This window comes from Alishewanella sp. HH-ZS, from assembly GCF_001704375.1.
GTDB lineage: Bacteria > Pseudomonadota > Gammaproteobacteria > Enterobacterales > Alteromonadaceae > Alishewanella > Alishewanella aestuarii.
Map to the genome: position 1 here is coordinate 1 of NZ_LZEJ01000022.1, position 48,872 is coordinate 48,872.

Here is a 48,872-nt window from a genome sequence, read left to right on the forward strand (position 1 = left end):
TGCATGTTGATAGGGAATATGATGATGAAGTGGGTAAATCGAAGAGATCTGCTCTTCACGCAAGGCATGTTAAGTACTCAGTTGATAATCTTGCAGATTACAATGAAGAGGCATATTTAGAATGCCCTTACGCGAATCCTAGTTCGAGTCTATCCCGCACTAAAAGGAAGCCTGGCACTACGTCTGACGAAATTCTAGAATTGATCCGGTATTATCCTGATGCTATTTCTCTGGTACTGACAAAATCACTAGGTGTTATCTTTGAAGTTGACTTGTTTGAATCAATGCTAAGGATCTTTAAAAAAGAAGAGGGGCATCTTTTCAGATTCGTAAATAAGTATAATCTAGCATATTCATTTGCATACATGTCAGGTAGGCAAAGTATGTGGCAGCAAAAAATAGATATCAGGAACAGTGATTTTGGGCGTGATATTGCTGATGCAGTTAAGATAAAATCATTGTGGACATGGGTTAACAAAAAAGGTGAAATAGTTAGGAAACAAGGTGTTAGTTCTATCATAAAAACAGAGTTTTACTTCACAGATATTTTAGTCACAGATGTTGACGGTATCAAGAGGCTGCAATTTGATTTCGTAATAGAGCAGGATAATCAAGTTGAGCAGATTGAACTGTATCGTAGAACTATTCCGTTTGATGACTTTTTCTATTACAACCTCATAAATAAGCGACAGAGATTTATTGATGTTGTTAAAAAGCTAAAACTGTAATATGTAATATATTTTTTAGGTTTTTGAAGGTTATAATTTTATTCTTCCAAGCTTATTCTGCCACTTCTAATTGAAATGATGAAATACACCATTTTAGATATGGGTATTTTGGCAAAGCAGAACAGCATGACGGTCATCAGTATCCAGCAATCTGTATCGCCGGAAAAAGGACGCATTCTAAGAACGGTTCCACAGGACACTATAGATACTTTCTAATTTGTAAAAACAGGTTTGGAAGGATAATATTCTAACTAAAATCTAATCTGACAGACACCATGAAAAACTGGTAACTGTCAGATCAAGTCTGAACTAGCACAAATAAGCATCTTTATTGTTTTTTATTGATCATCTCTTGAGTACTGTACAAATAGTCATCTGAATTTTTCTTTGAAAGATATGATCTAAGAAATGATTCTGATTCATTAACTCCATAAACTCTGATGTTAATATTATCTTCATTAACGATATGCAAGTGGTTTGAGTGATGTCTAGCTCTTGGGTAAACTCTCCACGAAACATGCTCGTCAGAAATTTTTTCACATCCGTCTTCAGTTAAGAGAAATAGACAACCTTTAAGAGTTTCCACCACCGTACCGCAGCCAGAAGTTCTAACTTTTAAAACATCATCCACACGATTACTCATTCTTGAATATTTTACTGTGCCTGTGATTTTGTTATGTGCAGCAATTGAATTATCATTCGTTAAGAAATAATCAACGTCTCCACTTGACCAGCCATATCTAAATCTACTTGCTAAATCTAGTTTTTCAGGGGGCTCACCAAAGGCTTCAATTACATACTTTTTGTAAGTATTTAATGATATAGTATTATCGGAATCCATCCCGCTACCGAATTTTTCTATAATGTCATGTCTAATTTTTTTATATTTTTCTTCTGAATTTATTTCAGATTTATTCAAGATGTTCTTAAACTTATTAATGAAAAATCTGTCAGCATTTATGAATAAAAAGTTATTTATCCATTCGACATCAATGCAACTGCTGTTTGATATTTTCTTTTCTGTTGGATTGTTTGGGGTTGAGTAAAAACACGAGGTGAAAACTCCTTCATTTCCGGCGCCTAAAGCAACTCGTTGATACGTTTCTGGTGAAATTGAGAAGCTTTTCACACCAAATATCTTATTCTTCTTTCTTTCTTTCTTAAATAAAGCATCTCGATGGTTGGTATTTATATAATATACTCCATCATCGCCAGAATAATACAATCGATTGGCGAATAAGCTTATATCAGAAGGCCAGTATTTTATATGGATTTCGTCTCTTTTGAGATTTAATAGCTCGGTTTCATTTATCTCAGTGTCAATTACGTTTGGTAAAAAATCTCGAATGTTATTGTCTATAAAATAATTGAAAATTCTTTTATCATATCCGGATTTAAAACCATTTCGATTCTTTATGTAGTTGCAAATATCTTCCCATCGATATGACTTAAAGTTGAAATCTGTGTCAAGAAGATAAAGTATTCCTGAATAGATAAAAGAGTCTATAAAGTCTCCTTTTATTGTCAGGTTAAGCGCAAGGTTTGACATAACCACGCCCCTTTTCAAGGTTATTTACTTCCTTTTTTGAAAATAATTGCATCTTGAGCCAATTTTTTAATATTTCCGTTGGTGGGACATCATGAGGAGATCGTTCCGCAGTTACTGGATATCCATGCCACTCATTATTGTTGTCAGATCTAAACTTTGCAATGAATGCGTAATTCACGTCTGTTCTGCCAATTTCAAGTGGTTTTCGTGAAGTCACATGAGCTTCGACCCACCAGTAAAAATTTTTATGGCATAAAAGAGTTGCTTGGACGGCTTCGTTAAAAAAGCGTTTTTCTTCTGTTTCGCTCACCGTCCATTGTGTACAGTCACTTTTTGGAGGTCTTGTTCTATGCTTAGGATTCACTACATACTTCATTTCTTCAATTTTCTCTGACAAGTTAACTCCCTGCATTAGTCAGCAGAATTCCCCATTTTCTACACTGAAAATCATATTATTGTCAAGTCTACGTCCAAACACCAGTTTACTATGAATAGTATTGGAATGGAGTATTGCTCGGATAACGTAACGATTAAAAATTATGCATTATGGAATAGATTAATCGCAAACGGCGAATTGGTAACTGAAATTACGCTTGATGAGTACTCTGGACTTCCCCTAAAACACCAGAAACATGCCTCGGAAAATACGCCGCTATTCGCTTGAACTCACATCACTAAGCATCAGCTATCTATATGTTCTTACAGCTTATCTGTGTTGCATAAGTGTAAACTTTAGCTAAAGTAGTGACAGCTGCATCGGAATTCACTATGTTAGTTACAAGGTATACACTTTGTCTCTGATATAGCGAGAAATTTGCACTTTAATCACTATTAAAGTGTAAGGAACTTACCTCAAGATGGTTATTGAGTGTCTACAAAGTCAGGAGTTGTCCATAAAGGCTCGTTTCTTCAGTTAAATTATTGCCTTTTATTCAAACATTTTCCTGAGCCCTGTCATCATTTTATACCAATCGACTATCCAGTTTTTAGCCTCTTCGGGAAAAAAAAATGGCAATGTCAGGATAGTGGATATACTCAAAATCGAGATGGCAATGACGATGTAAAACGAATAAGTGTAGGTTCGCACTTTACTTTCAAACGTTTGCAGCTTTTTCTCGATACCAACAAATGCTTTATTTGCATTGACAGCATGTGCAAGCTTTTCTGAGTACCTTTCAACTTCATCAGTTTTACTTTTGAGCCGATGTGCAATCTCTGATGCTTTGCCAATTGCCGCTTTCAGTTCTGCACCAGCTCTAACCAACTCCGACCTTAAGCTTTCGGAATTGCTCTTCAAATCAGTGATGGCCCGTTGGCTATCTTCGAACTTAGCTTTGTAAGATCGCTTCGCTTTTAAAATATCAGATGCGAATTCGGTATACGGGGTAGCAATAAAATCTGCATCTAAAACATTGTTAGACACGTATTCCCTTACGCGTTCTCTATACTTATTTTCGTCTTCAGCAGACTGTATGTTTGGGCTGAGCAATTCTTTAGGTACAAAAATTTCAACCGTGGGCAAGCCAAAAGCAAAAAGATCTTTTTTCTTTCTTGCAGGCACCTTATGGCTCTTACATATTTCTATACCAAGCACAGTCCCAAAGCGGTCCGTAAAACCATTGTCATCAACAATCTTTATTCTGGCATCAACTCTGTAATCCTTTCCTTGATGGCCGAATTCGTACTCAAGTTCACTGTTTAAAATCCATACCTTGAATACATCTGACTCTTGCTTGCCAGGCAAAATTATTCTGAGTCTGACTGAGACACCTTTTCTGAAAGCAGACTTAAATTCTTCATGTTCAATACTTTCACTTTCAAGCGAGGGATCCGGAATGACACCTCCTTCGTACTCAGGATGTTTGACGAATTGTGCTAAATCCCTAGATTCGGTGTAGCGACTTACCAATTTTAAATACTGTACTCCTTTCCCTGCATAAAAAACTCTTCTCGTACGCCAAGACTTGCCTTTATTGACTGCCGACCTTGCAGTTATCCTAATCAACCTTCCGCCTTCCTCGTAATAGGCTATTTCATTCTCAGACCTTGAATATTCTTGGCTCATAGAAATGTTCATGTCGTTATCTGGTATGGCAAGTGGGGCTGCAGTAATAGCATCCGTCAAATTTATTATTTGGATACAGCCGGTAAGCTTCCTTTAACGCAGATTGGCAAGTGTCATGCTCGCCAAGGGAAATCTGATTTTCCGCGTTAGGTAAGTACTGACATGTATTTGCATTATGGATTTCATGCTCACCTGTTGATTGAGCGTTTTTATTTACGATATATCTAGCCATGGCAGGCTCCTAAATTGTAGTTAAAATAAAGCCCCAAGAAATGAGGGGCTTTCAGCGCAGATCAATTGGGTGTTGATCTGTAGTGTTCAGGAACCTTCGTACCATCTTTCTTGGTATGAGCTGGAACGTGAACCTTCTTCTTACCGCTTTGTGTCTTAGCCATGCTATAAACTCCAAACTTGAAAGTTAATGTCTGGCTGCTACAATTCAGATCCTGCTAAAAGGGGTAGCAACCACTCTGGTTGATACTACGATCTCTGACCGAGTGCGAATCGGTCAGAGGTCAAATCAACTTTCACCAACACTACATATAGTGGTGTTCTATCAAGATAGTGCGGCTATGTAGATATTGCAAGGTGGGAAACTGTATTTTTAAACAGTTGTCTCTGTCGGTTAGTAGCTACTAACTGGTTAACATCTGTGTTTAAAAGGTGTACAGTAAGGCAAGCTTTTTTATAGCCATAAATTTATTTCTTCTATCAATACTTTTTTAATAACCCCATACCCTATCGATCTCAACTCGGCGATTAGTGAGTTAAATACTTCCCCGGCTCTTATAGCTCTTTTCCCATTGTGTAAATCGTTTTTCCCATAACTTGCTTAGTTTATCGGCATGCATCCATTTACGTTCGATCTCCTCTTTTGCCGGCAACTCAACTCCAGAAAGCTGCTGGCTAAACATTCGTGGTATTACATGGCTATAGTGCTTCTCAATCATCTCGATACTGGTGCCACACTGCCTGGCTAACACGTCAATAGTCACACTCTGTGCTATCAACTCCCAGGTAATGAATGAATGGCGTAGAGAATACAAAGTGCGTTTACCATGTGGAGACTGGTCCAAACCAAGGTCTTTAAGTGCCGAGTTAAAGGTTCGGCCTATCTCGTTGGTCTCTGAACCATCGGGTAAACGGAAAATATAGTCTTGTGGCTTACGGTTAGGGAAGCGCTCAGTTAACCTGAGAATGGTATTTTGAATAGCGCGTTTGCATACCACTTCTCGGGTGCCAGTGTGAATCGTGGTTTTACCTTTGCGGACAGTGACAAAGAAAGTTGCTTTATCACCAGTGCGCTCTATGTGTAGATCACCCCATGTTAGGTTATCAATTTCAGTACCGGGACGCATACCTGTGTAAATCACGAATTCAGCATAATCCTGAGTGAGTTCACGTATTTGTCTGGTTATCTCTTTGCGACTACTTGTCTCAAGCTGATAAAGGTGGTCCATTACTCGCTCGAATTCTTCAGGGTTTAATGATGCTCTTCTAACTGCATGGTTACCCTTAACGGATAGGCCAGGGATCTGATTGTGCAACATCCACTTATTTTCGACAGCCTCTTTAAACACCATTTGCATTGCAGCATTGTGATTAAGAATGGTGGACTTAGCGGGGACTCTTCCGAGCTTTTCAATACGCCACTTATCGAATTCCTTTAATTTCTCTGCATCGATATCCGTTATCGGTGTGCGATCAAAAAAGGGAATATGGTATCGCCTTAAAACGAGAATATAGTCCTTGTAAATGACCTTTCCAGTTTCACGGTAAAGCTCGGACTCCATGGTCTGAATCGCCTTTTCGGCAACATCTTTAAACTGCTTGGAGCTAATCAGAATTCCAGTTTCGTGCCTAGTTTGGTACTCTACCGCCATTCTGAAAGCGACGTCGGCTGCTTTGAACTTCTCGGTCTGTTTGGTGGCTAGTGAATACCACTTTTTACCTGCCCGAAAACGGGCATACCAGTACTTACTATTAGACTGCTTAAAGATGTGTACACCTTCGCTGATTTGGTGACGTTCAATTTGTTTTGCCATAGCGTTCTCGTGCGAAGAATTTGCAAAGTTTGTAGCATGTTATTGAAATAATTAGAAGTTACTATAGCAAATGACCGTTCAAAATCCGCCGGGGGAAACTCCGTGTCGGTTCGAGTCCGACCCTAGGCACCAATTATCTCCAAATTAGCAGCGCTTTTTGCTGCGCTTCCGTTGGTTTTTGGCTCAAGTCTCATCAAGTAATCATGCGTAGAAAGTTGACAGCAGGTTAGCGCTGAAACATATATCGACAGCCACCGCAGAGCTTAGTCTATCTTAGGGCCACTGTTGCAGGATGCGCTGCAGTTCACCTGAGGCTTGCATTTTGATTAGTTGCTGATCAAACAGCTGTTGCAGCTGCCGATCTTTGACAATGGCGCCATAAGATTGGGTTACAAAGATAGGATGAATAACCAGTTCTGTATCAGGAAAATGTCGCTGCGTAATATAGCTTAGCAAGCGCCGCTCGCCAATCACCACATCGGCCCTGTGATTGACCAGTAGCTTAAGTTGTAATTCCCGTTCGGCTATCTCAATATAGTTAGCCTGTTTTACGCTGTTGGCGAACTCCGGGCCCAGTACACTGCTGGCAAACTGATAAGCAACGATTTTTTTATTATGTAAATCAGATATCTGCTCAATCTTTAATGACTTATGTTTAAGTGAGACGGCTACATCCTGAAATGGTAGGTAGTGGGCAGTGAAATGCCCGCTGTCAGAAGCAAAGGCTGCAGGGCTGGCCACATCAAACTTGCCGTCATTAAATTCTTTAATTAGCCGGTTGTAACCAAGCAGGTGGAATTCCGTTTGATAACCGAGCGTCTGAAAAATCTGGCGAATAATTTCTACATCAATGCCTGTAACACCGGTTGTGTTGTCATAGTATGCCCAGGGGGCGCCATCGTTAACCGCTACGGTCAGGGTTTTATCCAAGGCGTACAACCTGACAGAAAACATCAGTAGTAGCAGTACGAAAAGACGCATAGTATTACCGAAAAAAATTCAAATGAGCGTATTTGGGGGCTAGTTTGACCATCTGTATGCAAAGGTGCAAGCCATTTTCACAGGACAGGGGTTGATTGATTTGAGGGTTCGGCTTGGCGGTAGCGTTGTAGAATGTTAGCAACGGTGCCATCAGCTACCATTTGCTGCAACGTCAGCAGCAAGCGTGCCGTTAGCTCTGGTTGATGCTGATTTAACGCACAATATACATTGGCTGGCTCTGCCCATAATGGGTCCGCTTGTAAACCTTCGCTGGGATATTGTTGCTGATGATAAAGATAAGCCAGATCTACCGTTAAAACGGCATCCAGCCGTTGTTTCTGCAATCGGCTCAGATTGATTTGCAGTGAAGAGGCGTCATCGCGTACCGCTAAGCGTTGTGCGAAGATCGCATCGAGCTCCGGATAACTAAAGCCCCGATCGGTGCCCAGGCGCTTACCAAACAGGTCGGTAATATTTTGAATAGCCGGGCTGGTGCTACGTCTAACGATAACCTGCTGCGTGGTGAAAAGTGCCGGGCTCCATAGCAGTTGCTCAGGCTGCTCAACCCAGGCCGGGTTTAAAAAGCAGGCGATATCAGCATCGTCGCGCAGCAGCCATTGTTCAACACGGCCGCGCGGTAAAGGAAGATATTGCCAGTTCAACTCGCTGCGTTTACTAAGCTCATCCAGAATATCTTTGCTAATGCCTGCGCTGAGACTACCGCTTTCGTCAAAAAGGGCATAAGGAGGGGCATTGGAGGCGCTGACAATAGCTCTCACCGTTGTACGCTCGGCAACTGCCAGGCTACTACTTATTAGCAGAAATAATATAACCGGTAGGAAGCTGCGCACCAACACCTCAGATGAATACCGCTGCGTCTTTTACCATAGCACGATCTGTTTAAAAAACAAGCGGGTTGCTCCTCGGCTTGGCATACTGCTTCTGCAGCAGGACAAACACCTTCCGTAGTTTTCTGTGACACCATCTCAGATTAAACCTGTTGTCATTTGCTACCGTACTTTAATTTAGGTGTCAGCAATAGTCAGTGAAGCCGGTTGTCGCCTATGCTAAGCTCAAATTAGCAAAGTAAAATAGGCCGTCACAGCCATTCGGGAGTTTTGGTTGAAGCGCAAACTTGGTTTACCGCTCGCATTTGAATTACATCTGGCTGTTGCCTTGCTGGTATTGGTATTGTTTGTCATCAGTTTCCGGCTTTATGTCGATGCTGAGCGTGATATCGAGCTGGCGCATCAGCAACGGCTGCAGTCCTTCCTGCTGGCCGATGAGTTGCGGCAATCTTCTGATGACTTAACCCGTATGGTACGGACTTATGCGGTAACCGGGGACGAGCGTTACCGGCGCTACTTTAACGAAATTTTTGCCATCCGCAATGGCGACTTACCGCGTCCGGTCGACTATCACCATATCTACTGGGATCTGGTAGACGAAACTGATCGCCGTCCCCGAGCGACGGCCAAGGCGGTGGCACTACTGGACTTAATGCGAGAAGCTGGCTTTACCGAGTCCGAGCTGTCGCAACTGGTGTCGGCGAAACAGGCTTCGGACGCCCTGACCCAGATTGAGCAGGAAGCGATGCGCTTGGTCGCCAGCGGTGAGCCAATGCTGAGGGAGCAAGCGCTACGGATGCTGCATGATACCGCCTATCACCAGGCCAAAGCCGGCATTATGCAACCGATCGACCAGCTATATAGCCTGATGCGGCAACGTACTGATGCTGCAGTCATTGCCGCTGAGCGGCAGGCCAGGTTACTGCGGGCATTATTTGTTTTGCTGGGCGTAATGTTACTGTGGTTACTCTGGCGCTTTAAGCAGCGGGAGCGTGCCGTTCTGGGCGCACCGGTGACGGAGATCTACCGGCGGATTGAGCAATTGGGGCAGGGCGTTTTTACGCAACCTGCGCCTTTAGCCGAGCAGGATACTAACACTGTACTCGGTTGGTTAAGTCATACGCAGCAGCGACTCGCCCAGCTTGAGCAAAATCGTCAATCTGCACAGCAGCGGCTACAGCAACTGGCACATTATGATCCTCTTACCGGCCTACCCAACCGTTTTTTACTGGCTGAACGACTGCAACAGGCGATGCAACAAGCCAACAAGCAGCAACAAAGTCTGGCTCTGGCCTTTATCGACTTGGATGGTTTTAAAGCGGTAAATGATCAACTTGGCCATCCGCATGGCGACAGGGTATTACTGGAGCTAAGCCGGCGTCTCAGCGAACAGGCTGCCGCTGGCAGCCTGGTATCGCGGCTCAGCGGTGATGAGTTTGTGTTATTACTGACCGGGCTTGAGCATAATTCCGATTGTTCGGCGATATTGCAGCAAGCGTTGGATGCTATGGCAACGCCAGTTCTGATTGATGGCGTTAGCTCTCAGCTATCGGCCAGTATCGGGGTAAGTTTTTATCCACAGCAGCTGGCTGTTGAGCCGGAACAACTGCTACGACAGGCTGATCAGGCAATGTATCTGGCCAAGCAGGCGGGTAAAAACCGTATTCACTATTTTGATCTGGCGGCCGATCTGCAGGCCAGAGATCTGCATCAACGCCTGCAGGCGATTCAGCTCGGCTTAGAGCAAAATCAGTTTGAGTTGTATTATCAGCCAAAAGTGGATTTACAAAGCGGTCACTGTATTGGTGTCGAAGCCTTGATCCGCTGGCAGCACCCGGAACTGGGCTTGTTAGCGCCCGGGACTTTTTTACCGCTGATTGAGCAACATCCGCTTGGTATTACGCTTGGAAACTGGGTACTGCGCCAGGCCTTAACCCAGCTTGCGCTCTGGCAGCAGCAGGGACGCAGTTTGCCGATTTCGGTCAATATTGCCGCCAATCATTTACAACAGCCGGATTTTTCGCAGCAACTCACGCAACTGGCGACGGAGTTTCCGCAGGTTTCACTGAAATGTCTGGAATTAGAAATCGTTGAAACCAGTGCCTTGCAGGACTTTCAGCATGTCTCTCAGACCATGCTGGCTTGCGCCGCATTGGGCGTTAGTTTTTCGCTGGATGATTTTGGTACCGGCTACTCTTCATTGTCATATCTGAAGCGATTACCTATCAGTACCTTAAAACTGGATCAAAGTTTTGTCCGGGATGTCCTGACCGATGCGGATGATCTGGCGATCCTGCAAGGTGTGCGTCTGCTGGCTGAGAGTTTTCAGTTAAATACCATTGCCGAAGGCGTCGAAACGAACGCCCATACCCAGAAATTACTGGAGATTGGCTACCGTTATGGTCAGGGTTATGGTATTGCCCGGCCGATGCCAGTTGCTCAATTGGAACACTGGCTAGAGGCACAGTCTTAATACCGGCATTGTTGTGCACCAACCGCAACCGAATGCTTTTGGCGGATATTTACTGCTTTAACAAGTAACCTGGTAACCGAACCCCGCATTTATTTCAGATTAGGCTTATGTAGGGAAGTTGTAATCACATTGATGCTAGTTTAGGCTGGTATTTTTAAGACTGAGTTCGGAACAGACTCAATGAAGGAATTGCAGGAAAATTTGTTGCTGTCACTATCTATGGATCCGGTATTGGATAGTGGTGATAAGGCACTGGCTGAGCAGGCACTATTACAACGTTGTGTGGATGGTTTAGAGATTGCTCGCGCTAGTATCTGGCTGTATGACGAGAAGAGGAATGCTATCCGTTGTCAGCAGATATGTCCGGCGCAACAGGCCGCGACTGAGCTGCCAGCGCTAACCCGGCAGCAGTTTCCACGTTATTTCGCTGAGCTGGATAAAAAGCGGGTGATTAAAGCGGTAGATGCCCGTGCTGATAACGCGACCTTTGAGTTCACCGAGCCGTATCTTATTCCGCAGGATATCTGGTCGATGCTCGATGTGCCGTTACGCTATCAGGGTGAGGTGATCGGGATCATTTGCTGCGAAGAGATTGCCCGCTATAAACACTGGACCGATGAAGATGCCGGTTTTGTCGGCGTATTATCGGATCTGTATGGCCGTATTCTGGCTGCTGCAGAGCGGCAACGTTATCAACAGCAACTGGAGCATGCCAATGAACGGCTGGAAAGCCTGGTCAGGGAGCGCACTGCTAATTTGCAAAAAACGCTCGATCAGCTCAGACAAACCCAGCAACATTTGATTGAATCGGAGAAAATGGCGTCGCTGGGCAATTTGGTTGCTGGTATTGCACATGAAGTGAATACGCCGGTCGGCATCGGCCTGACTGGCATCTCACACTGTAGTTATCTGTTGTCGGCTTTGGCGGACAGTGTGCGCGCTGGTATTCTCGGTAAGACGCAGCTAGAGCAAACATTAGCTGAGCTACAGCATTCCACGGCATTAGTCGAGCGCAACCTGCACCGTGCAGCAGAGCTTATTCGCCAGTTTAAACAAAGTGCGGTTGACCAGTCGCACTATGAATTACATCAGTTTGCGATTGATGATTATATCCAGGCCGTCTTACAAACCTTATTGCCGTTTTGCAGACAACATGAGGTGCAGTTGGAACTGGATCTAAACAGCGGCTTGGTGTTGCACTCTTATCCTGGCGCTATTGCGCAGGTGTTAACCAATTTGGTAACCAATGCCTGTATTCATGCTTTTGAGCCGCCGCAGGCGGTTGAACGGGCGCGGATCCGGGTTGCAACCCAGGCTTTGAGTGATGGACGCTTGTTGTTGCAGCTTACAGATAACGGTTGTGGTATACCCCGGGATCATTTGCCGCGGATCTTTGAGCCGTTTTTTACCACCCGGCGAGGTCGTGGCGGCACCGGACTTGGATTGTCTATCGTTTATAATATTGTGCAAAAAAATCTTGGTGGTGAACTTACAGTGGCATCTAAACCGGGTATTGGTACCCGGTTTAGTTTGAAGTTGGGTAGTTCGTCACCCGAGTCTTAAGGCTTAGCTACCCGGTAAAGGAATAAACTCTTCCTCGTCGCCGGTCACCTTGGCGAAGCGGCCGGCCTGCCAGTCGGCTTTCGCTTGCTCAATCCGCTCTTTGCGACTGGAAACGAAATTCCACTCGATATAGCGTTTACTAATGCTCTCGCCGCCAATTAATGCCAGCTGACACTCGCTAAGCGCCTTAACTTCAAGTTCAGCGCCAGGATGTAATACCACCAATTGCCGCGCTTTAAGCACGGTGCCGTTGAGCTCCAACTCACCACGGGTCAGGTACAGCGCCCGTTCGGTAACATTAGGTAGTTTAAGGCTCTGTCCCTGTTGTAGCCGTGCTTCCAAATACAGGGTTTCAAAAAAGGTTTTTACCGGAGAAGTGACACCATAAGCGGAACCAATCATTACCCGTACCGGCACGCCCGCCAATTCCAGCGTCGGGATCTGAGCGGCAGGATAATGATAAAACGCAGGTTCACATTCTTCGTCGGCTTCCGGTAGCGCCAGCCAGAGTTGTAAGCCATGCAAAGGGTGGGGCTGCCGCTGGATCTCTGGTCGCTCGCGCTCGGAATGCACGATACCACGTCCGGCCACCATCAGGTTAATATCCCCGGGCTGAATTGGCTGATAACTGCCAACCGAATCGCGGTGTAGAATTTCACCGGCAAACAGATAGGTTACCGTTGCCAGATTGATATGCGGATGTGGCCTGACATTGACGCCGCTACCGGCGGAAAATTGCGCAGGCCCCATTTCATCAAAAAAGATCCAGGGCCCGACATTACGTTGTTCGCGCACCGGTAAACAGCGGCGTACGGTAAAGCCACCGAGATCTTTAGGTTTAGGATCAATAATCAGGGCGATGCCCGGACAGCTTTGTCCCAGTTCACATTCGGCGTCGACTTGTAACTGTTCATTACTCATCAAAAGTCTCCCTTAGTATCGTAGTTTTACCCAGCCTAGGCGACATTGGTCATAACTACAAGCTTGTCAGATAGCGTAGATGCCCGATAAAGCTGCGTGCCACCGGCCCCAGCGTATCGGCATCGTTAAAGTTCAGATAAAACGTAAAGGTACGGCTACTGCCCCGGGGTAGCAGTAATGGCAGCAGCTCACCATTATCGAGAAAGGGTTGCACCGCGTGGCGTGGCAACCAGGCAAAGCCCAGGTTTTTACGTAATAATTCGATTGACGTTGCAACATGGCTGACCGTCCAGCGTTGTTCTGAACCAAGCCAACCAACATCCTTCTTTTGCTGCTGTGCTGAATCACGCAGCACAATTTGCCGGCAGTTTTTCAGTTCCTCCAGCGTCAGTTCCCGCCGCGGCTGCGTCAGCGGATGCTGAGGCCCGGCGACGGCAACAAATTCAATCTGGCACAGATCTTCGCTCAGATTATCCGGCAGCGTAAAAGGCGATACCGCTATTTCGGCTTTGCCCTGACTGAGTAATTCGTTGGCACCGGATAGGATAGTTTCCAACAACTCAATGCGGATCAGCGGATATTCCGCCGATACGGCTGCCAGTGTTTGATACAGCAGGTCGCGCGGAAAGGCTTCATCCACCGCAATACTGAGCCTGGATTCAACGCCGGCTTTTAAATTCAGTGCGACATTTTCCATCCGCTCGGCTTCGGTCAGCAGAAAGTTAATTCGTCTGAGTAGCTGTTCACCCGCAGCAGTCAGTACTGTCTTACGGCCTTCAACCTGAAATAATTGCACATCCAGCGTTTGCTCCAGCTTGTGCACTGCATGATGAATGGTAGACTGACTTTTATAGACCACTTCCGCCGCCTGATGAAAACCACCGTGTTCAGCGACAGCCTTAAACATCCGCCATTGCTCCAGTGTTGAACGCGCCATCTTATACTCCTGTAAGAACGGGAAAAGCGAAAGCCAGTCTGCCATTAGCGACAGACTGGCTAAGTGGTTAGTTGCGGCTTAACCAGCGGTCCAGAGAGATTTTACCGGCACCGCTAAACAACAGCGACACACTGGCAGCCAGCAGTGCTAAGCCAAACTCATAGCCATTGTTACTCATAAAGAGGCCGTTTTCAAAATGCACGCTAAAGATTGCAATCAGCATGGCAAAGGCCAGGGCGGCAGCTGCCGGGCGCGTTAATAAGCCCAGAATTAAGGCTAAACCACCGAAGAACTCGGTCGCGCCAGCTAAAAAGGCCATTAGCACGCCTGGGCTTAAGCCGATGCTATCCATCCAGGCACCGGTCCCTTCCAGGCCGTAGCCGCCAAACCAGCCAAAAAGCTTTTGCGCGCCATGGGCGGCGAAGATAATGCCCACCGGTACCCGTAATGCCAGGGCGTCCCAGCCGGCGTTGGTTTGCGTGATCTGTTGGAATAACTGTTTTGCTTTGCTCATCTTAGTGTCCTCGAATATTTAAAGTACGATATCTTAGGTTGCCGACGATAACTGCTGTCGTTGGGATAACTATAGTCGCAATGTTTGTTTCTTAAAATAGGATATATTTACACATAACGTTCGAATTTAAAGAATGTTGGTAATTCTGGCTGCGACTGTAGTGGTATAGGGCTTGCTTAGTATTGCTGGTAAACTAATGGCGAGTTATTGCAGGCTAGCGGAGCGCTATGGATGAAACTGGATAACAAAGGCTCGGTAAGTCTGGATGATATACCGCAGGACTCAGCCTTTTGGCAGACCTTTACCCTGGGGCTACGGATAGAGCTACAGCTGCTGGTCAATTCCGGTGTGCGTTTACGGGCTGAGTTAGTGGGGTATGAGAAAAAGCAGTATCTGATCCTGCGACTGCCCAGCTCGGAGCCGGTGCTGCCGAAGCAGATGCTGTCACATAACACCGGGATGATATGCCGCTTTGTGGTCGAGGCTGAGCAAGGTCGGATCTATGCCTTCAAATCTGAGTTATTAAATGTGGTAAGCCAGCCGCAGCGGATGTTGATTATCCGTTATCCAATGGTCGCACAATATTTATCGCTTCGCGCCGATAACCGCAATCCGGTGCATATTCCGGTGCAGTTGGAGAATGCTGAGCATGGTGTGCTGAGCTCAACCTTGTTAGATCTGTCAGCCAAAGGGGGACTCGTATCTATTATGGATGCTAATCCTATGCTGGGACGCGGCGAAACCCTGGTATTGAAACTGCCGGCAGGTTTGCCGGCAGTTGCTGCAGTGATTAAGCGCAGTGCCAGGCCAAAAGGCGAATTGCGCTTAGGATTAGAGTTTAATACACCTTTGTCTGAGGGATCACTGCAAAAGCTGATGCAGCTTTCCAAAAACAACTAACTATTCAGGCTGGTAAATCAAACCATAGGGCCTGCAAAGGTCCTTTCGCAGCCAGGCCCTGTAACTGGTGCATGGCCGCAATTTTTAAACCGTCGCCCGGTTGCAGTATTAGTCCGGCGAGAACAAGCTCCCCCTGGATCAAATGCAAATAATAAGCCCGACCAGCTTGCAGCTGAAAATCCACGCTCTCGTTTTCCGCCAGTAGCAGCTGTGCCAGCGCCGCATCCTGCTTGATAGTTAGAGTGCCATTCCGGCCGTCCGGGGTAATGACCCAGGTTAAGCCAGGCTGCCGGCCAAAATCCTTTTGCTGATAGCCCGGGGCGCCATCAAACTGGTTTGGCTCGATCCAGATCTGTAGAAACTTCAGTGGCGCCGTTTTGCTGGCGTTATATTCACTATGGTAAATACCTTTACCGGCACTCATTAGCTGAAATTCGCCAGCCGGTAAAATCTCCTCATTACCCGCTGAGTCCTTATGGGCAATTTGTCCTTGCAGCACATAGCTGATAATTTCCATATTGCGATGCCCATGGGTGCTAAAACCCGCCCCGGGCGCGACTTCATCATCGTTAATCACGCGCAGCGCCGAGAATCCCATTTGCTGCGGATTATAGTAATCGCCAAAGGAAAACGTATGCTGGCTTTTTAGCCAGCCAAAGTGGGCGCGTCCACGTTCGTTGGCGCGAATAATTTCAAACATAGATACCTCCGCTGGTTTAAGGTGTCAGCTGACCTTAGGCACCGCCGACTCGACTTGGTCAGTGTAACCTGCACCATTAAACGAATATATCGGATAAAATTTGATTAAATGTTCTTATTAGTAGAATTGTTTTTGCAGAGGCTGAGGGTAGGTGTTTCAGGGCTTACAGGGAGCTGACGGCCAGAAGCTGGCCGTCATAGGTAAGGTTAGCCGCCAATCGGTGCTTTCATACCGCTGCGTTGCATCCGGGCTGCTTCAGCACGGGCTGCATCGCGATCACGCTCTGTCTGCTCAACTGAGCGGCACACTCTGTTGCCGACGCGCGAGCCTGTTGATTTTTCATTGTGACAGACATGCGTCACTTCACCTTTTTCATTAACGATGGTTTGAGATGTGGATTGGCGCGCAGAACGATTCTCGTCCGTTGAGGCACAACCACTCATCATCAGCGCCATCAGACCAGCGAATGCCAGAGCAGCTAATTTCATGTGGAATTTCCTTTTTTGGTTAAAATCGGTACCACCTTAGCTGATCAGGCCGGCTTTTGCAGCTTTTGTAGCGGTTTTTTTACAAATTATTACAATTTTGGCTTGCTGCCTTTGGTAAGCGGCACAAAGTAGTTTGCAAAGCGGTTTTCCGTTATCCTTAGCGCTGACGTGGATGGGGAAAGCGAGGGCGGGATGCAGATTTCCGAGTGGCGTAACTATTGGCAACAAACCAAGGAATTTACGCAGGCTTACTGGCAACGGTGTCAACAAGATCAGATCTCAATGATTGGTGGATATCTGGCTTATGTCACCTTACTGTCTTTGGTGCCGCTGGTCACTGTGATGTTTTCAATGTTAAGTGCTTTTCCGATGTTTGCCGAGTTTCAGGCGAACCTGGAGTCTGTTATTTACGCCAATGTAATCCCTTCCCGCGGTGAAGAGATCCAGGCTTATATTACGCGTTTTATCGGTAATACCGGCGGTATGACGGCGATCGGCATTCTGGCGCTGGTGTTTTTTGCCTTATTGCTTATTCACAATATTGATAAAACGCTAAATAAAATCTGGCGCGTCACCAGCCGGCCACGTTTAATAATCTCGTTTTCAATTTACTGGATGATTCTGACGTTGGGCCCCATCCTGTTTGGGTTGTCGATTGGCGTAACCTCTTATCTGGTCAGGCTAAGTACCTTCGCGGACGACTATACGCCGGGTTTCTCAACCCTGGTGCTGGGTGTGGTGCCTTATCTGATGTCACTGGCAGCCTTTTTTATTTTATATCTGGTTGTGCCCAACCTTAAAGTCCGGGTTAAACATGCGCTTTGGGGCGCCTTATTGGCGATGGTGCTGTTTGAGTTATCCAAGCGGGGCTTTGCCTTTTATGTCACAAACTTTCCGACCTATCAGACGATTTATGGTGCCCTGGCGCTGTTACCTATTTTGTTTGTCTGGATCCATTTATCCTGGATGGTGGTATTGCTGGGAGCGGAACTCACCGCCTTACTACAACAGCGGGAAGCGGGGGAGTGTCGGGAAGATGAAGTTTGTCCGGTGCCGCAGCGTGCGGACAAATCAGTTGCAGCTGAAACAGAGTAGTCAATGAAAGCATTAATTCAAAGAGTCAGTCAGGCCAAAGTTGAGGTTGCCGGCAGCACTGTTGGCGCAATCGAACGGGGTTTATTGGTGTTATTGGCGGTTGAAGCCGGGGATAGCGAAGCAGATCTGCGTAAATTGGCAGAGAAAGTTTGCCGTTACCGGGTATTTAGTGATGACAACGGTAAGATGAACCTGAATGTACAGCAGGCAGGTGGTGCCTTGCTGGTGGTGTCACAATTTACCCTGGCGGCGGATACCCAATCCGGGTTACGCCCGAGCTTTACCCCGGCCGCGGCACCGGCGCTGGCCGAGCAATATTATCAGGCATTTTGTACTTACTGCCGTGAGCTGGGGCTTAAGGTTGCAACCGGCCAGTTTGCCGCCGATATGCAGGTTAGTCTGACTAACGACGGCCCCGTTACTTTTATGCTGGAGAGCCGCTAATGGCAAAAACCTTAACCCTGGCCAGTCCGCAAACTCCGGCACAGTGGCAGGCCTATTATCAGCTGCGTTGGCAGGTGCTGCGCGCACCCTGGCAGCAACCGCCGGGTTCAGAGCAGGATGAGCTGGAGCCAAGCAGCTTTCATCAGATGCTACTGGATCCACAAGGGCAGGTCGCGGCTGTCGGGCGTTTACATCAAGTTGATAGTGACACTGCTCAGGTCCGCTATATGGCGGTCGCTGAGTCATGGCAGGGCAAAGGCGCCGGTAGCCGAATTTTACAGGCGCTGGAGCAACAGGCCGTGCAGCTGGGGATGAAATATATCGTACTAAATGCTCGTGACAGCGCGCTGGCGTTTTATCAGCGTCAGGGGTATCGGGTCGTTGCAGCAGCGCCGATCCAGTTTGGTATTACGCATCAACGGATGCAAAAACAACTCTGTTTGGCCGGAAGTTCTACAGAATGGCAACAATGGTGCCAAAGTCTGCAACAAACCTGGCACAGCACTATTCCGCTCAGTGCCTATATGCAACTGCAGATCGAACAATGTGATGGTTATCAGCTGCAATGCACGGCGCCGCTGCCACCCAATATTAATCTGCACCAGACCATGTTCGCCGGCAGTATCTATACGCTGGCGACGTTAACCGGCTGGGGCATGCTGTATTTACAGTTGCAGAGTCTGGGCCTGCATGGCGCACAGGTGCTGGCCGATGCCAATATCCGCTACCTGAAACCCATTCGCAGCCAACCCACCGCAGTGTGTAAAGTTGCGGCCGTATCTGGTGATCTAACGCCATTAGCCGCAGGCAAGCGGGTAAAACAGCAAATCAGTGTCCAGCTGTTTGCTGAGGGTGAGCTTTGCGCCGAGTTTAGCGGCTTATATGCGGTATTGCCGGAGTAACTTTATGGCAGAAAAAGTACTGATTATTGGTTGTGGCTGGCTGGGACAACAACTTGCGCCGTTGCTGGCAGCAGCAGGTTACCAGGTTTTTGGCAGCCGCCGCACCCAAGCCTCAGCAGAGGCTTTGCCGGCGCCGATCCAAGGTATCGCGCTGGATTTTCAGCCACCCTGGTCTGCTGCGCAGTTGGCGCTTTTTCAGGATGCCTGGCTAATTTGCACTATTCCGCCCGGTGGCCGGCAAGGTGGGACGTCGGATTATCCGCAAGTGCTGCAACAGCTGGCGCAGTTAGCTCAGGCTGCAGGGATAAAGGGCGGGATCCATATTAGCTCAACCGGTATTTATCAGGGGCTCAGTGGCGTCGTTAACGCACAGGCCGAGCTGCAACTGACTCAGCCTCGGGTAGCCTTGTTGGCAGCCGGTGAGCAGGCACTGCAACAGCAGGGTAGCTGGCTGACCTTGCGCTTATCCGGCTTAATGGGGCCGGGCCGGCATCCCGGTCGCTTTGTTCAGGGCAGAGCCGTTAGCGGTGCGATGCAGCCGGTCAATATGGTGCATAGTGCCGATGTGGCAGCGGCTGTGCTGCAGATCTTAAGCCGTTGGCCCTTACCCGCAGCCTGTTATAACCTGAGCTCGCCGCAGCACGTGACAAAAGCCGAATTCTATCAGGCGGCGGCTGAGAGCCTGGGGTTGACCGCGGCCAGTATTGATTTGAGTGCCGCGGCGATCGAGCCTGCCCGCCAGGTGTGCAGCCAGCGCTTTATCGAAGATGCGGATTTTAGCTTTCAGTTTGCCGATCCCCGCACCGCCTTGCCGCTCTGCAATTAGATTTTAAACCGGGCCGCGCCCTCGGTCAGTTGTTGTGCCAGGCGGGCCACTTCCTGACTTTCGCTCATCGTTTGTTCGGCCTGAGTGGCACTTTGCTGCGCCAGGCCAACAATTTCGTGCATCCGGTCGTTGATAGCTTGCCCCAGCTGTTGCTGGCTTTGACTGGCCTGATTGACGGCACTGCTGATCCGCAGCGTGGCGGAAATCGCCTCTGTGACTGCGGTCAGGGAGGCAACCAGTTCCGTCATGGTCGTCACACACTGTTCGGCTTCCTGTTTACCGGTTAATACTGCGGCGACCGCCTGCTGACTTTGTTGTTGCAAATGTTCAATCATCTGCCGGATTTCACTGGTGGCCTGCTGGGTGCGTCCGGCCAGTGAGCGTACCTCATCGGCGACCACGGCAAAGCCACGGCCTTGCTCACCGGCACGCGCCGCTTCAATGGCGGCATTGAGTGCCAGCAGGTTAGTTTGCTCAGCAATGGCGCTGATAGTGGTCAGGATACTGCCGATATTGGTTGACTGATCATCGACCTTATTCATGATCTGGCTGGTGCTAACCAGCTGCTGTGCCAGCTTATTAATACGCTGGTTGTTGGCCCCCGCCAGTTGACTGATTTGCTGGCTTTGCTGCAAGGCCTGCTGCATGGCTTCACCGGCATCAGCGGCGTGGACTGCGACCGCCTGGGTATTTTCTGCCAGTTGCTCAGTAATTTGATTTACGCTACCGATTTGCTGCTGCTGGGCATGCAGCGACTGGTTGATCTCGCCGACCGCAGTGGTGGAACGCTGCGCCGTACTGCTCAGGGCACTGGCATTTTGCTGGATATTGGTCAGTAAGCCACTTAAGGCATTGATCAGGCTATTGACCTTTTCCGACAAGGCACCAAATTCATCTTGCTGTTCGATATGGAGCTTGCGGGTCAGATCGCCCTGCGCGATATAGCCCAGCACATGGTTAATCCCAGCCAGCGGTTTTAACATCGCGCTAATAGTAAAATAGGCGGTGGTCGCCGCCAGTACGACCAGCACCAGCATCATAAACCAGGTTCGGGTACTACCGGAGCTGAGGGCGCCGGAGGTTTGTTGTTGCAGGGTACTAAAGCGCAGCCCGGCTGCGTTAACCACCTGATCCAGCAGCTCCAGCGCCAGCCCGACTTGTTGTTCCGCGGTATTCAGGGCATTACGGGCTTGCTGCAAGGCACTGAGTTGTTGTTGCTTTAAGGTCAGTAAATTAGGCTCAGCACCGAGCGCATCATTTAGCTCCTGCCAGTGCATAGCAAAATTCTGCCACAGGCCATCGGTATTAATTGACTCGGCTAATTGCGCCAGATAATCGACATTAACCTGCATATCGCTGAGCGCAAAGCTAACGTTATCCTGATTGCGCTCCAACTGGCTGTACTCGCTATAGGCTGCAGTTTCCCGCAGCGTATTCACCAGACCAACCAACTGACCGTCTAAGCGGCCGGCGGTGCCGGCAATAATTTCTGCAGTTTGGCGGTTACGCGGTAATTCCAGCTCTGACAGTTCAATCAGGGCGGCGCCGGCTTCATCGAGCAGGGTTTCCAGCCGCGCCAGCTCAGTGCTCAGCTGCTGTTGCAGCCGTAAACTGCTCAGGCGGGCGCCAAACATTGTGCTGGACGCCTCGGTGTAACGGTTGGCATGTTCGGTGGCACTATTCAGACTTTGCTGCAGCTCGCCGCCCAGATTTAACTGTTGAAACTGGCTCAACAATTGATTAAATGCCTGTTGTTGCTGATTGAAGTTCTGCTGATATCGCTCAATATCGGCTTGTTGCTCGGCCGTAAAGCCGGACGCGGTCAGACGGGCCAGCTGCAATAACAGGATCTGTGCCTGATTGCTTTGCTGTTGCGCCGGCACGGCCAATTCGTTCATCTGGGTATTGGCGGCAGTGACACTGCGAAAACTGCTTAGAGCCGATACACTGGCGATCAGTAATAGGAGGGTGATAAAGCCAAAGCCGATAATGACTTTATGCGCAACGGTTAACTTCATAGCGTAAGCCCCTGTCTGGCCAGATTTTAGTATAGTGATTTTTTAGCGTCTGGCACGCAGAAGATTTACGGTAGCAGGTTTTTAAACACTGGTCCAGCCAGTAGTGGCATAGAAAATATGTGCTTATATCAGTGCGGTTATCGTTGAGAGCAACTGTGGTTAGTGGGGTAGGGCAAAGTTAAGGTGGCCTCCCAGCCGGTAACGACTGCCGGGAGAGGTTAAATAGGCCAGGCTGACCGCGCCGTCACGGCTAAAGGTGCGGCGGGTCAGACGCAGGCAGGGTTCGGGCTTTTTCAGCAGCAACTGCTGACAGGTAAAATCATCCGGCCAGATAGCTTCAACAATATGCTCAGCTTCGGTCAGCGGTGCGATCTGGCTTAAATACAAATGCGGGGTGATTTCCTGAAAATCCTGTTGGGTATACAGCGGCACCTGTTTCGGGTTGACATAACGCGCTTCCAGTTGCAGCGGCAGCGCATCGGAATAATGCACGATCAGCGAGAAGAAGACCGGTTCATTGCGTTTTAATCCCAAAGCCGTCGCCACAATAGTCGGGCAAGGCAGCTCGGTGAGCTGTAACAGCTTAGCGCGGTAGGCATGGCCACTGCTTTGCACCTCATCGGCAATATTGCGAATTTCCAGCAACGAGGATTGCGATTTTAACGCGGCAACAAAGCTGCCGACGCCCTGGGTGCGATACAGGATGCCCTGTTCGGTCAGTTCCTGTAACGCGCGCCGGGCCGTCATCCGGCTGACGGAGAACTGCTCTGCCAACTCATTTTCCGACGGCACCCGGCTATGTTCCGGCCAGGCGCCGCTTTCGATCTGGCGCAGCATAAATTCTTTAATTTCGGCAAATTTCGCCATAGCGAGGCTGACCTGTTAGCAAGGGTTACGCAGTGATGTGCTAAAAATAGCGGATCTTGGTTGTATATACAAGTTTTTCGGTTAGACTATTTGCAAAGTGGTTGAACAGCATGACACCGCGGCTACGGAGCACCGCCGCGGTAAACAGGAGCACAGAATGGCAGACTTTGATGCGGTATGGCTAAATGCGAAGCTGGCGACGATGACGGATAACGGCAGCCCCTATGGTGCTATTGAGCAGGGGGCATTGGCGGTTAAGGATGGGCTGATTGCCTATGCCGGGCCTCAGGCCGAGCTACCGCCTTTTGATAGCCTGGTGACACCCCTTTATGATGTGCAGGGGCAGTGGCTGCTGCCGGGTTTGATCGATTGCCATACCCATTTGTTGTATGCCGGTAACCGCGCCAATGAGTTTGAACTGCGTCTGCAAGGAGCCAGTTATCAGCAAATTGCCGCGGCCGGCGGCGGCATTGCCAGTACCGTTCGAGCAACCCGCGACGCCAGTGAAGAAGCATTGTTTAAGCTGGGTAAGGATCGCTTAAATGCGCTGCTGCGGGAAGGGGTGACTACGGTTGAAATCAAATCCGGCTATGGTCTGGATTTAGCCAATGAACAAAAGCTGTTAGAAGTGGCGGCTTTGCTGGAGCAGCATCATCCGACCAGTATTATCAAAACCTTTTTGGGCGCGCATGCGTTACCGCCGGAATTTAAAGATAATGCTGATGGCTATATCGAGGCGGTGTGTCAGATGTTGCCGGCTTTGCAGCAGCTTGGCTTAGTGGATGCCGTAGATATCTTCTGTGAGAGCATTGGTTTTAGTGTCGCGCAAAGCCGTAAGGTGTTCGCGGCGGCAACGGCGTTAGGTCTGCCGGTAAAAGCCCATGCCGAACAGTTATCGAATCTGGGCGGCAGTGCGCTGGTGGCTGAGTTTGGCGGTTTATCGGCCGATCATGTTGAATATCTGGATGAAGCCGGTGTGGCGGCGATGGCGAAAGCCGGTACTGTCGCGGTATTGTTGCCGGGGGCCTATTATTTTCTGCGTGAAACCCAGCTGCCGCCACTGGCGCTGCTGCGGCAATATCAGGTACCGATGGCAGTTGCCAGCGACCTGAATCCCGGCACCTCGCCGTTTTGTTCTTTGCAGTTGATGCTGAATATGGCCTGCACGCTGTTTCGTTTAACCCCGGAAGAAGCCCTGCTCGGCGTCACCCGCCATGCTGCAACCGCGCTGGGGCTGAAAGATCGGGGGCAACTGCAAGCGGGTATGCGGGCAGACTTTGGCTGTTATGCGATAAGTCAGCCGGCTGAGCTGTGCTATCAGTTTGGGGTATCGCCGTTAAAACAACTGGTGGTAGCCGGCAGTCTGTGCCGGCTACCATAACAGCACTTTACTCCACCACAGCAGCCTGGCGTTGTTTGCCGAGAATAAAGGCCTGCACCAGCTGGCTCAGTACCTGACCACAATGGTTAAGTCCGGCGCTAACACCTGAGGGATGCTGCGCCGGCGCAGCTTCTGCCAGATGCAGGTAGGCGGTAGCGGGTAAACGGGCGATTTGATACACCGCCTGCTCTGCCTGCGCCACACTGATACCACTGTAATTCAGCGCACTGGCCGGCATGGCGGTAATGGCATCAGTATCCAGCTCCAGTGCCAGCGGCGTATGGGCGCTAAGCACTTTATCGCAGGCCAGATCCAGCGCTTGCTGCCAGCTTAGCTGTTGGCGGACAAAAATCTGCTGGTAGCTGATAAAATCGGCACCGGCAGCCGACAGTGCTGCCAGGCTGGCGGCATTATTTTTTTGCTGGTGTAGGCCCAGCACCAGATAATGCTGCAGTAGCTGCTTCTCCATCGCATAGCTAAAACCATTACCGCTATGGCGGCCTTCCAGCGCACGAAAATCAGCATGGGGATCAATATTGATACAGTTGGCAGCCTGGCCAGTATGGCTGTGTAGTGCCTGCAACAGCGGCAGCGCATTATTATGACCGCCACCAATTACTATGGGGGTAAGACCGGCAGCAAAAATCGGCGCGACCGCCGCACCAACCCGTTCGTCCAGCTCAGCACAGAGTTGCCGGAGCTGCATCAGCTCCGCGGCATGAGCGGCGTTCAGATTGCTGCTCTGCTGCTGTAAATCGGCACAGCTGACTTCACCCAGCACTAACAGCTGCTGCGCATCCAGTAAGCTGTTTGCCTGGAGATTGAGAAATTTGCTTAAAAATGCCTGCCAGCCCAAGGTGGCACCGGGCAAGCCACAGTTGGCCCGTGGGCCGATATCCTCGGGAATGCCCAGCAACACAAACTGGCCGCCCGTTGCGGCATGGCGGGCTAAATTCGCACCTAAGTCCAATGCCGGATCCGGCAGTTGGCATTGTTCGGCCAGACGGCTTTCACCCGGACGGGGTTGAAAAAAGGCGCTTAGATGCGCCTTAGTTAAATACTGCACTGCTGCCATAACTTATTCGAGATCCAACGCATCCGGTGACAGAATGATGCCCGTGCTGTCGGCATACAAATGGTCGCCCGGCAGGAAGGTAACACCGGCAAAATTCACCGGTACCTCGGTTTCACCAAAACCATTGTCGTCAGCGCCAATCGGAATAGCATTCACTGCCTGAATACCGATATCAAAGTCTTCCAGGGCATCCAGATCGCGCACACTGCCATAGCACACAATGCCTTCCCATCCATTGGTGGCCGCCAGTGAAGCCAGTTCGGCATCAATCAGTGCACGTCGGGCCGAGCCGCCGCCGTCAATCAGCAATACCTTGCCAATGCCATTATCAGCCAGTACCTGACGGATCAGACCGTTGTCCTCAAAACACTTAACAGTATGGATTTGTCCGCCAAAGGAGCGGCGGCCGCCGTAGTTTGCAAAAATCGGTTCAACGACATCAACCTGATCCGCATACAGATCGCACAGCTCAGACGTATTATATTCCACGGTTAACTCCATACCAGAAGAAGGGTAATGCTCAGTATAACCCGCTGACATATAAGCTCAAGCGGAACTTATCGCCTTTTGGCGCCAGCGCCACAGCGGGCGGCAGCACTTTTAATCGTCGCTGTCATTTTTTCGTCATTAAGCTTGCTTAGTATCCGGTTAGTTATTGCACAACAGGATCACTGTCATGTTGCTAAAACGACTGGAATACTGGGACCATGCTTTTTTCTGCCGGCTGTTCGCCAGGAGCTCCTCGCTGCTGCTGTCGCGCGGCAGTTACTGGATATCGAAAACGGCCGATGGTCCACTGTATTTATTACTGGTGCTACTGCTGCTGGTGCTTGAGGTAGCAGATAGCTGGCAGTTTACCCGGCTATTATTGCTGGCGTTTGCGATAGAGCTGCCGTTGTATCTGTTGTTAAAAAACACTATCCGGCGGATGCGACCGCAGCAGGCGGTCAGGCTGCACCCGGTGGTAGCGCATATCGTACCCTCTGATACCTTTAGCCTGCCATCCGGGCATACCGCGGCGGCCTTTGTGGTGGTAACAGCGGTTGCGCTCTGTTTTCCGGCCTGTTTCTGGTTAGTGTTACTGTGGGGGCTATTAGTGGGTTTGTCGCGCATTATGCTGGGTGTGCACTTTCCGCTGGATATCCTGGCTGGGATCAGCCTTGGCGTTGCCTCCTGCTACAGCGCAGCAAAGCTGCTCTGAGCAGGCGGTGTCACAGGCTTTTAATATTGATCAGGGGGTCGCGACTGGCATTGGCAGCTTTTAGCCGGGCCAGATATTGCTGCCATAGGGTTTCCTGCTGGCTGGCCAGTTGTTGCAGGTAGGCAAAACTATAGAGGCCGGTGTGATGGCCATCGTCAAACTGCAATTTCACCGCATAATGACCAACAGGGGTGATGGCGCTGATCCCAACCTGCCGCTTATTGGCGACCAGCCGTGGTGTGCCATGGCCACGCACTTCGGCGGATGGCGAATGCACCCGCAGAAATTCCGCACTTAAACTCTGGCACTGCCCCGCGGCATCCAGCAGATCCAGGATCCGCCGTTGCCGGTGGTAATGCAGTTTTACCAGTGCTGCCGCCATTACAGAATAAACCGGCTCAGATCTTCATCCTGCACCAGACTACCCAGATGCTGCTCAACATAGGCTGCATCAATGGCAATCTGTTGCCCGGTATGGTCAGCGGCATCGTAGGAAATTTCTTCCAGCAACCGCTCCATCACCGTATACAGACGGCGGGCACCGATATTTTCGGTAGTTTCATTGACCTGAAACGCCGCGGCAGCGATACGTTTAATGCCATCTTCGGTAAACTGAATTTGCACACCCTCAGTCGCCAGCATGGCACGCGCCTGCTCGGTTAATGACGCTTTTGGCTCAGTCAGAATACGCTCAAAATCGGCGGCGGTTAAGGCTTCCAGCTCAACGCGGATCGGTAACCGGCCCTGTAGTTCAGGCACCAGATCCGACGGCTTGCTCATCTGGAAGGCACCTGAGGCGATAAACAGGATATGGTCGGTCTTGACCATACCATGCTTGGTATTTACTGTGCAGCCTTCGATTAATGGCAGCAGATCACGCTGTACGCCTTCGCGCGATACGTCAGGGCCGCTGGTTTCGCCGCGCTTACAGATTTTGTCAATTTCATCCAGAAACACGATGCCATTTTGCTCTACCGCATCCAGCGCTTCGGCTTTCAGTTCTTCCGGATTGACCAGTTTGGCGGCTTCCTCTTCAATCAGCTGCTTGAAAGCATCTTTAATTTTCAGCTTACGTTTTTTCTTTTTCTCACTGCCCAGGCTCTGGAACATGCTCTGCAATTGCGAGGTCATCTCTTCCATCCCCGGCGGCGCCATAATTTCTACGCCAATAGGCCCCTGCGACAGTTCCAGTTCGATTTCTTTGTCATCTAACTGGCCTTCACGCAGTTTTTTGCGGAAGATCTGCCGGGTATTAGAGTCGGTGCTGGCTTTTTCCGGCTCGCCCCAGGCGTCTTTGGGTTTGGGTAACAGCGCATCGAGGATCCGCTCTTCCGCGGCTTCTTCGGCCCGAAAGCGGTTTTTGGCAATGGCCTGTTCGCGAAACATCTTTACCGCGCTGTCTGTCAGATCACGGATAATACTTTCCACTTCCTTACCGACATAACCGACTTCGGTAAACTTGGTCGCTTCGACTTTAATAAAGGGCGCGTTCGCCAGCTTGGCAAGGCGACGGGCAATTTCGGTTTTACCGACACCGGTAGGGCCTATCATCAGAATATTTTTTGGCGTCACTTCCTGGCGCAGCGCCGGATCTAATTGCATGCGGCGCCAACGATTACGCAGCGCGATGGCGACAGCCCGTTTGGCTTTGTTCTGGCCAATAATATGGCGATCCAGCTCGTGGACTATTTCTCTTGGGGTCATATCAGACATGGGCTACCTGCTTACAATTCTTCAATAGTCTGGTGGTGATTGGTGTAGACACAGATATCACCGGCAATTTTCAGGCTTTTTTCCACGATATCGCGGGCGCTGAGCTCAGTATTTTGTAACAAAGCGGTGGCGGCTGCCTGGGCAAAGGGGCCACCACTGCCAATGGCAATCAAATCATGCTCTGGCTGCACCACATCACCATTACCGGTAATGATCAGTGAGGTATTGGCATCGGCCACGGCTAACAGGGCTTCCAGCTTACGCAGCATACGATCGGTACGCCAGTCTTTCGCCAGTTCAACGGCGGCACGCATTAAGTGGCCCTGATGCATTTCCAGCTTGGCTTCGAAGCGTTCGAACAGGGTAAAGGCATCAGCGGTGCCGCCGGCAAAACCGGCCAGTACCTTATTGTGATAGAGGCGGCGAACCTTGCGGGCATTACCCTTCATTACGGTATTACCCAGCGAGACCTGGCCATCACCACCGATGGCAACATGGCCATTGCGGCGAACAGAGACGATAGTAGTCATAAAAAAAGCCCTATGGCGAAAACATAGGGCTTAAGTAAGGGGGACAGCCGGATTTTTCAAGTCCAGTTACGGACCTGACAGGTATTAATCCCCATTTGCCGTAATCGGTTCATATCGGCAGTGGCGGCCCGGCGCGATTCATAAGGGCCTACTACCACCCGGAACCAGACGCCGTTGCTGCCTTCGGTACGTCTGACATCGGCAGTAATGCCGGCAAAGGCAATTTGTGCTTTCATCTGTTCAGCCTGGCCTTGCTGGCGGAAAGAGCCGCACTGTAACACCGCCGGCACGCTACGTTGCTGTTCGGGGACTTCGACCGTAATTTCGCGGTTTTCCAATTCTTTAATATATTGGTAAGGCTCAGATTGCGGTTTGGGCGGTAACTCATCTTTCGCCGGCGCCTTAACCGGTGCCGCTGCAGGTTGACTGCTACTGACCGGTTGTTGCTTTAAAAACCACAGACCATAGACAAAGACGCTAAGTGTTAGCAAGGTAAGCGCAATTAGCAGCCAGGGCTTATTACTGGCCGCCGGCGCCTTGGCGCGACTGCCTCTGGCCTGACCTTTAGCGGGTGCTTTCGGACGGGTGGCGCGCACATAATCTTTTTGTGGCATACGACTTATCAATTACCTGTTTTTCTAATCACACTGTATTCTACCCGGATCGGCAGAAAAGGAAATAACGCAGCTCCGATCTGTTACCAAAACAAGCCGTGGCGCTGCAGTCACTGGTTTTCGCGGCTTAACTTAAATCCAGCGCATCGACATCGAGCTGCCATTTGATTTTACGGCTCAGCGGCCATTGCGATACCTCTGCTAAAACCTGACTTAGCAGTTGATGCAGCAGCGGCCGTTGTGCGGCATAGAGGTGTAATTGCCAGCGGTATTTACCTGCCCGGCGTTCCAGCGGCGATAACAGAGGGCCGAGCTGTTGAACCTGAGGTTGCTGCTGACAGTAGCTGGCAACCTGCTGTAGCCACTGCTGGCAAAGCTCACTCTGATGGGCTTCTGCTCTGAATAGCGCCATATACTGACAGGGGGGTAACAGGGTTTGCTGGCGCTCCAGCAGGGCACTGCGGGCAAAGGCGGCATAACCGTTTAGCATGATGTCCTGCAGCAAGGCGTGTTCCGGATGTTGGGTTTGCAGTAACACCTTGCCTTTATCATGGCCACGACCGGCCCGGCCGGCAACCTGGGTCAGCAACTGCCCCAGTTGCTCAGGAGCACGAAAGTCGGCGCTATACAGGGCGCCATCGACGTCGACAATCACCACCAGAGTAACAAAGGGGAAATGATGGCCTTTAGCCAGCATCTGGGTTCCCAAAATCAATCTGGGGCCAGGTTGCTGAATTTCGGCTAACAGGCTGGCGAAAGCACCTTTACGCCGGGTGCTGTCACGGTCAAGCCGGGTCACCGGGACCTCGGGAAACAATACACTCAGATGCTCTTCCAGTTGCTCGGTACCCTGACCGACCGGCGCCAGCCGGGTACTACCACAGCCGCCGCATTGTCGTGGTACGGCCCGGGTGGCACCGCAATGATGGCAAACCAACTGCCGGCTATGTTTATGGTAAGTGGTAAAAGCACTACAACGCTGACATTCGGTCAACCAGCCGCAATCCTGACAGCTGAGGGCCGGTGCAAAACCGCGACGATTTAAAAACAGCATCACCTGTTTGCCCAGTTTCAGCTGTTGCTGCATTTGTTGAATGCTTTGTGCGGCCAGTCCGTGTTGTAAAGCCTGTTGCTTCAGATCGACCAGCTCCAGCTGCGGCATTGCCTGACCACTGGCGCGGGCTGTTAGTGTCAGCTTGGTAAAACGACCTTGCTGGCAGTTGTACAGTGATTCGAGACTCGGCGTGGCCGAGCCAAGCAGGATCGGACAGTGCTCCAGTGCTGCGCGCTTTATTGCCAGATCCCGGGCGTGGTAACGAAAGCCGTCTTGCTGTTTTAGTGACAGGTCATGTTCCTCGTCAATAATAATCAGTCCGAGCTTGCGAAAAGGTAAAAACAGCGCCGAGCGGGTACCTATTACCACAGCTGCGCTGCCACTGGCCGCTTGCAGCCAGCAGTTAAGCCGCTCGCCATCACTTAAATTTGAATGCCAGACCAGTACCGGGGCGCGGAAACGTTTGCTAAAGCGTTCCAGCGTTTGTGGGGTCAGGCCAATTTCCGGTAGCAATACCAGTATTTGCTGACCGAGCTCCAGCAGGGAGGGGATGAGCTGCAGGTAGACTTCGGTTTTGCCGGAGCCGGTGACACCTTCCAGCAAAAAGGGCCGGAAGCTGCCCTGGGCCTGATTAACGGCGGTCACTGCCAGAGCCTGATCAGCGGTTAGTTGCAACGCCGGCTCGGCTAAGCCCTGATAGTGATAGGGTGCGATCGCCGTTTGGAACGACTCGACCAGCGCCTTGGCCATTAATTGCTTTAGCGCACTGCCGCTGTAATGGCTTTTGACGGTCGCTTCATCCAGCGCTTGTGTTGTCAGGGCCTGCCACAATTCTGCCTGTTTAGCCGAGCGCGAAAAGCTTTGCAGGTTAGCGGCTTTACCGCTGTCGGTCAGTCGGTACGCTCGGGGCAGGTAGTCAGCGAGTGGGCGGCCTTCACGCAACAGTGCGGGTAAGGCGGCCGTGAGGACCTCCCCCAGTGGATGGTGATAGTAATCTGCAGCGAAACTAAGGAGTTGGCGTAGTAAAGTTGGCAAGACCGGCGTCTGATCGATCACGGCAAGCACCGGTTTAAGTTGTTGCTCACTGACGTCGGGTTTAACCGCTAATTGCCAGACAATCCCCACCAATTCGCGTTTACCAAAGGGCACCCGCACCCGGCAGCCTATGCTCACCTCAAGTTCAGGCGGTAACAGGTAATCAAAATGCTGGCGCAAGGGTACGGGCAGGGCAACACGGATCGCAGTCACAGCAGCTTCCATAGCAACAAAATCAGGCTTTAAGTTTAAGGAAGCGCGTGCGCCTTGCCAAGCAAAACAAAATTCTGTGCTTTTCCGGTTTTCTGGTTGCAACTTCAGCGGCTATCTATTAAGCTACGCGCCCTAAATTAACTGTAATTACGTATGGTGTCTGGCGATAAAAAATGCGACCAGATGGCGATACGGCCTAACGAGGTAACCCATGAAACCAGGTATCCACCCGGAATACAAAGAAATTACTGCAACCTGTACTTGCGGTAATACCTTCAAAACCCGTTCAGCTCTGTGCAAAGACATCCACTTGGACGTTTGCTCAGCTTGCCACCCGTTTTATACCGGTAAGCAGAAAGTGTTGGATGTTGGTGGTCGTGTTGACCGCTTCAAGAAGCGTTTCTCTGTACTGGGCAACCGTTAATCGGTACCAAGTACGAAAAAACCGGAGCCTGGCTCCGGTTTTTTTATGCCCTATGCTCAGCGAGAGCATAGGTTTCAGCATTTGTTACTTGTTTTACTTGCCACCCGCCAGGGCTTCAGAAATTGAGCCAGAGCTGCTATCCGGGCGGATAACACCGCAGTTACTGCCACTTTGGTCGCAGCTGACGCCCCGGATCCGGCTTCCTACCGAGCGGCTGTCGTACTGTCCGGTGGCAGTTAACCTTCTGACAATGCCTTCCAGCATATTATTAGCCTGTAATGCCTGGTCTGTTACCCGGATCACTTCAATATTCTCGACTTGCCGTAATTCATCAACCAACGTCTGGTGTTGCTGATCAGCAGCGAGTAGAGCTGTCACTTCCTGCAAGTAAGGACGGGCGGATACCTGTCCGGCCAACACTAACTTCCGGTATAGCTCGGCGGCGCCCGGCAGATCCTGCTCGACACCGGCGCCATGTTGTTTTAACTGTGCCAACAGCAACATGGCACTGGCCAGTCGCTGCTCTGTGGCTAACTCCAGTAGATTAATCGCTTCCGGCAACTGGTCATCCTGCTCAGCCTGCAGCAGTTGTACCGCTTTAGCATATTGCGCCGGGGCATATTTTAGATCGACGGCCAGATCAAGCAAACGTTGCGACTCAGCAAGATCTTGTTCCAGCATAAAACCATTTCTAAGCCAGTCGGACATCAGAAAGACCGCCATAGCGTTGCGCTGGCGCACGCCCATCCGCAAATAACGAATGGCTTGCTCGTTACTTTGCTCCAGACCATCGCCGGTCGCGTGAGCCATTGCTACCAATGCTGCTGCATCACCGCTGCCGCTTCGCGCCAATCTGATCAGTCGGCGCAGTTCTTTACTGCAATCGGTATCGGCACATACCCGGTCATTATCCGCCGCGCTGGCATAACTGGTATTTGAATATAAAGTCAGGGATGCAGTGCTGCACAACAGGGCTGCTAAAAGTAGCGCTTTCATAAAACCTCTGGTTAAAAAACAGTTAATGGTGTCGATTTTAGCTACATACGGCTGAGGGTCAAGTTTTGGTCAGAAGCAGATTGTAAACAAGTGTGTCGGTTAACATAATGTGAGCAACTGGCGCAGCCAAATTTGCGTTCCATTCCAGGTTTGAGTAACTGCGCTCGCCTGTTAAATCCTTCGTCAGCGCCTGCTAAGCAGAACACAGCGCAGATAATTGGATGTCCAGAACTCTTGGCGGCTGAGCATTTTCTTGTTATAACTGGTTACGAATTATACCAAAGTCGTAATGACGTTACTGCCTTAGTCTGGTACGTCCAGCACGATTTCAGTGTTTTTCCAGATCAGAGCTCATTAGAATGAGCCGACCACCGGCCCGCTGTATAACAAAAAACCTATAAATTAGTGCCGTAGTCTGTACCTACACTTACTCAGGAAAAAATTGGAATGTCAGATTTCAGAGAACAAGCGCTGCGTTATCACGCAGAACCTCGCCCAGGGAAAATCAGTATCGAAATCAGCAAAGCTGCCGAAACCGTTACCGATCTGGCACTGGCTTACAGCCCCGGTGTGGCTGAACCGGTGCGTGAAATTGCCGCAGATCCGGACAACATTTACAAATACACTGCCAAAGGCAATATGGTCGCCGTAATCTCTAACGGCACGGCGATCCTGGGGTTGGGCAACCTGGGCCATCTGGCGTCAAAGCCGGTAATGGAAGGTAAGGCGCTGCTATTCAAACGCTTTGCCGGCCTGGATTCAATTGATATTGAAGTATCGCACCGCACTACTGAAGAATTTATTACCACGGTCGCCAATATAGCTGACACCTTTGGTGGTATTAACCTGGAGGATATCAAGGCGCCGGAGTGCTTTGAGATTGAGCAGGAACTGATTAAGCGCTGTAATATCCCGGTATTCCATGATGACCAGCACGGTACCGCTATTGTCACTGCTGCCGGCCTGTTAAACGCGCTGGAGATCCAGGGCAAAGATATCCGCAAAGCCATTATTGTTTGTATGGGTGCCGGCGCGGCTGCCATTGCCTGTATGGAGCTGCTGATCAAGTGCGGCGCTATGCGTGAGCATATCTATATGCTTGATACCAAGGGGGTGATCCATACCCGGCGTGAAGATTTGAACCAGTACAAGCAGCTATTTGCGAACAATACCGATAAAAGGACCCTGGAAGATGCGTTGCAGGGTGCTGATGTCTTCGTTGGTGTTTCCGGTCCCGATGTCCTGCCGCCGGCAGCATTAAGCCTGATGGCGGATAAGCCGGTGATCTTTGCCTGTTCCAACCCGGATCCAGAGATTAAACCTGAACTGGCGCACGCCGAGCGTGGTGATTTGATTATGGCTACCGGGCGCTCGGATTATCCGAATCAGGTGAATAACGTGCTGTGCTTCCCCTTTATTTTCCGTGGTGCATTGGATGTGCGCGCCAGTGTGATTAATGATGAGATGAAGCTGGCAGCCGTGCAGGCGATCCGGGCTATTGCCAAGGAGCCGGTACCGCAGGAAGTGCTATTGGCGGCTAAAGTTAGTAGTCTGGAGTTTGGTAAAGGCTACATTATTCCGAAGCCTATGGATCCCCGGTTATTACCACGGGTCGCCCGTGCGGTAGCTGAAGCGGCAGTCAGCTCAGGGGTAGCCAGGATCCCGATGCCGGCAGCCTACTTTGATGCCTGAGAGTATGATTGCCAGTAAATAAAAAACCGCCGAAAGGCGGTTTTTTATTGCGAACCGGTTAGCGTTATTTATTCTTCATCGCTGTCGGCTTCGATAATCACCGGAATTTCTTTACCCATGCTGGTCAGGATTTGTCTGACTTCAGCCGGGATTTGATGTGGATTATCTTTACGCAAGTCGTCGTCTGCCGGTAGCGGCTGACCGGTAAAAGCATGCAGGAAAGCTTCGCACAGTAACTCACTGTTAGTGGCATGCCGCAGATTATTGACCTGGCGGCGGGTACGTTCATCGGTTAAAACTTTTAAAACATTCAGCGGTATCGAGACGGTAATTTTTTTAACTTGTTCTGATTTTTTACCGTGTTCTGCATAGGGGTGAATATATTCACCATTCCACTTAGCCATAAGGGATCCCTTGTCGTTAATTTTTGTTTTGCAGCGTAGCGCAAAACGGGAATTCTACTGCTTTCTGTCGGTGAGTCAAATAGTGTGCAACAAATAAAGATTATAGACGGCTAAATGGTTTGACTTCCAGTTAATAATGAATATACTTTTAGACGTCTAAACATCTAAAAGAGTTAAAGCATGAGTCATCGCCATCCCGCTACGATTAGCGCCCGGGCAGGTATCGCTGAAGATACCGCCTTCGGTGCCATCACGCCGCCCCTTTACCTGACCTCGACTTATCAGTTGCCGGCCTTTGGTCAGCCCGGTCCTTATGATTATTCGCGCTCGAATAATCCTACCCGCGATATTCTCGGTGAAGCCCTGGCGGAGCTGGAAGGTGGTGCCAAAGCCATTGTTACCAATACCGGAATGTCGGCGTGTCTGTTAGCGCTGCAGTTATTGACCCCGGCTGATACCTTGGTGATCCCACATGATTGCTACGGTGGCAGCTACCGTCTTTTTACTAATCTGGCGCAGAAGAAGCAGGCGTTCCAGCTGGTGATTGTCAATTTTCAACAGCCGGATTGGCCTGAACAGATTAAGCGGGCGGCACCGGCGATGATCTGGCTGGAAACACCGAGCAACCCCTTGCTGCAAATCACTGATATTGCTGCGGTGTGCCAGCTGGCAAAAAGTCTGACCGCAAAGGTCGTGGTAGATAACACCTTCCTGTCGCCGGCATTACAGCGGCCGTTGGCACTGGGGGCCGATCTGGTGGTGCATTCGACCACCAAGTTTATTAATGGCCACAGCGATGTGATTGGTGGTGCGGTGATCTGTAAAACGCAAGCCTGCGGTGACGAGTTGAAATGGTGGGCGAACTGCCTTGGCCTCACAGCAGGCGCTTTTGATAGTTATTTAACCTTACGTGGTTTGCGGACTCTGACCCCTCGCTTGCAGTTGCAGCAGCAGAATACCGCCGAGGTGGTGGCCTTTCTGCAACAACACCCGCTGATTGGTAAGGTGTACTATCCCGGCCTGGTGGATCATCCCGGCCATCAGATTGCTAAGCGCCAGCAATCTGGCTTCGGCGCCATGTGCAGCTTCGAGTTAAGCGCCCCGCCAGCCTTACTGACCACCTTTTTCAGTAACTTACGCTACTTCACGCTGGCGCAGTCTTTAGGCGGGACGGAAAGTTTGATTTGTCATCCTGCGACCATGACCCATGCCTCTATGGACGCAGCGGCCCAGGCCACTGCCGGGATAGGGGCAACACTGATTCGGGCGTCGGTTGGTATTGAATTAGCCCAGGATCTTATTGCCGATTTAGCTCTGGCACTGGATGCCGTGGCTGCGGTACAACAGCAGTAAGTGGAAGTAGCATGAGTGATTTTAAGCAAGTAAAATCGGGTGTCGCAGCGCCTTTGACAACGCTCAATATCGTGGTCGCCGGTACCGGTAAGGTCGGCGCCGAATTTTTACGATTACTGGCATCGCAGCAACAACGCTTTGCCGGCCAGATCAGACTTAATCTTTGCGCTATCCTGAACTCGCGCCAAGCCTTACTCAGCGATACCATCGAGAGTCAGGCTTGGTCCAGTGCTTTTAGCGATGCCAAGCCTTATCAGCAGGCAAGTTTAGTTGCCTATCTGGCAGCACTGCCCAGCCCCAAGGTATTGATTGATATCACACCCAGTCAGGACTTTGCCAGGCTCTATCCGGCCTTTATCGCCGCAGGTTGTCATCTGATCAGTGCCAATAAACAAGGTGTTACCTTGCCGGGTTCTGAATATCAGCAGATCCTGCAGGCATTGGAGCTTAGTAGTTTACGCTGGTTGAGTAACACCACCGTCGGTGCCGGGATCCCGGTACAGCGGGTGATGCAGGAGTTATTACAAAGTGGCGATCAGATCCGCGAGGTGAGCGGGGTATTTTCTGGTACGCTATCCTGGTTATTGTGTCAGTATGATGGTACTACAGCCTTTTCTGAACTGGTGTTACAAGCACAGCAGCTGGGCTATACCGAACCAGATCCACGCGATGATCTTTCTGGTAAAGATGTCCAGCGTAAGCTGCTGGTATTGGCTCGTGAGCTGGGTGCAGAGTTAGAATTAGCGGATATTGAGCTGGAACCACTGTTACCTGCCGGGTTAGCAGACGGTGATCTGGCCGGATTTTGGCGTCAGCGTCAGCAATTGGATCTGATGCTGGCTGAGGCTTATGCTAAGGCAACTGCCGAAAATAAGGTGCTGCGTTACGCCGCCAGTCTGCGCTTAGCTGACGGGCAGGTACAGGCCAGTGTCCGTTTAGTTGCTGTGGACAACAAGGCGCCGCTGGCTGCATTGGCACCCTGTGACAATATCTTTGTTATCACATCTGACTGGTATCAGCAGAACCCGCTGGTGCTGAAAGGTCCGGGCGCCGGCCTGTTGGTAACGGCCGGTGGTTTGCATGCAGACTTAGCGGAGTTAGTGAAGTCTGTTCGTTAGTCTAAGGCGTGTTAATCTTTGCGGAAAAAACAAGCAGCGAACGTCAACACGCCCTAAATGCTGGTATGACTTGGCAATTAAGCTAAAACTCAGGTAATCTGAGCATAACGGCAGTATTGCCTGCTGCAACGGATGAATGGATTATCTGCATGCCATTATTGCACCTGTGTTGCTGGTTGTTGTGCATCTTTCTGGCCATCGCGCCCGGCGCTGGCGCTACCCCTGCCAAATTTCATTCCGAGCCCGGCCCGGTGCCGGCGCTGGATAATTATTTTAAAGAAAGCCTGAATACCCGAGATGGCTTACCCCACAACACCATTAATGCGCTGGCTCAGACCGCAGATGGCTATTTATGGTTTGGCACTTGGGAAGGTGTCGCGCGTTACAATGGCCGCGAATTCAAAATTTTTGACCGTAGTCCGGAAACTGGCTTACCGGATGTCGGGGTCAGAACTTTCCATGTCGATTGGCAGCAAGATCTTTGGATTGCCGGTTCCCGCGGCGGATTAGTCAAAGTTAGCAATGGTGTCTGGCACGCCTATCCGCCGCTGGGGGTACTGATTAACCGGGTGCTGCTGGATAGTCAGCGTCGATTGTGGATCGCCACTGAAGGTAAAGGCTTGTATTTGCAGGATGAAGCTGGCCAGCGCCGGGTCTGGCACCGGGCTGATGGCTTGCCCTCAGAGCAGGTACATAGTTTACTGGAAGACGCGACTGGCCGGATTTGGGTAGGTACCTCGGATGGGCTGGTATTCCTGGATCCGGATCTGCAGATCCAACAGGTTGCTTCCGCCGAGTTACAACGTACCCCGGTATTTGCGCTACTTGAGCGGCAGCATGAATTATTGGTCGGTACTGAGCGCGGACTTTTTGCACTGAGCGACCCGCAGGCTCAGCCGCTATCCTTATTGGCCAATGTGCCGGTTTCGTCATTATTGCCACAAGGCCCGGATATTTTATGGATCGGTACCGTTGATCGGGGATTATTCCGGCAAGCCCGTGGCGTGACCGAGCAGCTGGATATCCGCCAGGGCTTACCGAATAACAGGGTACTGGCGCTGTTACTGGATAAAGAGAATAGTATCTGGGTTGGCACTAACGGCGGTGTATTCCGCTTGCGTGATGCTCCTTTCAGTACCTTTACTACCGAGCAGGGCCTGGCCAGTAACTTTGTCCGGACTGTGTTATCGCATTCCGATGGCTGTCTGTACATTGGCAGCAGCGGCGGATTAAATCGTTACTGCGATGGCAAATTAAGCCGCTTAGATTTAAGTACTGTCAGTGTCGGTCAGTCAGTATTGAGCCTGGCCGAGGGGCCTGATGGCAGTTTGTGGGCCGGTACCTATGCCGATGGCCTGGTCCAGCTTCGCGACGACAAGGTCGTACAACATTTTCATGCTGACAACCGCTTGCCGGCGAACGAGGTGCGGGCGGTATTGCCGCTGGCAGATGGCAGTGTCTGGGTTGGTACGGCGCTTGGAGCTGTCTGGCTGAGCGCTGCCGGTGATAAGCTGTATGGCCGGGAACAGGGCCTGCCCAGCCCCTTTATAATGGGGCTGTATCAGAGTTCCGATCAGCGGATCTTTATTGGTAGCGGGGCCGGTGTTGCAGTGCTGTCTGCAACAGGTGAGTTGCAGCGTTTAGATCTGAGTCGTTTCGATGACGCTGATTACGCCTTTGGTTTTGCCGAAGATAAAGAAGCTGGCTTATTGTGGATGAGTACCGATCGTGGGTTACTGGCATATCACTTACAGACCGATAAAATCAGCATGATAGGCCGGGCGCAGGGCATGCCGTTTGATAAGTTATTCCAGTTGGTATTAGACCAACAAGGGCATTTCTGGGTTAGCAGTAATCGCGGTGTATTAAGGCTAAACCGGCAGCAAGCGCTGGAAATCGTTAACGGACAGCGGGGCTGGATTGATATTGAGTTATATGGCGAGAGTGATGGCATGGCCAGTGCTCAGGCCAATGGTGGCTCCGCCAAAGCTGCAACGGTGCACCATGATGGTTCGGTTTGGATCGCGACCTCCATGGGCGTTAGCCGGGTGCAGCCAGAGCGCTTGCAACAATTCGCGCGGCTAACCCCTCCCGTCGTTGTTGAAGAGCTAATTGTCGATGGAGAGTCGCTGGCACTGCGGCAAACGCACCGGCTGGCTCCGGGTACAAACCGTATTGAGTTTCAATATGCCGGTTTGGGTTATGTGATGTCGCAACGGATCCAATACCGCACTCTGCTGGAAGGCTTTGATAGTCAGTGGGTAAACCGTGGCGCCGCCATCAGTGCTGAGTACACCAACTTACCACCGGGATCCTACCGTTTCCGGGTTGCTGCTGCTTATCCCGGTGGTGACTGGAGTAAAAATGAGGCGATTGTTGAGTTCACCTTACTGCCCCAACTGTGGCAGCGCGGCGGTTTTCAACTCTTGTTATTAGTATTGTTGGCTGGCAGTCTGTTTTTGGCGATCCGCTGGCGCCTGAGCAGCCTGCGTCACAGCGAGCTGCGCTTGCGTAAGCTGGTCGCTGAGCAGACCTCAGAGTTACAGTTATTAGCCAGACAGGATGCGCTAACGGGCCTGGCAAACCGTCGTGCTTTTGATGAAGCCCTACAACACGAATATCTGCGTTCACAGCGCTACCAGACAACCTTATGTTTGGCGTTGCTGGATGTGGACCATTTTAAGCGGGTTAATGATCAATTATCGCACGCGGTCGGTGATGAGGTGTTAAAGCGGGTTGCGGCAGTATTGCAACAACAAAGCCGTAGCATCGACTTACTGGCCAGGTGGGGCGGTGAAGAATTTGCCATGCTATTACCTGTTACCAGTTTGCAGGATGCGGCAGAAGTCTGTGAACGCCTGAGGCAAAAAATCGAGAAAATGGATTTATCCGATATTGCCAGCGACCTTAGGATCACCATTAGTATTGGCTTAACCAGTAACCACAAGTTAGATCTATCGCAATTATTGTTGAATGCTGACCATGCACTTTATCAGGCAAAACGCGAGGGGCGGAACAAATTGGTACTGGCCGATCTGCCACAACAGACTGCTTCCTGAGCAGGTCCCAGCTTGCAGTTTTCGTATAAAAATTCAAAAAAACAGCATAATAATTCTTGATTATGCATATCCATCCCACTACACTAGGCGCCAGTTTGTGCTATAACTGGTAGCCTGTGTTTTAGTTAGTAAGAGTATTTCATGTCTGATATTTCAAAATCCCCGAAAATCCGCAGTGCGGTATTAGGCGCCGCTGGTTACAGTGGTGCAGAGCTCTGTGCCTTACTTAGCGCAAACCCTTATTTTGAACTCAGTTATGCTTTCGCTTCTGGCGGCCGCGATCCTGAACCGCTGGCCAGCTTATATCCGCGTTTTGCCCGTCAAGTCGATATTCTGGTGGAACCCTGGCAGGATAGCCTGATCCCTGAGCTGGATATCGAGGTAGCATTTCTGGCATTACCGCATGAGGCCAGTGAAGAGGTGGCTCCTAAACTGCTGGCCAAAGGGATTAAGGTGTTTGACCTGTCCGGCGCCTTTCGCTTAAAGCAGCCAGAGCTGTATCCGCAGTACTATGGCTATGTCCATCAGCATCCGGAATTACTCGAGCAAGCCGTCTATTCGTTAATGGAATGGCAAACTGAGCCGCTGGGTGATCTGGTCTCGGTACCCGGCTGTTATCCTACCGCTTGTTCACTGGCGTTATTACCGGTATTAAAGGCCGGTCTGGTTGCGGCGGATTGTATCCCGGTGATCAGCGCGACCAGCGGTGTATCGGGCGCAGGCCGTAAAGCCAGCCTGACCACCTCTTTCTGCGAAGTCGGCCTGAATGCCTATGGTTTCTTCAAGCATCGTCACCGGCCGGAGATTGAGCAGAACCTTGGCCGTAAAGTGGTATTCACCCCCCATCTGGGTAATTTTAAACGTGGCATTCTGGCCACCTGTGTGGTGAACCTGAACCCTGGTGTCAGTGCGGAGCAGGTCAAGTCGGCCTTTACCCAGGCCTATACCAGTAAACCGCTGATCCGCTTTACCGATAAATCCCCTAATGTGGCTGATGTTGCCGGCACTCCGTTCTGTGACCTTTACTGGCAACAGGATGGTGAACAACTGGTGATTATGTCGGCGATCGACAACCTGTTAAAAGGCGCGGCAGCACAGGCCATGCAAGCAGCGAACGTACGTTTTGGCAAACCGGAAACGGCCGGTTTATTTGCAGGAGCTGTCGCATGAAGCCCGTGGTATTAAAAATGGGCGGCCGCCTGTTACAAGACAGAGCGGCGCTGGATGCCTTGTTAGCGGTATGTGCCAACATTAAACAGCAGCGACCGGTGGTGCTGGTGCATGGTGGCGGTGACCAGGTTGATCAGTGGCTGGCGAAATTTGGTTTTAGTACCGAAAAAATTGATGGTCAGCGGGTGTCACCGGCTGAGCAAATGCCAGTGATAACCGGTGCCTTGGATGGTGCTGTCAATGCCGAAATGGTCAGCCGCGCGATATTAGCGGGTTTAAACCCCGTTGGTTTGAATTTGTCAGCCGGTAACAGCTGTCAGTTTAGTGTTAACACTAAACTGGGGGCGGTAGGTATCGCAAAGCCAGCTGAGCCGACCTTACTTAACCTGTTATTACAGCAAGGCTTTACCCCGGTATTTAGCTCTATTGGTATAGGTGCCGAGGGGCAGTTATTAAATGTAAATGCGGATCTGGCTGCAGCGGCGATTTGTCAGCTGGTTAAGGGCCAACTGGTATTACTGACCGATGTGCCGGGCATTTTAGATGCCCAGATGCAACTGATCCCAACCTTAAGCACGACGCAAGCGGCAGAGTTGGTGACACAGGGAGTGATCAAGGGCGGCATGAAAGTCAAACTGGATGCGGCGCTGGAAACAGCTGCGGCACTTAAAAGCAATATCGTTGTCGCCGGCTGGCAGCATCCGGAAGATTTACAAAACCTGATGCAGGATAAGCCAGTCGGCACCTGCATTATGTATTAACCTCAGGGCGCAGCTTAGCGCCACAGTATAAGGAAACCGCTTAGCGGATACGTGTGTTTTATGAGTAAATTAACCCAGCTGCTGTGTTTAGCTGAACTGGATCAGACACAACTTAAGGCGCTGCTCGAGTTAGCGCTGAATATCAAACAAAACCCGCAGGATTACCAGCAGGCATTAAAGGGCCGCAGCATTGCGCTGTTGTTTGAAAAGCCCTCGCTGCGTACCCGTGTCAGTTTCGATGTTGGTATTTACAAACTCGGTGGCCACAGTGTCTATCTGGATCAGCAAAACGGTGCCATGGGCGTGCGTGAGTCGGTAGAGGATTTTGGCAGCAATCTGGCTTGCTGGACCGATGCGATAGTGGCACGGGTTTACTCGCAAAAAACGCTGGTACAGCTGGCGCTAAGCAGTAAAAAACCGGTGATTAATGCGCTGAGTGATCTCTATCATCCGTGTCAGGCACTGGCCGATTTACTGACCTTAAAAGAGCAATATGGTGACCTGAGTAAAGTGCATCTGGCCTTTGTTGGCGATGGCAATAATGTCTGTCATTCGTTGATGTTGGGCGCCGCCATTATGGGCATGGATCTGACAGTCGTGACGCCACAGGGCTTTGGTCCTGATGCCCATGTACTGTTAAAGGCACAGGAGCTGGCACAGCATAGCGGCGCCAAGCTGACACTCAGTCAGCATTTGTCGTCAGCCGCCGGTGCGGATGCGATCTATACCGATACCTGGGTGTCGATGGGGAATAAAGCCGATCCGGCGCAGGTACAACGTATTTTTGCACCTTATCAAATTAATACTGCCGCCATGCAACGGTTGGCAGTAAAACATTTTATGCACTGTTTGCCGGCACATCGCGGTCAGGAAGTGACCAGCGAGGTGCTGGACAGTGAATTTTCTCTGGCATTGCAGCAGGCGGAAAACCGGATGCATGCGCAAAATGCTGTGTTAGTCAGTTTATTTAGTTGAGGTTGGTAATGAGCGTAAAGAATGTTAAAAAAGTGGTACTGGCTTATTCTGGCGGTTTAGATACCTCGGCCATTGTACCCTGGTTAAAAGATAACTATGACTGTGAAGTCATCGCTTTCGTCGCCAATGTTGGCCAAGGCGATGAAGAGCTGGCCGGCGTAGAGCAGAAGGCCATTAATTCGGGTGCCAGCAGCTGCTATGTTGTTGACTTGCGCGAAGAGCTGGTAAACGAAGTGATTTTCCCAACTTTAAAAACCGGCGCCGTCTATGAAGGCCAGTATTTGCTTGGCACCTCAATGGCGCGGCCAGTGATTGCCCGTGCTCAGGTCAAACTGGCACTGGAGCTGGGCGCCGATGCGCTCTGTCATGGTTGTACCGGTAAAGGTAATGATCAGGTGCGGTTTGAAGGTGCTTTTGCTGCTCTGGCACCGCAGTTAAAAGTTATCGCGCCCTGGCGGGAGTGGGAGTTTAACTCCCGGCAATCGCTGTTAAATTATCTGGCCGAGAAGAAGATCCCAACCACGGCTTCTGCCACTAAAATCTACAGCCGCGATGCTAACCTGTGGCATATTTCGCATGAAGGCGGCGAAATTGAAAATCCATGGAATGAGCCATCTGACCAAATCTGGATGTGGACCAAATCTCCGGAGCAGGCGCCGGATAAAGCCGAATATGTAGAGTTGAGCTTCGAAGCCGGTGAGCTGAAAAAGGTTAATGGCCAGGCCATGAATGGGGTGGCAGCTATTGAGCTGTTAAATGCCGTTGGCTCCGAGCATGGTGTTGGCCGGATTGATATCGTCGAAAACCGGTTAGTTGGTATGAAGTCCCGTGGCTGTTATGAAACACCAGGCGGTACCATTATTCTGGCGGCACTAAAAGGCCTGGAAGCGCTGGTTTATGACCGCACCTCACTAAAATATCGCGAAGAGGTTGGGTTGGAATTTGCCCAGCTGGTCTATGATGGCCGTTGGTTTACACCGTTAAAAGACGCCTTACTGGCCGCTGCCACCTCCTTAGCGGCGCAGCTGACCGGTGATGTAGTGGTCAAGTTGTATAAAGGTAATGTCACTGTGGCCAAACGTCGCTCGCCGAATAGTTTGTACTCTGAAGCTTTTGCTACCTTTGAAGGTGATGAAGTCTATAACCAGAAAGATGCTGAAGGCTTTATCCGGTTGTACAGTCTGGCCAGCCGGATCCGGGCGCTGCACGCGAAGAAGGATTAAGTTATGGCGATGTGGGGTGGTCGCTTTACCGAAGCGACACTGGCTGAGTTCCGCGATTTTAACGATTCGCTGAGTTTTGATTATCAACTGGCGCTGCAGGACATCGCGGCTTCGCGTGCCTGGGCCGCCGGTTTGTTGCAAGCCGGTATTATCAATCAGCAGGAAGCGCAGCAACTGGATACCGGCTTGGCTGACTTAGCGGTGGCGATTGAGGCGGATCCGAAGTTACCGTTGCAAACTCAGGAAGAAGATATTCACAGCTGGGTAGAAGCCCAGCTTACCGCTAAACTGGGCGCGGTGGCGAAGAAGTTACATACCGGACGCAGCCGTAATGATCTGGTTGCTACCGATCTGCGGTTATGGACCCGGCTAAATGCTGGCTATGTGCGACAGGCGTTATTATCAGTACTCAGAGCCTTGCTGGTATTTGCCGAGCGAGCCGGTAGCGACGTGATGCCGGGTTTTACTCATCTGCAGCGCGCCCAGCCGGTTTTAGTAGCGCATTGGGCATTGGCTTATGTCGAGATGTTTAAACGTGACCTGAGTCGCTTAGATGACGCTGTTGCACGCTTAGATGTGTGTCCGCTGGGTTGTGGTGCACTGGCCGGTACTGGTGTGGCGATGGATCGACATACACTGGCACAGCGTCTGGGATTTTCCCAGGCAGCAGCCAATAGTCTGGATGCGGTATCAGATCGCGATTATGTGGTGGAGCTTTCCGCTGCCGCCAGCTTGTGTATGACGCATTTATCACGTTTGTCGGAAGATGTGATCTTCTTCTGCTCGGGTGAAGCGGCGTTCTTTAAACTGGGAGACGCCATCAGTAGCGGTTCTTCGCTGATGCCGCAAAAGAAAAACCCGGATGTATTTGAGTTACTGCGCGGTAAAACCGGCCGCGTACTCGGACATTTGGTCGCCATTTTGCATGTGCTGAAAGGCTTACCTTTGGCCTATAACAAAGATATGCAGGAAGACAAACAGGGCTTTTTTGACCTGATGGCAACCTGGCAGCAATCTCTGCTGGTGTTAGCAACGGTATTACCCCATTTAGCGGTGAATACAGAGCAATGTCGTCGGGCCGCCGAGCTGGGTTATAGCAACGCGACGGATCTGGCTGATTATCTGGTAGCCAAGGGCGTGCCGTTCCGTGACGCGCATGAGCTGTCGGGAGCGCTGGTGTTAAAAGCTTCAGCGGCTAAGGTCGCGCTCGAAGCATTACCACTGACTGAGATGCAGCAGGTCAGCCCGCTTATTACCGATGACGTCTATGCTGCACTGACCATTGAAGCTGGTTTGGCCAAACGTGCCGCCTATGGTGGTACAGCGCCGGTGCAGGTATTACAGCAGTTAAAACTGGCACAGCAATGGTTTGATACTGTTAGTCATTAGTGTGCGCAGCAAGCATAAAAAAACCGGCGTTGCCGGTTTTTTTATGCTCTGAAAGTATGCTTAGAACAGCTCTTCCAGTTCCTGCTTTTGTTGATTGTTCTCACCAAATTGCACCTGAGGTACGCTACCGGATACGTATTGCGTCGGTTCAGTGCCAAGTTTGAAGAACTCAAAACTGCTGGTATGGTCAGTGCTGCGGCTTAACAGCCCGGTTGTCAGATCAATTCGCACTGACGAAATACCGACCGGTGGCGTAACGGTTTTTTCCGGATAGGCAGGCAGGATCTGCCGCATAAAACTCTGCCAGGCTGGCATGGCGGTGCGGGCACCGGACTCAGCTCCGGCGCTTTGCTCCCGACCAAGATTGGCATTCCACAATGCCCGGCCGAGGCTGCGGTTAGCGTCATCAAAACCGACCCAACTGGTTACCGCCAGATCACTGTTAAAACCAGAGAACCAGGTATCTTTCGAATCATTGGTGGTACCGGTTTTACCCGCCAGATCACGACGGCGCAGGTTTTGTAGCTGCCAGGCGGTACCATTCCAACCGGTGCCCTGGCGCCAGTCGCCACCACCCCAGATACTGCTCTTTAAGGCATCGGCAATTAAAAAGGCGTTTTGCGCTGAGATCACCCGTGGCGCGGCCTGAGCCGGCGTTTCCCCGTCCGTTTCCGGACAAGCTTCACAAGCTAACAGCGGCTGATGTTGAAAGATGACTTTATCCTCGGCATTCAGTACCTTGTCGACAACATAAGGCTGTACCAGAAAGCCGCCATTGGCGAAGACAGCATAACCGGTAACGACTTCCAACGGCGTCGACGAGGCAGAGCCCAGGGCCAGTGTCTCGTTGCGGGGCAGATCGGCGGCGCTGAAGCCAAATTTTAGTAACTGTTCGATAGTGGCGTCGATACCGATACCGCGCAATAAGCGGATGGAAACAACGTTTTTCGATTTCGCCAGAGCTTCGCGGATCCGGATTGGCCCGTCATAGACTGCTGGCGAGTTGCGTGGCCGCCAGGCAATACCGGCACCGTCATCCCAGTGGTGGATAGGGGCATCGTTCATTAAGCTGGCTAAGGTATAGTTATGCTCGAGCGCAGCAGAATAGATAAAGGGTTTGATATTGGAGCCTACCTGACGTTTAGCCTGGGTTACCCGGTTAAACTGGCTTTGCGCAAAACTATAGCCACCGACTAAAGAGCGGATAGCACCATCTTTTGGATCGATGGCCACCAGGGCACTGCTGGCGGCTGGGAGCTGGCTCAGGCGCCAGAGCTCATCCTGCTGCCGTACCAGGATGTGCTGGCCGGGTTTCAGGATCGCCGCCGCTGTTTTCGGTGCCGTGCCCTGACGCTCATCGGTGATAAAGCTACGGGCCCATTTCAGGCCATCCCATGACAGCTCCTGCAGTTGGCCGCCTTTTAGCAACACCATGGCACTTTGCTGTTTCACGTCTAATACGATAGCCGGAATAAGGTCCTCAATACCTTGCTGGCGGTCCAGGTAAGCATTGATTTCCGCAGGCTCAGGTCGGTTCTTCTCGGTAAATACCGGCTCTGCAGCATCGCTTTGCTGCAACTGACTTTGCCACAATTCGGCGACCGGACCACGATAGCCATGACGCTCATCATAGTCGTACAAATTCTGTTGCAGAGCCCGGCGGGCAATGGCCTGATCTTTACTATTGATAGTGGTATAAACGCGAAAGCCTTCAGTGTATGCAACTTCTTCACCAAAACGGTCAACCATTTGTTGGCGCACCATTTCGGCGATATAGGGAGCGGAGGCGGTGATCTGGGCACCATGTAACCGGCTGGTCACCGGGGCGGCGATGGCCGCGTCGTAGGTGGCGCGATCAATAGCGCCAGTGTCCAGCATCCGGCCAAGCACAACGTTACGACGGGCACGGGCGTTACTGGCTGAACGTACCGGGTTTAATACCGATGGCGCCTTAGGCAGACCGGCAATAATCGCCATTTCGTCAACACTGAGTTCCTGTACCGTTTTACCAAAGTACACCTGAGCCGCGGCTCCCACCCCAAAGGCGCGATGACCCAACTCAATTTTATTCAGGTAGAGCTCCAGGATCTCGTCCTTGGTCAGCAATTGCTCGATATGAATGGCCAAAAAGATTTCTTTGATTTTACGGATCAGCTTCTTTTCGCGGCTTAAGAAAAAGTTTCGGGCTAGCTGCTGGGTAATAGTACTGGCGCCCTGGCTGAGCTCGCCAGAGGTGGCAACCACGGTCGCGGCCCGCATTATACCGATAATATCGATACCCGGGTGCTCGTAAAAACGGGTGTCCTCGGTGGCCAGGAAGGCTTGAATCAATAGCGGGGGCATTTCGTCCAGGCGTAATGGGATCCGACGTTGCTCACCAAATTGCGAAATCAATTCGCCATCAGCAGTAAACACCTGCATCGGGGTTTGTAAGCGGACATCTTTTAACGTAGCGACATCAGGTAAATCATCTTTCAACCAAAAATAGGTCGCAGTGATGCTGGTGACACCGAGCAAAAAGGCAACAAAAACAAAAATAAGCAGTTTTTTAAACCAAGACACGATGCGACCCCAACTTTAACTCCCAATTTGGTAATTTCACTGCTAAATAACTGTGCCAAATAGTAG

Annotated in this window: 43 protein-coding genes; 20 read left to right on the plus strand and 23 right to left on the minus strand. The window is 50.6% G+C overall.

Annotation, left to right across the window (positions count from 1 at the left end; translation table 11 throughout):
• Positions 1-728, plus strand: a 728-nt coding sequence (locus tag A9165_RS16905; RefSeq protein ID WP_065955785.1) for a hypothetical protein, incomplete at its 5' end; no start/stop codon positions are given.
• 328 nt (positions 729-1,056) lie between these two features.
• Here the strand turns inward: A9165_RS16905 and A9165_RS10125 are convergent.
• From A9165_RS10125 to A9165_RS10150, 6 genes are all read right to left on the minus strand, one after another.
• On the minus strand, positions 1,057-2,277 hold the full coding sequence (locus A9165_RS10125) for a hypothetical protein (protein WP_065955786.1): 1,221 nt from the start codon (positions 2,275-2,277) through the stop codon (positions 1,057-1,059).
• The gene (locus A9165_RS10130; protein ID WP_141686147.1) at positions 2,258-2,674 is read right to left on the minus strand and encodes a hypothetical protein; all 417 of its coding nucleotides are present in this window, start codon (positions 2,672-2,674) and stop codon (positions 2,258-2,260) included. The genes A9165_RS10125 and A9165_RS10130 overlap by 20 nt, the downstream gene beginning before the upstream one ends.
• Before the next feature lie 531 nt (positions 2,675-3,205).
• Entirely contained in the window at positions 3,206-4,342 is a 1,137-nt protein-coding gene (locus tag A9165_RS10135; RefSeq protein WP_141686148.1) for a hypothetical protein, read from the minus strand.
• Between the two features lie 767 nt (positions 4,343-5,109).
• A complete protein-coding gene (locus tag A9165_RS10140) occupies positions 5,110-6,387 on the minus strand; it encodes a tyrosine-type recombinase/integrase (RefSeq protein WP_065955789.1) in 1,278 nt (425 codons plus the stop codon).
• Positions 6,388-6,660: 273 nt separating this feature from the next.
• Complete coding sequence (locus A9165_RS10145; RefSeq protein WP_065955790.1) at positions 6,661-7,368, minus strand: ABC transporter substrate-binding protein; 708 nt, start codon at positions 7,366-7,368, stop codon at positions 6,661-6,663.
• Positions 7,369-7,445: 77 nt separating this feature from the next.
• Positions 7,446-8,147 (minus strand): ABC transporter substrate-binding protein, encoded by a 702-nt coding sequence (locus A9165_RS10150; RefSeq protein WP_255365695.1) that lies wholly within the window; start codon positions 8,145-8,147, stop codon positions 7,446-7,448.
• 343 nt (positions 8,148-8,490) lie between these two features.
• Here A9165_RS10150 and A9165_RS10155 point away from each other — a divergent pair, with 343 nt between their 5' ends.
• Together A9165_RS10155 and A9165_RS10160 are read left to right on the plus strand one after the other, a co-directional pair.
• Entirely contained in the window at positions 8,491-10,689 is a 2,199-nt protein-coding gene (locus A9165_RS10155) for a bifunctional diguanylate cyclase/phosphodiesterase (protein WP_065955791.1), read from the plus strand.
• Between the two features lie 204 nt (positions 10,690-10,893).
• Positions 10,894-12,252, plus strand: coding sequence for an ATP-binding protein (locus tag A9165_RS10160; RefSeq protein ID WP_255365696.1), 1,359 nt, complete (start codon positions 10,894-10,896; stop codon positions 12,250-12,252).
• Positions 12,253-12,255: 3 nt separating this feature from the next.
• Here A9165_RS10160 and A9165_RS10165 read toward each other — a convergent pair whose 3' ends face one another.
• From A9165_RS10165 to A9165_RS10175, 3 genes are all read right to left on the minus strand, one after another.
• Complete coding sequence (locus A9165_RS10165; protein WP_065955793.1) at positions 12,256-13,173, minus strand: pirin family protein; 918 nt, start codon at positions 13,171-13,173, stop codon at positions 12,256-12,258.
• Between the two features lie 55 nt (positions 13,174-13,228).
• On the minus strand, positions 13,229-14,110 hold the full coding sequence (locus A9165_RS10170) for a LysR family transcriptional regulator (RefSeq protein WP_065955794.1): 882 nt from the start codon (positions 14,108-14,110) through the stop codon (positions 13,229-13,231).
• Between the two features lie 67 nt (positions 14,111-14,177).
• Positions 14,178-14,624 carry a DoxX family protein gene (locus A9165_RS10175; protein WP_065955795.1) on the minus strand — a complete coding sequence of 149 codons (447 nt, stop codon included), beginning with the start codon at positions 14,622-14,624 and terminating at the stop codon, positions 14,178-14,180.
• Between the two features lie 231 nt (positions 14,625-14,855).
• Here A9165_RS10175 and A9165_RS10180 point away from each other — a divergent pair, with 231 nt between their 5' ends.
• A complete protein-coding gene (locus A9165_RS10180; RefSeq protein ID WP_065955796.1) occupies positions 14,856-15,524 on the plus strand; it encodes a flagellar brake protein in 669 nt (222 codons plus the stop codon).
• A gap of 4 nt (positions 15,525-15,528) precedes the next feature.
• Here the strand turns inward: A9165_RS10180 and A9165_RS10185 are convergent, their stop codons facing one another.
• Complete coding sequence (locus A9165_RS10185) at positions 15,529-16,224, minus strand: pirin family protein (protein WP_065955797.1); 696 nt, start codon at positions 16,222-16,224, stop codon at positions 15,529-15,531.
• Positions 16,225-16,430: 206 nt separating this feature from the next.
• Positions 16,431-16,712 (minus strand): hypothetical protein, encoded by a 282-nt coding sequence (locus A9165_RS10190; protein ID WP_065955798.1) that lies wholly within the window; start codon positions 16,710-16,712, stop codon positions 16,431-16,433.
• A 192-nt stretch (positions 16,713-16,904) separates the two neighbouring features.
• Here A9165_RS10190 and A9165_RS10195 point away from each other — a divergent pair, with 192 nt between their 5' ends.
• The 4 genes from A9165_RS10195 to A9165_RS10210 are packed head-to-tail and all read left to right on the plus strand — an operon-like array spanning position 16,905 to position 19,979.
• Entirely contained in the window at positions 16,905-17,807 is a 903-nt protein-coding gene (locus A9165_RS10195) for a virulence factor BrkB family protein (RefSeq protein ID WP_008951157.1), read from the plus strand.
• A gap of 3 nt (positions 17,808-17,810) precedes the next feature.
• Entirely contained in the window at positions 17,811-18,251 is a 441-nt protein-coding gene (dtd, locus tag A9165_RS10200) for a D-aminoacyl-tRNA deacylase (protein ID WP_065955799.1), read from the plus strand.
• A complete protein-coding gene (locus A9165_RS10205) occupies positions 18,251-19,153 on the plus strand; it encodes a bifunctional GNAT family N-acetyltransferase/hotdog fold thioesterase (RefSeq protein ID WP_065955800.1) in 903 nt (300 codons plus the stop codon). The genes dtd and A9165_RS10205 overlap by 1 nt, the downstream gene beginning before the upstream one ends.
• Positions 19,154-19,157: 4 nt before the next feature.
• Complete coding sequence (locus A9165_RS10210; protein WP_065955801.1) at positions 19,158-19,979, plus strand: NAD(P)H-binding protein; 822 nt, start codon at positions 19,158-19,160, stop codon at positions 19,977-19,979.
• Here A9165_RS10210 and A9165_RS10215 read toward each other — a convergent pair.
• On the minus strand, positions 19,976-21,997 hold the full coding sequence (locus A9165_RS10215) for a methyl-accepting chemotaxis protein (RefSeq protein ID WP_065955802.1): 2,022 nt from the start codon (positions 21,995-21,997) through the stop codon (positions 19,976-19,978). The two genes, A9165_RS10210 and A9165_RS10215, sit on opposite strands and share 4 nt — an antisense overlap.
• Positions 21,998-22,156: 159 nt before the next feature.
• Complete coding sequence (hutC, locus tag A9165_RS10220; RefSeq protein ID WP_008609041.1) at positions 22,157-22,864, minus strand: histidine utilization repressor; 708 nt, start codon at positions 22,862-22,864, stop codon at positions 22,157-22,159.
• 157 nt (positions 22,865-23,021) lie between these two features.
• On the opposite strand from hutC, the gene hutI reads away from it, so the two are divergent.
• On the plus strand, positions 23,022-24,245 hold the full coding sequence (hutI, locus tag A9165_RS10225) for an imidazolonepropionase (RefSeq protein ID WP_065955803.1): 1,224 nt from the start codon (positions 23,022-23,024) through the stop codon (positions 24,243-24,245).
• A gap of 7 nt (positions 24,246-24,252) precedes the next feature.
• Here the strand turns inward: hutI and A9165_RS10230 are convergent, their stop codons facing one another.
• Both A9165_RS10230 and rraA read right to left on the minus strand, forming a co-directional pair.
• Entirely contained in the window at positions 24,253-25,320 is a 1,068-nt protein-coding gene (locus A9165_RS10230; protein WP_065955804.1) for a formimidoylglutamase, read from the minus strand.
• Positions 25,321-25,323: 3 nt separating this feature from the next.
• Positions 25,324-25,809, minus strand: a complete 486-nt coding sequence (gene rraA / locus A9165_RS10235) for a ribonuclease E activity regulator RraA (protein WP_008951166.1) — start codon at positions 25,807-25,809, stop codon at positions 25,324-25,326.
• Between the two features lie 187 nt (positions 25,810-25,996).
• Between rraA and A9165_RS10240 the strand changes: the two genes are divergently transcribed.
• Entirely contained in the window at positions 25,997-26,521 is a 525-nt protein-coding gene (locus A9165_RS10240) for a phosphatase PAP2 family protein (RefSeq protein WP_008609037.1), read from the plus strand.
• 10 nt (positions 26,522-26,531) lie between these two features.
• On the opposite strand, the gene A9165_RS10245 is transcribed toward A9165_RS10240, so the two are convergent.
• The 5 genes from A9165_RS10245 to priA form a co-directional block, all read right to left on the minus strand.
• Complete coding sequence (locus A9165_RS10245) at positions 26,532-26,903, minus strand: gamma-butyrobetaine hydroxylase-like domain-containing protein (protein ID WP_065955805.1); 372 nt, start codon at positions 26,901-26,903, stop codon at positions 26,532-26,534.
• Positions 26,903-28,234 carry an HslU--HslV peptidase ATPase subunit gene (gene hslU, locus A9165_RS10250; protein ID WP_065955806.1) on the minus strand — a complete coding sequence of 444 codons (1,332 nt, stop codon included), beginning with the start codon at positions 28,232-28,234 and terminating at the stop codon, positions 26,903-26,905. The genes A9165_RS10245 and hslU overlap by 1 nt, the downstream gene beginning before the upstream one ends.
• Positions 28,235-28,245: 11 nt before the next feature.
• Positions 28,246-28,764: an ATP-dependent protease subunit HslV gene (gene hslV, locus A9165_RS10255; protein ID WP_008609034.1), complete on the minus strand. Its 519-nt coding sequence runs from the start codon at positions 28,762-28,764 to the stop codon at positions 28,246-28,248.
• Between the two features lie 56 nt (positions 28,765-28,820).
• Positions 28,821-29,378 (minus strand): SPOR domain-containing protein, encoded by a 558-nt coding sequence (locus A9165_RS10260; protein WP_008951169.1) that lies wholly within the window; start codon positions 29,376-29,378, stop codon positions 28,821-28,823.
• 127 nt (positions 29,379-29,505) lie between these two features.
• The gene (priA, locus tag A9165_RS10265; RefSeq protein WP_083216263.1) at positions 29,506-31,782 is read right to left on the minus strand and encodes a primosomal protein N'; all 2,277 of its coding nucleotides are present in this window, start codon (positions 31,780-31,782) and stop codon (positions 29,506-29,508) included.
• Between the two features lie 109 nt (positions 31,783-31,891).
• On the opposite strand from priA, the gene rpmE reads away from it, so the two are divergent.
• Positions 31,892-32,104 (plus strand): 50S ribosomal protein L31, encoded by a 213-nt coding sequence (gene rpmE / locus A9165_RS16595; protein WP_008609030.1) that lies wholly within the window; start codon positions 31,892-31,894, stop codon positions 32,102-32,104.
• 93 nt (positions 32,105-32,197) lie between these two features.
• On the opposite strand, the gene A9165_RS10270 is transcribed toward rpmE, so the two are convergent.
• Positions 32,198-33,100 (minus strand): tetratricopeptide repeat protein, encoded by a 903-nt coding sequence (locus A9165_RS10270; protein WP_065955807.1) that lies wholly within the window; start codon positions 33,098-33,100, stop codon positions 32,198-32,200.
• 447 nt (positions 33,101-33,547) lie between these two features.
• On the opposite strand from A9165_RS10270, the gene A9165_RS10275 reads away from it, so the two are divergent.
• Complete coding sequence (locus A9165_RS10275) at positions 33,548-34,792, plus strand: malic enzyme-like NAD(P)-binding protein (protein WP_065955808.1); 1,245 nt, start codon at positions 33,548-33,550, stop codon at positions 34,790-34,792.
• A gap of 68 nt (positions 34,793-34,860) precedes the next feature.
• Here the strand turns inward: A9165_RS10275 and metJ are convergent, their stop codons facing one another.
• Entirely contained in the window at positions 34,861-35,196 is a 336-nt protein-coding gene (gene metJ / locus A9165_RS10280) for a met regulon transcriptional regulator MetJ (protein WP_008609027.1), read from the minus strand.
• Between the two features lie 180 nt (positions 35,197-35,376).
• Between metJ and metB the strand changes: the two genes are divergently transcribed.
• From metB to argH, 8 genes are all read left to right on the plus strand, one after another.
• A complete protein-coding gene (metB, locus tag A9165_RS10285; RefSeq protein ID WP_065955809.1) occupies positions 35,377-36,549 on the plus strand; it encodes a cystathionine gamma-synthase in 1,173 nt (390 codons plus the stop codon).
• 11 nt (positions 36,550-36,560) lie between these two features.
• The gene (locus tag A9165_RS10290) at positions 36,561-37,667 is read left to right on the plus strand and encodes an aspartate kinase (protein WP_065955810.1); all 1,107 of its coding nucleotides are present in this window, start codon (positions 36,561-36,563) and stop codon (positions 37,665-37,667) included.
• Positions 37,668-37,816: 149 nt separating this feature from the next.
• Positions 37,817-40,726, plus strand: a complete 2,910-nt coding sequence (locus tag A9165_RS10295) for a ligand-binding sensor domain-containing diguanylate cyclase (RefSeq protein ID WP_008609024.1) — start codon at positions 37,817-37,819, stop codon at positions 40,724-40,726.
• Between the two features lie 141 nt (positions 40,727-40,867).
• On the plus strand, positions 40,868-41,896 hold the full coding sequence (gene argC, locus A9165_RS10300) for an N-acetyl-gamma-glutamyl-phosphate reductase (RefSeq protein ID WP_008609023.1): 1,029 nt from the start codon (positions 40,868-40,870) through the stop codon (positions 41,894-41,896).
• Positions 41,893-42,657: an acetylglutamate kinase gene (argB, locus tag A9165_RS10305; RefSeq protein WP_008609022.1), complete on the plus strand. Its 765-nt coding sequence runs from the start codon at positions 41,893-41,895 to the stop codon at positions 42,655-42,657. The genes argC and argB overlap by 4 nt, the downstream gene beginning before the upstream one ends.
• Before the next feature lie 60 nt (positions 42,658-42,717).
• Positions 42,718-43,632, plus strand: a complete 915-nt coding sequence (locus A9165_RS10310; RefSeq protein ID WP_008609021.1) for an ornithine carbamoyltransferase — start codon at positions 42,718-42,720, stop codon at positions 43,630-43,632.
• Positions 43,633-43,640: 8 nt separating this feature from the next.
• Positions 43,641-44,855 (plus strand): argininosuccinate synthase, encoded by a 1,215-nt coding sequence (locus tag A9165_RS10315; protein WP_008609020.1) that lies wholly within the window; start codon positions 43,641-43,643, stop codon positions 44,853-44,855.
• A gap of 3 nt (positions 44,856-44,858) precedes the next feature.
• Entirely contained in the window at positions 44,859-46,244 is a 1,386-nt protein-coding gene (argH, locus tag A9165_RS10320; protein ID WP_008609019.1) for an argininosuccinate lyase, read from the plus strand.
• 60 nt (positions 46,245-46,304) lie between these two features.
• Here argH and A9165_RS10325 read toward each other — a convergent pair whose 3' ends face one another.
• On the minus strand, positions 46,305-48,806 hold the full coding sequence (locus tag A9165_RS10325; RefSeq protein ID WP_008609018.1) for a penicillin-binding protein 1A: 2,502 nt from the start codon (positions 48,804-48,806) through the stop codon (positions 46,305-46,307).
• Between the last annotated feature and the right edge of the window lie 66 nt (positions 48,807-48,872).

What these genes read in the sequence shown, in the direction of transcription:
- A9165_RS10295 (WP_008609024.1), top strand. Translation starts at nt 37,817, where the DNA reads ATGCCATTATTGCACCTGTGTTGCTGGTTGTTGTGCATCTTTCTGGCC.
- A9165_RS10165 (WP_065955793.1), bottom strand. Translation starts at nt 13,173, where the DNA reads ATGAGTAATGAACAGTTACAAGTCGACGCCGAATGTGAACTGGGACAA.
- A9165_RS10290 (WP_065955810.1), top strand. Translation starts at nt 36,561, where the DNA reads ATGAGTGATTTTAAGCAAGTAAAATCGGGTGTCGCAGCGCCTTTGACA.
- A9165_RS10140 (WP_065955789.1), bottom strand. Translation starts at nt 6,387, where the DNA reads ATGGCAAAACAAATTGAACGTCACCAAATCAGCGAAGGTGTACACATC.
- A9165_RS10205 (WP_065955800.1), top strand. Translation starts at nt 18,251, where the DNA reads ATGGCAAAAACCTTAACCCTGGCCAGTCCGCAAACTCCGGCACAGTGG.
- argC (WP_008609023.1), top strand. Translation starts at nt 40,868, where the DNA reads ATGTCTGATATTTCAAAATCCCCGAAAATCCGCAGTGCGGTATTAGGC.
- argB (WP_008609022.1), top strand. Translation starts at nt 41,893, where the DNA reads ATGAAGCCCGTGGTATTAAAAATGGGCGGCCGCCTGTTACAAGACAGA.
- A9165_RS10190 (WP_065955798.1), bottom strand. Translation starts at nt 16,712, where the DNA reads ATGAAATTAGCTGCTCTGGCATTCGCTGGTCTGATGGCGCTGATGATG.
- A9165_RS10145 (WP_065955790.1), bottom strand. Translation starts at nt 7,368, where the DNA reads ATGCGTCTTTTCGTACTGCTACTACTGATGTTTTCTGTCAGGTTGTAC.
- A9165_RS10310 (WP_008609021.1), top strand. Translation starts at nt 42,718, where the DNA reads ATGAGTAAATTAACCCAGCTGCTGTGTTTAGCTGAACTGGATCAGACA.
- hutI (WP_065955803.1), top strand. Translation starts at nt 23,022, where the DNA reads ATGGCAGACTTTGATGCGGTATGGCTAAATGCGAAGCTGGCGACGATG.
- A9165_RS10125 (WP_065955786.1), bottom strand. Translation starts at nt 2,277, where the DNA reads ATGTCAAACCTTGCGCTTAACCTGACAATAAAAGGAGACTTTATAGAC.
- A9165_RS10260 (WP_008951169.1), bottom strand. Translation starts at nt 29,378, where the DNA reads ATGCCACAAAAAGATTATGTGCGCGCCACCCGTCCGAAAGCACCCGCT.
- A9165_RS10215 (WP_065955802.1), bottom strand. Translation starts at nt 21,997, where the DNA reads ATGAAGTTAACCGTTGCGCATAAAGTCATTATCGGCTTTGGCTTTATC.
- A9165_RS10180 (WP_065955796.1), top strand. Translation starts at nt 14,856, where the DNA reads ATGAAACTGGATAACAAAGGCTCGGTAAGTCTGGATGATATACCGCAG.
- A9165_RS10240 (WP_008609037.1), top strand. Translation starts at nt 25,997, where the DNA reads ATGTTGCTAAAACGACTGGAATACTGGGACCATGCTTTTTTCTGCCGG.
- hslU (WP_065955806.1), bottom strand. Translation starts at nt 28,234, where the DNA reads ATGTCTGATATGACCCCAAGAGAAATAGTCCACGAGCTGGATCGCCAT.
- A9165_RS10230 (WP_065955804.1), bottom strand. Translation starts at nt 25,320, where the DNA reads ATGGCAGCAGTGCAGTATTTAACTAAGGCGCATCTAAGCGCCTTTTTT.
- hutC (WP_008609041.1), bottom strand. Translation starts at nt 22,864, where the DNA reads ATGGCGAAATTTGCCGAAATTAAAGAATTTATGCTGCGCCAGATCGAA.
- A9165_RS10185 (WP_065955797.1), bottom strand. Translation starts at nt 16,224, where the DNA reads ATGTTTGAAATTATTCGCGCCAACGAACGTGGACGCGCCCACTTTGGC.
- A9165_RS10270 (WP_065955807.1), bottom strand. Translation starts at nt 33,100, where the DNA reads ATGAAAGCGCTACTTTTAGCAGCCCTGTTGTGCAGCACTGCATCCCTG.
- A9165_RS10245 (WP_065955805.1), bottom strand. Translation starts at nt 26,903, where the DNA reads ATGGCGGCAGCACTGGTAAAACTGCATTACCACCGGCAACGGCGGATC.
- metB (WP_065955809.1), top strand. Translation starts at nt 35,377, where the DNA reads ATGAGTCATCGCCATCCCGCTACGATTAGCGCCCGGGCAGGTATCGCT.
- hslV (WP_008609034.1), bottom strand. Translation starts at nt 28,764, where the DNA reads ATGACTACTATCGTCTCTGTTCGCCGCAATGGCCATGTTGCCATCGGT.
- metJ (WP_008609027.1), bottom strand. Translation starts at nt 35,196, where the DNA reads ATGGCTAAGTGGAATGGTGAATATATTCACCCCTATGCAGAACACGGT.
- A9165_RS10170 (WP_065955794.1), bottom strand. Translation starts at nt 14,110, where the DNA reads ATGGCGCGTTCAACACTGGAGCAATGGCGGATGTTTAAGGCTGTCGCT.
- A9165_RS10315 (WP_008609020.1), top strand. Translation starts at nt 43,641, where the DNA reads ATGAGCGTAAAGAATGTTAAAAAAGTGGTACTGGCTTATTCTGGCGGT.
- A9165_RS10135 (WP_141686148.1), bottom strand. Translation starts at nt 4,342, where the DNA reads ATGAGCCAAGAATATTCAAGGTCTGAGAATGAAATAGCCTATTACGAG.
- A9165_RS10195 (WP_008951157.1), top strand. Translation starts at nt 16,905, where the DNA reads ATGCAGATTTCCGAGTGGCGTAACTATTGGCAACAAACCAAGGAATTT.
- rpmE (WP_008609030.1), top strand. Translation starts at nt 31,892, where the DNA reads ATGAAACCAGGTATCCACCCGGAATACAAAGAAATTACTGCAACCTGT.
- A9165_RS10210 (WP_065955801.1), top strand. Translation starts at nt 19,158, where the DNA reads ATGGCAGAAAAAGTACTGATTATTGGTTGTGGCTGGCTGGGACAACAA.
- dtd (WP_065955799.1), top strand. Translation starts at nt 17,811, where the DNA reads ATGAAAGCATTAATTCAAAGAGTCAGTCAGGCCAAAGTTGAGGTTGCC.
- A9165_RS10175 (WP_065955795.1), bottom strand. Translation starts at nt 14,624, where the DNA reads ATGAGCAAAGCAAAACAGTTATTCCAACAGATCACGCAAACCAACGCC.
- A9165_RS10275 (WP_065955808.1), top strand. Translation starts at nt 33,548, where the DNA reads ATGTCAGATTTCAGAGAACAAGCGCTGCGTTATCACGCAGAACCTCGC.
- argH (WP_008609019.1), top strand. Translation starts at nt 44,859, where the DNA reads ATGGCGATGTGGGGTGGTCGCTTTACCGAAGCGACACTGGCTGAGTTC.